Raw genomic sequence first — 57671 nt, forward strand, 5'->3', positions numbered from 1 at the left:
GGCTGGACGGCACTCGCGCTGGGCGGCGCGGCCTACCGGCTCGTCCGGACCGACGGCTGAGCCGCGTTTTCGTCCACTATGGGCAGGTGACCGATGTGAGCGGCGACGCACTGGGGCAGCCGTTGCTCGCCCAGGCGATCCGGATCAGGCGCCGGCTGCGGCGGACGGGCCGGGCCCATCCGTGGATCCTCGACACGGTGGTGGTGGCCGTGGTCGTCGTGCTGTTCTGCGTGCCGGAATTCGTGCAGTTCGACGACGACGGCGACCCTTGGTCGATCGCGTTCACGCAGCTGCCGGTGCCCGCGACGCTGGCACTGCAGGCAGGCCTGGTGCTGCCCCTGCTGGGGCGGCGCCGGGCGCCGTCGGCGACGTTCGCCGCGATCGCGGCGGTGTTCGTGGTGCAGTGGTCGCTGGGGGTGTTCCTGCGCGCCGACGTGGCCTTGCTCGTCGCCCTCTACAGCGTGGCGCTGCACGGCCGCGTCCGGCACGTGCCCTGGGTCGGCTTGGCCATGGCCGGGCTGATCGTCCCGATGCTGGTGCGCGTCTCCACCGTGGTGTCCGTCTGGGGCGCGTTGTTCTTCCTGATCAGCGCCGTGACCGCGGCCGCCGCACTGGGGTTCGCGGTGCGGGTCCGCCGGGCCCGGCTGGCCGACCTGCGCGAGCGCGCGGCCCGGCTGGAGGTCGAGCGCGACCAGCGCAGCAGGCTGGCCACCGCCACCGAACGCGCCCGGGTGGCCCGGGAGATGCACGACATCGTCGGCCACAACCTGTCGGTCATCATCAGCCTGGCCGACGGCGGCGCGTACGCGGCCGAAGCGTCGCCGGAGCGGAGCCGGGAGGCGCTCCGGCTCGTCGGGGAGTCCGGCCGCCAGGCGCTGGGTGAGCTCCGGCGCATGCTGGGTGTGCTGCGCGAGCAGGCGGGGGCCCCGGAGCTGCACCCGCAGCCCCGCATCGCCGACATCGAAGCGTTGTGCGGCCGGCTGCGCGCGGCCGGACCGGAAGTGGGCTACCGGTCCGGCGGCGAACTGGAGTCCCTGGACCGAGGGGTGCAGCTGATGGCCTACCGCATCGTCCAGGAAGCGCTCACGAACACGCTGAAGCACGCCGGCCCCGGCACGCGCGTCGACGTCACGCTCGTCGCCGAGGACACGCAGCTGCGGATCTGCGTCCAGGACACCGGCAGGCCGGACGGCAGCCGGCCCGCACCCGGCGAAGGGCTCGGGCTCACCGGGATGAGAGAACGCGCGGCGCTCTACGGCGGCGCGCTCACCGCGGGGCCCGCGCCCGGCGGCGGCTGGGTCGTGCGGGCGGTCCTCGACGTCACCCCGCTCCCGGGGAGCCCGGCGTGATCAGTGTGCTCATCGTCGACGACCAGGCCCTGCAGCGCTTCGGCTTCCGCATGCTGCTGGAGGCGACGCCGGACACGGAAGTGGCGGGGGAGGCGGCGCACGGGGCCGAGGCGGTGCGCCGGGCGGCCGAGCTGCGTCCCGACGTGGTCCTGATGGACATCCGCATGCCGGGCATGGACGGCATCGAAGCCACCCGCCGCATCATCGCGGGCGGCGGGCGGTCGAGGGTCCTGGTGCTGACGACGTTCGACCTGGACGAGTACGCGCACGCGGCGCTGCGGGCGGGCGCGAGCGGGTTCCTGCTCAAGGACGCGCACCCGGAGGAACTGCTGGCCGGCATCCGCGCGGTGGCCAGGGGAGACGCCGTCGTCGCCCCGGCACTGACCCGGCGTCTCCTCGACGCCTACGCCCACCACCTGCCGGCGGCGTCCGGCGATGCTCCGGACGACCCGCGCTGGGAGGCGCTGACCGAGCGCGAGCGGGAGATCCTGGTGGCGATCGGCCAGGGCCGGACGAACGGCGAGATCGCCTCGCGGCTGGTGCTGTCGGAGTCGACGGTGAAGACCCACGTGGGCCGGGTGCTGGCGAAGATCGGCGCCCGCGACCGCATCCAGGCCGTGATCGTCGCCTACGACCTGGGCCTCACGCGGCCCAACGAGCGGGGCTGAGCCCTCACAGCCGGCGGAACCGGGCTTCCAGCAACGCGAACACCCCGAACACCGCGACCCCCGCCGCCAAGGCCAGCAGCAACGCCTGCCCGTACGGCCGCGCGGCCAGCGTCTTCAACGCCGGATCCAGGCCCCCGGCTTTGGCCGGGTCGTAGCGGACCGCCGCCAGGACCAGCATCGCCCCCACGGTCGCGTACAACACGCCCACCGCGCACCAGCCGATCTGGCCGAGGCGGGTGGTCGACAGCCGCAGGGTGCGGGACGCGCCGCCGAAGTCGAGGTCGCGGAGGAACTTCTTGCGCGCCCCTCGGTAGGCCAGCCACGCGGAGACCGCGATGACCAGGACGCCCGCCGCGGTCACCGCGACCGCGCCCCACGGCAGGCCCAGCACGCTCGCGACCACCGAGCCCGCCTTGCCGGACGCGCCCAGCGCCGTCTTGCCGGCGCTGTAGGCGACCAGGCCGTACAGCACCACTTCGACGCCGCTGACCGACCGGCGCACCCAGCGGCGCCGGGGCGCCACGTGCCGGTGGCCGGTGATCGCCTCGGCGAGCTGCCACAGCGCCAGCACGCCGGTGCCGCCCGCGACCAGCCAGAGCAGCCACGCACCACCCTCGGCGGCGACGATCTGCAGCGCACCCGCCTTGTCGGCCCGCTCGTTGTCGCCGAGCGCCACCTGGACCGCCAGCCACGCGACGATGAGGTGCACCGCCGCGTAGCAGGTCAGCCCGATCCGGGCAAGCAGGCGGAAAACTCTCAGTTCGGGCATGAAGGTGAGTTTTGCTCACCTTGCCGGGTTTGACCAGCCGCCCCCGCTAGGGATCGGGCGGGCACCAGGTGTCGGAGGTGGGCCCGTCGGCGGCGCCGCAGAAGCCGTGCACCGACTTGTCGACTTCGCCGCCCGACACGCCCATCACCGCCACCGGCTTGTTCTGCGGCACGTTCCGGCCGATGTCGCCGCCGAAGTCGATGGTTCCGGTGACGCCTTCGAGGTACTTGTTGACCTGCCCGGTGCCCGGGCGCGAAGTGTGGATGGCGGTGATCTCGCGCCAGATCGCGCCCGGTGTCACCGGGATCTCGGCCGCCGTCTCACGCAGGTAGGCCGCCGCGACGATCATCACCTGCGCGGCGTCGTAGGCGAGTGCGGCGTGGCCGTCGTACGAGCGGCCCTCCGGCGTCTGCTCGAACGGGAACAGCGTCTCGTCCAGCGTCTTGTAGAAGTCCAGCGCGGTGCCCCTCGCCTCGGTGACCGGTGCGGTGGCGAACGACAGGTAGTAGTAGGGCAGCGCCCGGTTGCGCCGGCGTTCGCCCTGGTCGGCGACGAACCGCGTGACGTCGTCGTCGCCGATCACGGTGGCCCGGCTGCCGCACTGCGCGGCGCTGCCGAGGAACTGGCCGAAGTCGGGTACGCCCCGGCCGGCGAAGAACGCCAGGCCGTCGTAGGAACACGTGTCCCGGCCCGCCGCGCCGGCGTTGCCCAGCAGCGTCTCGCCGTAACGCGTGTGCGACGGCGGCCCGCCGAGGCCCCCGTCCGGGGTGAACGCCCGCGCTTCGGCCTGGAAACCCTTGTCGCGGAACGACTTCAGGACGTCGTCACGCAGGTTGGTGCTGTACACGTCGGCGTCGTCGTCGGAGTAGTAGACGCGGACCACGCGCGGCCCCGGCAGCTGCTCGGCGAACCCGGCCGCCACCGCGGCCTCGCGCCGGTTCTGCGGGGTCACCTGGAAGTACATCGGGTTCAGGTCGGCCAGCGGGTCGGCGGACAGCGTCGAGGCGACCATCGGCAGCCCGGCGTTGGTCAGCGCGGCGATGGTCCGCTGGGTGGGCGCGCTGCTCAGGTCCAGCCCGACCACCCCGACGATGCTCTTGTCCTGCTCGGCCTGCTGCCGCAGGCGGCCGGCCACCCGCACGCCTTCGCGCATGTTGCGGCCGGCGTTGGCGATGAGCAGCCGGACGATCGGGTCGGCCGAACCCGGCGCGTTCAGCTGCCGCAGCTGGGCGACCGCGAACCCCTCCAGCGACTCGCGTTCGGTGGTCAGTCCCTCCGCGAGGTTGTTGGACGACGTCAGCGCCTCCAGCACGACGAGCGTGATGTACGGCCGCTCCGGGTGGGCTTCGTGCAGCCGTTCCGCGCGGTGGTTCTGGTCCAGCACCACCGCCTCGACCTGCCGGATGGTCGCGTCCGACGGCTGGAAGATGTCCTCGGAGCCGTCCGTGACGCCGACGCATTCGGTGCCGGTCCAGGTCAGCCACGGGTTGTCGGAGTGGCAGTGCTCGGCCCAGGTGTCGTGGCCGCGGTAGGCGACGAACCCGGCGACGAGCGCGACGACCACCACGGGCACCCCGATCCGCGTCCACCGGCTCGCCCACCACGGCGGCCGGACCTGCTTGCGGAACCGGTAGTCGCTGCCGAGGGTCTGCAGCATCTGCCGCACCTTCGGCTCGTCTTCGCCGGTGGGCGGCCGGATGCCGATCGGCAGGTACCAGGCGGTCGGCTGCCGTTCACGCCGGTCGCGTTCGAGCTGGTTCTGCCAGGCCACGTACGCGGCCCGCGCCTGCCCGGCCTGGAACTGCGGGCGGTGCGGCGTCGGTTCGGCGTCCGGCGGCGGCGCGGGACTGGCGCTGACGACCAGCAGCGGGTCGAACAGCCCGACCTGGTTGCGGACGGAGTTGACCAGTTCCAGCAGCCGGTAGCCGCCGTTGCCGACGCTCACCTCGTCCAGCAGCAGCACGGGGTAGGTCATCCGGCGGCGCCGCCACACCCGCCACGGCCGCAGCCGGTAGGCGCGCCGCAGGTCTTCGAGAAAGGCGTTGAGCAGCAGGCGGCAGACGTATTCGGGGGCCTCCTCCTGCCACTGCCCCTCGGTGAGCCGCCGGGCGAACCGGACGAAGCTGCCGGACATTTCGGGGGCGAGGTGGGGCTGCCGCAGGAACCAGCGGTACCGCCCGGAGAGCAGCGGGACCCGGCCGGTGACGGCGATCCGGAAGGTCAGCAGGGTCAGCCCGCGCACGAGCAGCGAGAAGACCTTCCAGATGCCCTGGTTTTCGGGCAGCTGCTTGACGGCGTCCTCGGCGGAGGAGCTGAACCGTTCGGCGAGGCTGATCCGCCGGATGGCCCGCCGCAGCACCCCGTCGGGATCGTCGCGGCCGTCGTAGTCCTGCAGCATCAGCCAGTAGACGAGGTCGAAGAGCGGAAAGGGCAGCCGGCTGGTGTGCGCCTTCGCGCTGTCGCCGAGTTCCTTGCGGGCATCCCGCAGGACGTCCCGGACAACGGTGACGGAATCGGCGGTCGCCGGCCCGGGTTCGTCCCGTCCTTCGTGCCCGGTGAGCTCGGGGCGCGCGTACCGGATGCTGCCCTGCGGTTTGGCGGTCCTGAGCCGCTCGGCGACGGCGGCGAGCACGTCCTGGTTTTCGCGCGGCCGGACGAGGCACACCATGGGCAGGCCCCGTCGTTCGGACCGTTCGTCCTGGTAGTCACCCCAGTGGCATTGTTCGTCGAGTTTCCGCGGCCGGTCGCCGAGCCGCGGCCGGAGGCAGAGCGCCCCGAGCAGCTTGACCAGCACGTCGGCGCCGACGAATCCGAGCGGCCCAGTTCCCCCCATCGGAACAGAATGGCACATCTCCCCGGGGACCGGTCCCCGGCAGATTTACCGTCCCGGGGAAACGGTGTGTATCTGCCGCCCGAAGGCGTGCTCTTGAGTTCTGGCCGGATGCCGGAGATCGACGGAGGGCGCCATGCCGGAGCAGACCGAGACCCGACCCGCCCTCGCGGCCGGCCTCCTCGTCGACCGTGACCGGGGTGAACCCGTCGCGGGCGTGCGCCTCGCCGTCCAAGTGAGACTGGACAGCTGCGTCCACGACGTCGCCGCCGGGATCACCGACGCCGAGGGCCGGTTCGCCCTGTTCCGGGCCGACGACGTGGCCGACTGGCTCGTCCGGGTCGTCACCTGCGGGGAAGGCGAACCCGTGACGATCACCGGCGCACTCGGGGACCAGCCGGCCCAAGACCTCGCTACCACCCGGCTGGGTGAATTTCTGTCCCTGACCATCGAAGTCCCGGCGGCCCAAGTCGACTGGGCCGCCCTGAACCGGCCCGGCGAGGGCCGCATCGACGAACTCCTCGCCCGCGTCCGCGACCCCGCCGAAGTGCCCGACCAGGCCGTCCGCGTCCGCTCCGTCGCCGAACTCGAGGCCGCCTTCCTCGATCCGTCCGGCACCCTGGGCCCGCTGCCGCCGTGGTCCACCCTCGCCCACGACTTCGCCGCCTACGAAGCAAGCCTTCGCGACCACCCCGGAACCGAACAGGCGCTGCAGGAGCTGCGCACCCGGCTCGCCAGCTTCGCCGATCTGTCCCAAGTGGACTGGCCGATCGACTTCGGCGCGCTGGGCCGGGCCGGCCTTTCCGAAATCCTCAACAAGTACGCCGACCGCTTCACCACCGGCGGCCTCCTCGACGGCCCGCTGATCGGCGCACTGAACCCGGCCATCGGCTACCGCGACTACCTCGTCGGCGTCTGGGTCAAGCTCTGCGCCTACGACGACCACTGGCTCCAGCAAGCCGGCGAAAAGCCGCTCACCGGCGCCGAGGCGCGCGCCCAGCTGACCGCCCGCTTCCACCAGGACTTCACCACCCGCGACACGACCCCGGAACCGGCGAACGAACTCGCCATCGGCACGGTCACGCGGATCCTCACCGAGCCTGCGCCCACCGGGTACGGACTGCCCGCCGTCCCCGGACGCGGCGACGCCGACGCACGCTCCTACCTGGACAGCTTGATCGTCCTTTCCGGAGTGACCGCGCGCGAACTCGGCCTGCGGTTCCGGATCGACCTCACCCGTCCCGACCAGGCGATGAGCACCCCGGTCGCCGAGAACACCGCCACGCTGCTGGGGTTCTTCCGCGACAGCTTCCAGTCGGCACCGGACCCGTTCCACACCCCACCGGACGTGCGGAACCGCACCGTCATCCCGGACGTCCAGCGCGGCCGGGCGCCGTTCTTCCTGGAGTACGAAGAATGGCTGGCCGCCACCGCGCCGTTCTACCCCGAAAACGTCCTGTCGATCGCCCGTTCCCTGCGTGCGGGCGAGCTCGCCGCCGTGAAGCCCGGGCCACCCTGGCAGGTGAAGGCCGTCGCGGTGTTCGCCGACATCGCCAAGATCGACAAGCTGCTGCTGCAGGGCGAGTACCCGCAAGCACTCGCCCTGATCGACGCGACGACCAAGGACGCCCTCGCCCTGATCAAGGACCAGCAGCAGGCGGGCTACCCGCTCGACCCGCCCCTGCTGGCCCGCAAGCGCCTGCCGGTCACCACGAAACCGCAGCTGGCGGCGTTCGAACGGTTCCTCGGGTTCGGCTCGGCGTATTTCAGCGAGCCGACGTACGACTTCCCGTTCCCGGGTGACTGGACCGGCCACCGCCTGACCGCCGCCCTGGTGCTGTACGCGATGTACTTCTCCTGGGTCTGGCGGTCGGACGCCCTGCTCGCCACCGGCCGCTTCACCGAGGCCGCGAAGTGCCTCGAGGGCCTGACCGGGGTCGCCATCGGGGCGGCGGCGCAGGACGACCCGGCCGGCTACCAGACCCTCCAGAACGCCGGAGTGCCGGAGCTCTACACCGACGGACCGCTTCCGTCCACATTGGACCGATCCGGGACACCCCAGGTGGTGCAACCGGATCTCCGCGAACCCAGCGCCATCCCGTACGGCAGCACGTTCGACGACTACAGCCAGCTGCGCCCGCCGAAGATCGCCGGCAAGCTGCACCGCGTCGACCGCCGGTTCCTGGTGCTGCGCCTCGGCGCGGTGCTGCTCGAGTGGGCGGACGCGCTGTTCCGGGCCGACGAGCCGGCCGGCGCGGCGCGAGCGCGTGAGCTCTACAAAGCGGTGTTGTGGCTGCACGGCGACGACCCGCGGGTCGGGCCGACCTGGCAGGGCGGTCTCCCCGGCGGCTACGTCGGCGCGTCGGCGAACCCGGCCGTCGTCGCGCAGGTCGCCCGCGCCCAGCTCGGCTTCACGCAGATCGAAGCCGGGCTGAACTACTTCGGCGGCACCGAATCGACCGTCCCGGTGCAGCGGTACCGCACGCTCAAGGACGCCGCCGACCGGTTCGCCGCGCTGGCGAAAGCCGCCGAACGCGACTTTCTCGCCGCCACCGGGCACCTCGAAGACCTCGCGATCGAACGGCTGCGCACCTCCAACCTGCTCGCCAAGGCCACCGCGCAGAAGGCGATCGCCGGCGAGCAGGCGCAGATCGCCACCTACCAGGTCGCCCTCGCCCAGCAGCAGGTCACCGACGTCGAGGCGCAGATCGCGGCGAAGAAGGCCGAGATCGCCGACCACGACAGCTTCTTCGGGCAGCTGTCGGACTTCGCCTCGGGGATGGTCAAGACGTTCACCGGGCTGCCCGGCTTCGCCACCAAGGGCATCGGCGAAGGCTTCGCCGCCGAACTCGGGCTGGGCGACGCCTCCGCCTCCGGCCTGCTGGGTCTCGGCGCGGGGGCCTCGATGCTCGCCGGGTTCGGCGCGTTCTACTACGCCGGTTACACCAGCATGTCCGGCATGGCCGCCGCCTACAGCGGCCGCGCGGGCGAGCTGAAGCGCCTGCAGGACGTCGCCCTGCCGCTGGCCAAGGGCAACGTGGACGCCAAGCAGCGCGAGGTGATTATCGCCAAGCTGCAGGCCACCATCGCCGACGCCGACATCCGCCTCGCGAACGACCTGCTCGCCTTCACCACCCTGCGCCTGCTCAACGCCGAGTTCTGGACCGCCGTCACCCAGGTGCTGCGGCGCGTCCTGCGCCGCTACCTCGACCTCGGTGCCTGGGCCGGCTGGCTCGCCGAACGCGCGCTCGCCTTCGAACAGGACCGGCGCCTGCGCATCGTCCGGATGGACTACCTGGCCCGCGACCTCTCCGGGGTGACCGGGGCCGACCAGCTGCAGGGCGATCTCGCCGAGCTCGAGGCCGCTCGCATCGCGGGCGAACGCGCGCTGGTCCCGTACCGTTGCGTGCTTTCGCTGGCCGAAGAGTTCCCCCTCGCGTTCGGGGCCCTGAAAGCCCGCGGCCGTTGCTCGTTCGCCACCTCGGAAGCGGCCGCGCGGGCGTTCTTCCCCGGCACGTTCGGCCATCGCGTCCGCGGCCTCGCCGTCGAAGTCCGGATGCTCACGGCGGGCCGGCGCGTCCGCGGCACTCTGGTCAACCACGGCGTGTCGCAGGCCAGCGCGGACGAAACCCTGACGCCGCGGCCGCTGCTCCGGTTCGCCGACGCCGTCGCCGTCTCGGAAAGCGGTACGCCGGGACCCGACGGCCACGACGTCCTCGGCCCGTTCGAGGGCATCGGGCTCGACACCGGCTGGACCCTGCACCTCGACCGCGACGCGGGCGCGTGGGACACGATCACCGACGTCGTCATCCGGATCGACGGGCTCGCCCGCTTTTCCGACACCCTCCGCCAGTCCCCGGCGGCGCCCGCGCCCAGCCGGCTGCTGCTGGTCTCCGCGGCCCGGTTCGCGCCGGACGCGCTGGCCGCGGTCAAGGCCGCCGGCGGCGGTGCGGTAGAGCTCGACTTCGCCAAGGTGCCGTACCCGGCGGCCGAGCAGAACCGCCGCGTCGCCAACGTGTTCGTCGCCCTGCCCGGCAGCACGGGCCCGGCGATCTCGGCCACCCTCGACCTCACCGGCGTGGCGGCCGCGTTCACGTGCGATTCGGGAATCGCGCTCTCCAACGGAGCACCGCTGCGCTCGCCCGGCAGCCCGTCGCCCGACCAGCCGCTCAACGCGGCCATCGGCGAGCCGGTGGAGCAGCCCTGGCGGTTCACCCTGTCGGCGGACCCCGGCGCCGACCTGACCGGCCTGCGGGACGTCGTCGTCGGGATCGAATACACCGCCGATCCGCTGTAGCGCGCCGGTCGCATCGAAGCTGGATCGCCCATGGACCGGGTCCGGTCCGCGCCGACGGGCGGGTCATCGGCCGGCTGAACGGGTACCGTGATGCAAAACCCGTTCAGCCGGTGCCCGGGAGACCCAGTGAGCAGCACACCCGAGGGGCGGTCGCTCGGTTCGCACGAGGTCGCCCGCGCTCTCGGCGTCTCGCAGGTGACGCTGCGGACGTGGGAGCAGCGGTACGGCATCGGCGCGTCGGAACGCGAGGAGAACGGCCGCCGCCGGTACACGCCCGAAGACGTCGAGCGGCTGCGGCGGATGCGGGCGCTGCAGGCGCAGGGCACGCGGGCGCGCGAAGCCGCCGAGCTGGTGCTGTCCCGGTCGGCGGCGGAGACCACGGCCGGCCGGCGGCGGCAGCGGATCGCCGAGGCCGCCGAACTGCTCGACGTGGCCACCATGGGCAGCCTGGTCGACGACGCGCTCGCGACCCTGGGCGTGGCGACGTCGTGGACCGAGGTCGTCGCACCCGTCCTGCGGGCCATCGGGGAACGCTGGGCGAAAGCGGGCGACCGCACCGCGATGGCCGCGGAATGGGCGCTGGCCGCCGCGGCATCGACGGCACTGGACCGGCTGCGGACGTCCGCGCCCGCCCGGGCCGGCCGGGGCCCCGCGCTGTTCGTCTGCGGGCCGGCCGAGCGGCACGAACTGCCGATCAAGATGCTCAGCGCGGCCCTCGGCGACACCGGCGCCCCGGCGATGTACCTCAGCGGCCTGGTGCCGATCGACGTCCTGCGGGTGGTGGCCGGCCGGTACGCGCCCAGCGCCGTGGTGGTGTGGTCGATGACGTCGCCGTCCGCGGACGTGCGGACGCTGCACACCCTGCACACCGAGGGCATTCCGGTGCGCCCGGCCGGCCCGGGCTGGCGCGGCCTGCCCACCGTCGGCGAGCCACTGCCGCCGTCGTTCGAAGACGCCTTGGCGGCGCTGGGCGGCTGATTTGAATCGCATTTGAATCGCGCCGGGCCGATTTCGGCGAGCGCGATGACGATCATTCTTTTAGGCTTTGCTGCGACAATGCATCGTCTGTGCATCGAGAGGTGATCGTGGCCAGGGACGTTCGCCCGGTGGTCGCCGGCCACGCCGGAACCTCGGCGCCCGAAGCGTTTTCGCGCTCGCTGTCCGCCTACCGGGACCACCGGCTGGCCGCCGACCTCGCCGCGCACCGGCGGTACCGGCACGATCCGCTGACGGTCGCGGTGACCGGGGCGAGCGGACTCGTCGGGACGGCGCTGACCGCCCTGCTGGCCACCGGCGGGCACCGGGTCGTCCGGCTGGTGCGGCGGCCCGCCGAGACGCCCGGCGAGCGGACGTGGCACCCGGGCGAACCCGCTGCGGACCTGCTCACCGGCGTCGACGCGGTGGTGCACCTGGCGGGCGCCCCGCTCGCCGGCCCGTTCGACGACGGCCACCGGCGAGCCGTGCGCGACAGCCGGATCGCGCCGACGCGGGCGCTCGCGGACCTGGCCGCGCGCACCGCCGACGGGCCGAAGGTGTTCGTCTCGGCGTCCGCCGTCGGCTACTACGGGCCGGGCCGCGGTGACGTCGTCTTCACCGAGGAAAGCGAACGCGGCCAAGGGTTTCTCGCCGACGTCGTCGCCGGCTGGGAAGCGGCGACCGAACCGGCGGCGGCGGCCGGGCTCCGGGTGGTCCGGGTGCGCACCGGCCTGGTGCTGAGCCCGCACGGCGGCCTGCTGCGGCTGCAGTACCCGCTGTTCGCCGCCGGGCTGGGCGCCCCGCTCGGCACCGGAGCGCGGTGGATGCCGTGGCTCGGTCTCGACGACCTGGCCGACGTCTACCTGCGCGCACTGACCGACTCCGTCCTCAGTGGACCGGTCAACGCGGTGAGCCCGGAGCCGGTGCGCAACGCCGAATACACGCGCACGCTCGGGCGGGTGCTCGGGCGGCCGACGCTGCCGGAGGCCCCGCCGGCCGGCCCTCGGCTGCTCCTCGGCCAGGACGGCAGCCGCGAACTCGCGCTCGCCGACCAGCGCGTGGCACCCCGGCGGCTGACCGGAGCCGGCCACGAGTTCCGCCACCGCCACCTGTCCGACGCACTCGGTCACCTGCTCGGCGCCGCGGCCGAACCGGCCGTCGCCACCGCGGGCGGCCCGGCGTGAAGCGGTGGACGGCGGGGAAACGCCTGCGGCAGCTGCTGGTGTTCGTGCACGTGGTGGTGTCGGTCGGCTGGATGGGGGCCGGCGCGGCCAACGTCGTGCTGGCCATGACGGCCCGGTACACGGACCGGCCGGACGTGCGGAGCGTGTGCTACCTGATGGTCGACCGGATCGACGTGCTCGTGGTGATCCCCGCGGCGTTCACCAGCCTCGTCGGCGGCGTCGTGCTGTGCGTGGTCACGAAGTGGGGGATCGCGCGCCACTGGTGGGTGCTGGTGAAGCTGGTGCTGACCGCCGCGGTGATCCTGTACAGCACGTACGGACTGGGCGTCTGGGTCGAGGAGAGCATGGCGGCCGGCGGCCGGCCGAGCCCGGCCGGCGGACGGCTCGCGTACGGCGCCGCGCTGAACCTGGTGGCGTTCCTGTTCCTGACTTGGGTGTCGATCGCCAAGCCGTGGGGCCGGACACCGTGGCACCGTCCGCAAGCGACTGTCCGATCCCGGCAAGAAAGCCGCGCCCGGCGGCCATCGGTCACCGCGTCGGCTTAGCGTGCTCGCCGCGGCCGGCTCCCGGCTCAGGCCGTGAAGGCCACCGTTTCCGCGCCCACGAACGGCAGCAGGCGCCGGGCTTCGGCCTCGACGTCGGCCCGGTCGCCGTCCGCCAGTGGGCGGAACGGCGTCAGCCGCAGCTGCCCGCCGGACAGCTCCCAGCTGCCGTGCACCCGGCCGTCGACCAGGAACGCGGGCCGGACCAGCGCGCAGCCGGGCATGATCCGCTTGCGGTCTTCGGCGGAGATGATCCGCGTCCGGTCGGCGTGGCCGAGCAGGGCGTTGTCGAAGCCGGGCAGCAACCGCACGGGAGCCGGGGTGTCGGGCTCGGGCAGCGGGGCATCGGCCAGGTCGACCAGCTCCCGGCCGTGCGGGTCCCGGTGGTGGCGCAGTTCGGCGCGCATGCTCTCGACGACCTCGCCCAGCCGGGTCAGCCCGCTCCACGCCTGCACGTCCTTGACGCCGGCCGGGCCGAACGCGGCGAGGTACCGGCGGACCAGCTCCCGTGCGCTCGCCGCCTCGCCGACCTCGACGGCGGTGACCGAAACCGACGACCGCGTGCCCCAGGCACCCCAGCCGGCGGTGGCCGGGTCGTGGATCATCGCGGACCGCATCTCCACCTCGCCGCCGAGGATCCGGCCGTCGCGGCCGGGGTAGCGCTCGGCCAGCCGCCGGGCGAGCTCCTTGCGGGGCGTCGCCCGGTCGCCGAGGATCCGCCGGCCCGCCGCGACGAGCTCGGCGGTGGCCAAGCCGGCGTTGTTGCGGCTGAAGTAGGCCGCGCCCGCGGTGCGGTCGAGCACCGGTTGCAGGAGCGGCCGGAACCGCCGGAAGTCGTCGGCCGCGGCGAGGTGCTGGGTGCTGCGCAACAGGCCCGAGCGCACCACCTGGCCGCTCTCCAGCAGCGACGTGAGCCCGGTGTGGTCGAAGTCCCGGATCCGGCTCCACAGGCCGACGAACGGCCAGTTCGGCTCCTGCGCCTGCATCGCGACCAGCCGCCCGACCACGGCCAGCGGGCTCTCGCCGGTTCGCGACAGCAGGAACTGCCGCTGCAGCAGGGCCCGGTTCAAGGCCCGGAAGGACAACGTGGTCACCGGAGCCGGTCCGGAACGTCGCGCGCGATCATCGTGGGGCTCCCCTCAGTCCGGTCCGGCGGTCGAGGAGAACGGTAGCCACCATTCAGGCCGGTACCTGACCTGAACGGCGGTCAGACCACGGTGAAGCTCGCCGAGAGCGTGGCGGCCGAGCTGGTGCCGACGTAGACCTCGATCTCGCCCGGCTCGACGCGGAACCGGGCGGTGTTGTCGTAGAAGCCGACGTCGTCCGGGGTGAGGGTGAACGAAACCGTCGTCGACGCGCCCGCGGCCAGGGTCACCCGCTGGAAGCCACGCAGCCGCCGCACCGGCTGCACGATGCTCGCGACCGGGTCGCGCAGGTAGAGCTGGACGACCTCGTCGCCCGCGCGGCCGCCGGTGTTGGTCACGGTGGCGCCGACGTCGATCCGGCCGCCGCGGGCCGGCAGGCGGGTGCCCGAAAGCCGCAGGCCGTCGACGCGGAACGTCGTGTACGACAGGCCGTGGCCGAACTCGTAGAGCGGCCCGCTCGCCAGGTCCAGGTACTTGGACGTGTACTTGTTGGCCGGGTCGGCGGGGCGCCCGGTGTTCTCGTGGTTGTAGTAGACGGGGATCTGGCCGACCGCGCGCGGGAAGCTCACCGGCAGCTTGCCGCCCGGGTTGACCACGCCGAACAGGACGTCCGCGATCGCGTGGCCGCCCTGCACGCCCGGGGCCCACGCTTCGAGGACGGCGGGGGCGTTCTCGTGCAGGTACGGGATGGTCAGCGGGCGGCCGTTGACGAGCACGACCACGAACGGTTTCCCGGTCTCCTTGATCGCGGCCACCAGCTGCTGCTGCACGCCGGGCAGGTCGATGGTGCTGCGGGCCGCGGCCTCGCCGCTCATCGCGGCGGTCTCGCCGACCACCACGACCGTCACGTCGGCGGCGCGTGCCGCCTGCTGCGCGGCGGCGAACCCGCCGGTGTCGGTCCCGTCGACGGTGCAGCCGGGGGTGTAGCTCACGGCGGCGCCGGGCACCGCGGCCTTGATCCCGTCGACGACGGTCACCGGCGGCGTCGTCCAGGCACCGGTGCCCAGGCCCGCCCAGGTGCCGTTGAGGTCGTAGGTCGCCGCGCCGAGCGGCCCGACGACGGCGACCGAGCCGGTGGTCTTCGCCAGCGGCAGCACGCCGTCGTTCTCGAGCAGCACCATGCACCGCGCGGCGGCCTGCCGCGAGGCGGCCAGCGCGGCCGGTGAAGGCGCTTTCACTTCGGTGGCTTCGTCGACGTACGGGCGCTCGAACAGGCCCAGCCGGAACTTGACGAGCAGGATCCGGCGGACGGCGTCGTCGATCTGGTCGCGGGTGATCCGGCGTTCGGCCAGCAGCCGTTCGGCGAAGCGGGCGTAATTCGTGCTGACCATCTCCATGTCGACACCGGCGGGCAGCGCGGCCGCCGCGGCGTCCGCGCCGTCGCCGGCCAGGCCGTGCAGGATCAGTTCCTCGATGCCGGTGTAGTCGCTGACGACGAACCCGCGGAAGCCGTAGGCGCCCTTGAGGAGGTCGTGCAGGACGTAGCCGTTGCCGTGGGCCGGAACGCCGCTGATGGTGTTGAAGCTCGCCATGACGGTCGCGACGCCCGCTTCGACGCTGGCCTTGAACGGCGGCAGGTAGAGGTTGTGCAGCCGCTGCAGCGAGACGTCCACGGTGTTGTAGTCCCGCCCGCCTTCGGCACCACCGTAGGCGACGAAGTGCTTGGCACAGGCGGCAACCCGATCCGGCGCGGAGTAGTCGTCCCCCTGGTAGCCCCGCACCTTCGCGACGGCGAACCGCGTCGCGAGGTAAGGGTCCTCGCCGTACCCTTCGGCGATCCGTCCCCACCGCGGTTCGTGGGTGACGTCCATCATCGGCGCGTAGGTCCAGTGGATGCCGCTGCGGCGTGCTTCCCCGGCGGAGACCGCGGCGTCGGTGCCGGCGACAGCGGGGTCGAAGCTCGCCCTGGGCGAGCGGGATCGGGAAGTTGGTGGTGTACCCGTGGATGACGTCGAGGCCGAAGACGAGCGGGATCTTCAGCCGGGTCCGCTCGACGGCGATGCGTTGCAGGGCATTGAGTTTCGCCGCACCGACAACGGAGAAGACACCCCCGAGGCGGCCATCGGCCAGCGCGGCGCGGGCGGCGGTCTCGTCACCGACGAGCTGGAGCTGGCCGATCTTCTCGGCCGGCGTCATCTTGGCGAGCAGCGCCTCCACGCGCCGATCCCGCTCGGGCGGCCCGGCGGGAGCCCCCTGCGCCACCGAGGGGCCGCCCACCCCGGCGGCGGCAACCCCGCCGGCGAGCCCGGCGAGCACCATCCGCCGGTTCACCCCACCGGCGGCCGAAGTTCCGTGACTTTCCTGCAGCGACATGGCGGGGACCCTTCCACGCGACGAAGAAACCGGTGGCGAACTCCTTTGATCGGTCAGGCTTGCCCAGCCTAGCCCCGCACCGAGGAGGCCACCGGTTGGCCGCGGACGATCATGGTGTCCGTCGATCTGTGAGGTGAGCTGATCGAACGGCCGGGAGGTGTATCCAAGCGCGTGCGGTGGTCTCCTTGACCGCGGCGAACACCGATGTGTAGCTCCCGGGATCGCCGCACCGGATGTGGCGGATGACCTCTTCGTAGAACCAGTTCGACGCGATGACGGCGATGTCCCCGTCGGAAACCGACAAGGCGTCCTTGACCGCACGGGAGTCGAGGAGCCGGAACGTGTGGATGATCGCCGCGCCGGTGAAGCCGTGCGCGTCGCGGGTGATCTCGCCTGCGTGCAGCGCGACCCGCAGGCGGATCTGCTCTTCCGCGGTGTGCGCGCTGTTGTGCCCGGAAAGGTTCTTCGCCAGTTCCTGCGGTACCCGTTCGCCGAAGACGGCTTTCGGGTAGGCGCCCGGGGCCAGCACGAGTACCCCGTCGCCGAGGTCGATCCGGTGGCAGGCCCGCCACCGGACGCCCGAGTCGGCCAGTGCGTCCTCGACCGCCCGGTACAGTCCCGATCGGACGATGAGCCGGTGCAGGTTGGTCCGGCCGGGAGCGTTGAAGCCTTCCACATCGACCGCGAAGATCGTGTAGTGCACGGCGTTCGCGACGGGACCGAGGCTGGGCAGCTTCGGTTCTCTGTTCCTCCGCAGGGCCGGGGTCGCTCGGTTCGGCATGGTGTTCCTCCTGGATTGGCGCGTGGGTGGTGGCCGGTCAAGATCCCGGCAGGAGCATGGTCGCGACGGGGAACGGCGTGGCCAGCACTTTCTGTGCCAGCATCAGGTCGGCGACGCGTTGGAGGTCGCCGAGGTCCAGGTGGGCGGGGAAGCGGCCGACCCGGACCTCCCGGGCCGTCCTGGCGTCGATACCGAGGTACTGCTGGAAGATCTGCTCGCGGACGTCGCGGTTCTGGACGTCGGCGACACCGCGGCGGAGGGCGTGCTGGAAGGCGTCGACCACGTCGGGCCGGCTCGCGGCGGAGCTCGCCGGGATCACCCAGCCGGACATGGCGATCTCGAAGTTGAGGTCGAGTCCGAGGTCGAGCAGCTGAACGGCGCCGGCTTCGTCGGCCATCGTGACGAACGGTTCGGCGAGGACGGCGCCGTCGAGCTCGCCGCGCTGCATCGCCGGCACCATCGCTCGCATGTCCATGGTGACCCAGGTGACGCCGTCCGGATCGCCGCCGGCCTGCCGCATCTCCGAGATCGCGAGCAGGTCCGAAATCGATCCGCGGCTGGTGACCCCGATCCGCTTGTGCGCGGCCTGGTCGGGCCGGACGAAGGAGCGGTTCGGTGCGCCGACGAGCATGAGGTGGCCGGGCTTGGCGACGTAGGCCGGCGCGATGATCTTCAGGTCGGCGGCGTGGCCGGCCTGCGCCATGAACATCCCCGGGTAGCTGCTGAACGCGACGTCGAGCTTGCCGGTCCCGAGCCCCCGTACCGCCTCCGGGCCGCTGGCCACGGTGACCACCTGGACGTTCAGACCCACCTTGCGGAAGTACCCCTGGTCGACGGACCGGTAGAACGCCGTGACGTCGACGAACGGCAGCACGCCCACCCGGACCGTCACCGGCGGCGCGAGCGGCGGCGGCTCCGCAGGCTGCGCGGACCCGCGGTACCAGTAAAAGCCCACGACCGCGGTCAGCGCGAGCAGGACCACCAGCACCACCGCGGCAGCTTGCTGCCGGCGCTTGCGGCGGGCCCGCCCGGGGCCCACCGCGAAATCGGGCGCGAGCCCGTCAGCCTGCCGCGACCGCACCAACTGCAGCGCCGCCGGGATGGCGCAGGAACGCCGCGCGTCCGCGCCGTCGCCGGTGATGGCGAGCAGTGGCCGGCCGGGCCGGCGTCGTCGCCCGGCGTGGTCGGGTCCGGCGCCGCCGTGGCCCGCAGGCGCGCAGCTCAGCGCGCGACGAAGATCCGCCAGGCGCCGGTCGAGTTCGACTTCGTCGATCTCGACGGCCCGTCGGCCGAACCATCCGACAACCATGCTCCCCGCTCCCTTGTTCGTGTTGTCCATTGCTCCCTCGAGCTCAGCTGTGCGTCCCGAGGGCACGCCGGAGCCTTTCCCGACCTTTCTTGTAGCGGCGCTGGGCCATCCGGAGACTGATGCCCAGGATCTGCGCGACTTCCGGCAACGACCGTTCGTTCAGGCACGCCAGCGTCACGACCTCGCGCAGGTCGCCGGGCAGCGCGTGGAGCGCGTCGAGGGCATCGACGATCTCGGCGCGCCGGTCCGCGAAGTCCTCTTCCCGGAGGGCCTGGACGGTGATCAGGTCCTCCGCGGGCAGCAGTACCTCGCGACGGCTGGCTCGCGAGTGGTCGATCAGGAGGTTGCGGGCGATCGTCAACGCCACCGGGACCAGGTCCGCCGACCCGGCACCGGGGTTGCGGCTCAGGTGCGTTCCGAGCCGCAGGACGGTCTCGCCGACGACGTCGGCCGCGTCCAGCCGCCGGGTGTGGGCCCGGGCGTATCGCTCGACCTGCGGGCCGACGAGGTGGAGGAGTTCGGTGAGATCGGGCCTCCTTTGTCCGGCGGGCACGGTTTCCGAATCACTGGTCACACTCACTCGCCTTCGATGAGCCGCTGGCCGGGCTGGCAGCTGACGGTCCGGAATTGCAGCGGACTGAAAGTGCACCTGTCGGCCATGCGCTTCACAGGCGATTCCTGATCGGTAGCGTCGACGCTCATGCCCAAGAAGACGGTCCGATCACGTCATCGCGACAGATATCACCCGTTCGGGGGATGTTTATTTCAACGGTCAACAATCAATCCGTTGACGATTATTGCGGTGGCACGAATTTGTCTTCTTTTTGTCGCGTGTTCAGGACTTGCAAGAGGTCTGCGTCAGTCGCCGGATTTCCGCACCCTGTCTTTGGCGAGCTCCAGGAGGATCCGAGCTTGCCGGGTGAGTTCGGCATCCTTCCCGTGGAGCTTGGTGTGCCCCTTGACCAGCTCTTCGGATGCTCGGATCACGCCTTCGACGTCGCCGGATGCGCTCTGCCACCGAGCCAGGGAGCCGAGAAAATGGAGCGTGTGCTGGCTGTGTGCGCCGAACAGCTCGGTGCTCTTGTCGACCACGGCCTGGATGGAATCGACCGCGTTGTCGAGCTGACCTGATTCGCCCATCAGTTGACCGATGTCCACGCGAAGACGCAATGTGTCCAGGTGGTCGTTCCCGAAAACCTGCACGTATTCCGTGAGTAGTTCCTGCATCTCGGACAGGGCGAGCAGGGTCTTGCCTGTCTTGCCCAAATATTCGGCACGACGCGTTCGGGCCAGCAAGGTTCTCTCGTCCGCAGGTCCGAAGATCTGAAGGTGTCTTGTCAGTGACTCTTCGGCCTCCAGTAGTGCTCCCGGAGCGTCCCCCGACAAGTGTCGAACCAGTGCGAGTCCTTGGTGGATATCCGCGGTGTCGGGTGATTCCGCTCCCATGATTCGAACACCGTCCGACAGGATTTCCGTCAGTTTCTTCACTGATTCGGCGCTGGGGCCGGCCATTGCCTCCCACCTGGCCAGGCTGTTGCGCGCGGCCAGGGTTCGCGTGTCGTCGGGGGCGAACGCCTGGTGGCAGTGGTCCACCAAGCTCCTGAACTCCGTGATGGCGCCGTCGATGTCCCGGGAGTATCCGCGGCAACGGGCGAGCTGGAGGTGAACGTAAAGGGTGTTGTCGTCGAGGTGACCCAGCCGCTCGACGTAAGTGCGGTGAAGTGATTCGAGGTAATCGACCGCTTCACCCAGGAGGCTGCTCGCGCACAGGCTCTCTCCGACGCGTGCGAGCAGGGCGCTGGCGTTCCAGATCCAGCTGTCGCCGTTGAGTTGCAGTGCACGCGTGTTCGATCGGAACAGCTGCTGCCGGAATTGGTCGTGGGTGCAGTCGTCCCACGCCTGCAGGAGGGTGGCGCTCGCGGCCATGGTCGCGAACCGGAGCCTGCCCTTGCTCAGGGTTTCTCTGGTGGCTCGCTGGACAAGGGCGTGGATGCGGACGACCTGGCGATCCGGCGAGGTGGGCGCGGCGGAGGCGAAGCTGACGAGACTGAGCCGCTGAAGGCAGCCCAGTGCGTCGACAGCATCGTCCGGGCCGATCGTGCGGCCGGTTTCGCCGTTGAGAAAGCGCGTGACGCATTCATCCCGGAAAATATCGACCGGTATGCCGCTGGGGTCCAGCAGGCTCGCGAACACTAGAACCGGCTCCGCCAGCCCTGCCGGGGTCAGGCTGTTCGCCAGTTCGACGGACAGCGACCAGGTGGCGGCCGCGGCCGTGGTGTACCCGTCCGGAAGTGCTTCCGGTTCGGGCAGGAGTGACGTCAGACTGGTGGTTCTTTCGCGTAACCGTTCGAGGTATCCGCGGCAGGACAGTCTTCGGTCGACCATGTAGGCCGCGGCCTGGCTGAGGGCCAGCGGCAGGTTTCCCAGCGCTTCGGCCAGCTCTTCGGCGCCGTCGAGCAAGGCGGAACGATCACCGAAGTTCGAGGAAAGGTAGGCCACCGACTCGGCGGACGTGAACTCCTCGACCTTGACGAGTGCACGTCCGTGTCCGCGTAACGCTGCGTCTTGTCTCCGAGTGGTCGCGACGACGCGTCCGCTCGAGGTGACGGGAGGCCACAGGTCTTGGAGATCTGCCGGGGTGACGAGGTCGTCGAACACGATCAGCCACCGCTTGCCGGTGGTTGCCAGCCACTCGATGAAGCGCTCCGCATCAAGCCGGACGTCGGTTCGCTCCTCGCCGAGGAGGTCTTGGATGGTGCGCGCGTACATGGTCATGATGGCAGAACGAGACTGTGCGGGTATCCAGACCAGAAGATCGAGGTCGCCCGCTGCCCACAGGTTTTCGGCGTACTCCACGGCCAGTTGGGTCTTGCCGACGCCTCCGAGCCCCGAGAGGACGATCGTACGCGCCGCAGCGCCCCCGGGCGGCGACGAAACCTCGAGGGCCACCGTCGGACGGTCCTGGAACCAACCCGCCCGGGGAGGAACAAGCCCCACCCGGTGCGGCATGGATCGCCCACCCCGCGCCGCGGCGTGCACATGGACGCCCCCGCTGATCTTGCCTGCTTGCACGGCAACACCGTGGACGGCGCCCGTCACGGTGTTGGCGGTCCGGCGGGCGCGTCCCTGTTTTTGCTTCTTTTTCGGCTTCCTCGCCATCATTGTCCGCCACTATATGCGGACCTCTGCCGAAGAACCGCTGATTCGGGCGAGGCCGCGAGCCGTGCCGTCCCTGAGGACCATCGCCCCCGTGCCGACGGACTCGCGGGCGTCGTCCCACTTCCCGAGCCCCTCCGAGCAGTCAGCCCACCTTCTCGGTTTCGTCGCCGATCCGTTCTTTGCGCCGCACTTCCGCCGTGCTGGGGCGCCGTGGGGGAGGCGGTGGGTCTGCGGTGGTGCGATGTCGACCTGCGATGACCGGCGCCGGCTGCCGCACCGTCGCGGGCCAAGTCGAATGGGCGGGAAGCTCACCGGATTAGCGGGCTTATCTATGATGTCTTCCTTGCAGACATCCCCGAGTGCGCGACAGGACATACTGATGCATGTGTGGGCCTCGCCGCTTCGATGGTCCCAGGTGGCGGCTTGGGGAAGGTCGGCAGTCTTGACCCGAATACGCCTATTCGTATCGACATCTACGGTGGAGAGTAGTACTTAGGTGACAATTATTAGCTCGACTGATCCGGAATTCCGTGTGTGTCGAATTGATTTTGAAACATTGGTCGAAATTCAATTGGATGCGGAGCGGCGAGGTTTTTCTGCTCGTTGGAGTTCGGTTAGTGCTCTTCGTGACCAGGTTAAGGATGATGTCGTGTTTCTGCAGTCGCTGATGCGCGAGGAGAGGGACGGATCCGTGCGAGCCTATCGATGCTTGGCGATCTTCTCTGCCTTGAGCGGTGAGGATGCGGGCGGCGTCGCCACAGTAGACATCGCTCCGATGAGGTTCACGTCATTGGAGCGACTTGATCGAGATTCGGATGTTAGAAAGGCGCTTTATCGACTGTTCTCTATGGCATCTGGTGGCATTTCGACGGTGTCAAAGAGGTGATTGACGGCGCCTCAAAGCTAACCAATTTTCCCAATTTATTTCGGATCACTACGATGCCGGAGTCAAGACCAACTGGAAGCGCGCCCCCGTACAGCGTCGGCGCTCCCAGCGCGAAGAGCTGCTTGCCACACCAACACTCGGGCATGGGTTGTCCAAGCAACAATTCGCGGACTTTCATTCTCTTGGTTACGAAGGTTCCAGTGCATTCACATGGCAAGAAGCGACAGACTTTGCAAACAAAAGCCCCGCAGGGAAGTCGACGGTATGTGACATCCTGGGCGGATCCCACGACAAATGCGTATTGGGAGGAAACTCACGGGATTAACAGGTCTCATCTATGATCTTTTTCTTGCCGACATCCCCGAATGTGCCACCGGGCAGGCTGAAGCGTGCGCAGGTCTGGCTGTCTCCGTTATCCCGGGCGGCGGCATGGGAAAGCTGGGTAAGGCTGCCGAGGAAGCCGCGAAGGCGGGTGAAGTTGGCGCCAAGGCGGCTCGAATTGAGGGGCCGGCGCTTTATGGGACAATTGGGACTCAATTTGGCAAAAAATGGGGAAAGCACGCGAGGGAGTATGGTCTTGATCCGGGTGACCCTGCAGCACGTCAATGGTATGAAAATAGAATTAATGAGGTTCGTGGCGGTCCTGATGAGATTCGACAGGGCGCCTGGAATCCTAATCGAGGCGGCGGGGAAGGCTACTGGTTCTACAGAAAGGATAAAGACTTGCTATTAACGAAATCTGACGGCGAGTTCGTGTCTATGTTTCGCATGGGGCAGGGTGTCAACAAATTCTGGGAGGCGGCAGCCGGGGTGAGGTGAGGTTGCGGTAAGGTGGATCGACCGCGAGGTGCGACCCTATCTTTGAAGAATCGTTGAGGTGACAAAATTGGCGGACACGACTCCTGGTGACCTGAATCTGAACAACCTGGTAGGGCTCTCGGTGAATTCTATCTGTCAGTTGGTTGATCGAAGTGGTAGCCTGGCTGAAATGCAAATCAGTTTAGATAATGGGCCGACGGTCTCCTTTACAGTGTGGACTGATTGGTCTTTGCGTGTTCGCGTTGCAAAAGAAGGTGGAATTCCTGATTACCTTTGGCCGGCATCCGATTATCTGTCCGAGAAAGTTTTCCCTGAGGGTGTCGTGTGGCCAATGAATATTACGGGAATCGAGGAGTTGTTCGATGAGATGGGAGACTTGAGTGGTTTAAATATTGAACTAGGCGAGCGTATGATAGGACTTCGTTCGTACGGTGGAGAGCTTCTGGCGGAAGTCGTTTGAATCGTTGAGCGGCACCCAGTCGGTGGCGAACCACCCGGCAAGCGACCCGGGCAACGGCACGTTCACCCGCAGTACAGTCAAATCATGAAGCGGATCAACTCGGACGACCCGCGTCGGTGCGGGCTCGGACGAGTCGTTGAGTGCGTCGATGTTGACGGTGTCATGCTCGGCCCTGCGGCTGAGATCGCTCAGCACGTGCCACGCCGTCACCACGACACCCGGAGACACCTGAAGCATGTGCCGATCGGTGTGCCTTCGTCGGTGAGCACTCGTCCCAGGTAGGCAGGAATGCGCCGGTCCGCTGGCACCGGATTACTCCGCGCCCTGGGACTGGTAGGTCAGCTGGTCGCGTTGGATCGGGGGACGACTGCCTTGCTGCGCCGGCTCGCCCGGGAGGACCCGGCCGGTGATTGGGTGTTCTCCCATGACGGTGGCCGGTCGTGGAGCCCGAGCTACGTCTCCCGCACCTTCCGGGCCCTGGTCGACGAGGCCGGCTTGCCGCCGATCCGGTTCCACGACCTGCGACACGGTGCGGCGACCCTGTCGCTCGCAGCCGGGAACGAGCTGCGGGTGGTGCAGGCCCTGCTCGGGCATTCCAGCATCGTGCTCACCGCCGACACCTACACCAGCGTCCTGCCCTGCCTGGCGCAGCAGGCGGCGGACGCGACGGCGGCGCTCGTCCGGCGCGCCGGGTACCAGCGCGGGGCGAAGATTCACAAGGTGGTGGTGCCCCGGCAGCGCAGCGGGTCACCACGGGCGCGGATGGTGACACCAAGTCACTGAATCGGGGCGACACGGCGGCTGCGCCCGGGCTGCACACACGAGCAAAGCCCACCAACAGTAACCCCGAAATCCAGGGAATCTGTTGGTGGGCTTCGCTTTCCGACTGTGCGCCATCAGGGACTCGAACCCCGAACCCGCTGGTTAAGAGCCAGCTGCTCTGCCAATTGAGCTAATGGCGCCGGTGTCTGCCGGAGGCTTCCCTTGGCGACGTGGAAAAGATTAGCACCCCTCTCCGAGGCTCGTTTCAGGGGGGTCCCCCAAGCCGGTTCCGGCGTTGCCGCCCCGGTGTTGCGGCTGGTCGGGCACACTGTGGTCGGACATCGACGGCGAAACGGGCGGGTGGGCATGCGAGGTATGACGGTGCGGCTGCTGGTGGCCGCCGGGGTGATCGGCCTCACCGTGGGCGGGTGCAGCAGTAGCCCTTCGGGTGAACCGCCGCAGGCGCCGGCCTCGGTGAGCAGCAGTGCGCCGAAACCCGCGCCGAAGCCCGCCGTGCTCAGCCTCACGCCTGCCAAGGATGCGAAGGACGTCGCGCCCGGCGAACCGGTGAGTGTCACCGTCCAGGACGGGAAGGTCGGGGACGTCAAGCTCACCGGGGCCGATGGCAAGGTCGTCGGCGGCAGGACGCGGGCCGACGGCTCCGGGTGGGACTCCGCCGAGCCGCTCGGCTACAGCAAGACCTACCGGCTGACCGCGACCGCCACCGGCTCCGACGGCAAGCCGGTCACGTCGGAGTCGACGTTCAGCACCGTCAAGCCCGCCCGGCAGCTCGGCGTCTCGGTGAACCTCGTCGACGGCGAGACCGTCGGCGTCGGGATGCCGCTGATCTTCACCTTCACCGGCAACGTCACCGACAAGGCCGCGGCCGAAAAGGCGCTGAAGATCACCGCGGAGCCCGCCACCGAGGGCGCCTTCCGCTGGTCCGGCGACAAGCAGGTCACCTGGCGGCCGAAGGACTACTGGAAGACCGGCACCAAGATCAAGGTCGACGCCGCCGTCTACGGCAAGCCGCTCGGGGGCGGCAGCTACGGCCGGGAGGACAAGGGTGCCGGCGCCACCGTCGGAGACAAGCTCGTCGCCGTCGCCGACGGGCAGACCCACCAGATGACCGTGACGATCAACGACAAGGAGGTCAAGACCATGCCGACCTCCATGGGCAAGCCCGGGCACAACACGCCGCAGGGCACCTACACCGTCATGAGCGAGCACACCGGCTACACGATGAACTCCGCCACCTACGGCGTGCCCGCGGACGCGCCCGGCGGCTACAGCACCTTCGTGCAGTACGCGGTCCGCCTGTCCTGGAGCGGCATCTTCTTCCACTCGGCGCCGTGGTCGGTGCGGCAGCAGGGGCACAGCAACGTCAGCCACGGCTGCCTGAACCTGTCCACCGAGAACGCGAAGTGGCTGATGGACACGTCCAGGAAGGGTGACGTCATCACGGTGCAGAACAGCGGCGGCCCGAAGCTCGACCCGGCCGACGGCTGGAGCGTGTGGCAGCTGTCCTGGGACGAGTGGCGGACGGCGGCCAACTAGCCCGAGCCGCGGACCAGCTCCCGCGCCTCGGCCTCGGTCGACACTGCGGGGCCCGAACCCCACAGCGGCTTGTTCGCCGTCTCGCGGCTGAAGTACACCGCGACGGCGCCGATCGCGCCCGCCGCCATCAGGTACCAGGCCGGCCAGAAGTCGTGGCCGGTGGTGGAAATCAGCGACTGCATCACCAGCGGGGTGGTGCCGCCGAAGAGCGACACCGAGATGTTGAACGCGATGGACAGCGCGCCGTACCGGATCGCCGTGGGGAACAGTGCGGGCAGCGCCGCGGGCATGGACACCTCGAAGCAGAGGAGCAGCAGGCCGAGCCCCATCAGCCCGAGGAAGGTGACGACGAGGCCGCCGTCGTGCACGAGCAGCATCAGCGGCCAGGACAGCACGAGGAACCCGAGGCAGCCGGCCATCATCACGGGCTTGCGGCCGACGTGGTCGGTGATCCGCCCGCCGACCGTGATGATGAGCATCATCACGACCATGACGACGATGATCAGCAGCAGCCCGTGGGTGGCGTCGAGGTGCAGCTGCTCGGACAGGTACGTCGGCATGTACGACAGCAGCATGTAGTCGGTGACGTTGAACACGAGCACCAGTCCGACGCACACGAGCAGCGCGGGCCAGTACTCGGTGAACATCTTCCAGAACGGTTCCCCGGAGCGCCCCCGCTTCTCGGCCTCCTCGGCGTGCTTCCGGAACGCCGGCGTCTCCTCCAGCTTGAGCCGCATGTACAGCCCGATGATGCCGAGCGGCCCCGCGACCAGGAACGGGACGCGCCATCCCCAGTCGAGCAACGTCTCGTGCGGTATCCAGGCCTTCATCCCGGTGACGACGGACGCCCCCAGCACGTACCCGGACAGCGTTCCGAACTCGAGCCAGGACCCCATGAACCCCCGCCGCTTGTCGGGTGAGTACTCGGCGATGAAGGTGGTGGCGCCGCCGTACTCGCCTCCGGTGGAGAACCCCTGCACCATCCGCGCCAGCACCAGCAGGATGGGCGACCAGACGCCGATCGAGCTGTACGACGGGATCAGCCCGATGCACAGGGTCCCGACGGCCATCATGATCATGGTGACGGCGAGGACTTTCTGCCGTCCGATCCGATCCCCGAGCGGCCCGAAGACGAGCCCACCCAGCGGCCGCATCAGAAAGGCGGCGGTGAAGGCCCCGAAGGTCCCGATCAGCCGAACCCCGGGGGACACGCTGGCGGGGAAGAACACCTCGGCAATGGTGTCGGCGATGTAGGCGTACACGCCGAAGTCGAACCACTCCATGGCATTGCCGAGCGCGGCGGCTCCCACCGCGCGCTTGAGCAACGACTGGTCGACGACGGTGATGTCCTCGTACCGCAGCTTCTTCTTCCGGCCTCGCGTCTTCGGTGCTGAACGTGCCACCAGATCACCGTGCACCGGCATTCGGCCCCTCGCACGCTGAGCCATCCGGTCGTGAGCACTACCACGAACGGCGCAACGCAAAAACCCCAGCTCGGACCGAAGGTCCAAACTGGGGTGATGGGGTGAGCGACGGGTTTCGAACCCGCGACCTCCTGGACCACAACCAGGTGCTCTACCAGCTGAGCTACGCCCACCATCTACGAGAGAACCGCTTGCGATCACCTCGTTGGCTGTAATCGTAGCGGGTGCCCTCGTGGGGTTCGCAGGGGGTTACCTCTGGTGGTGTTCCTGCACTTCAGCGGCGGCGGCCTTGGCTTCTTCGCTGGTGGGGCCGGGCTGGGGGACGAAGGCGACGCGCCGGTAGTAGTCGAGTTCGCCGATGGATTCGCGGATGTCGGCGAGCGCGCGGTGGGCGAGGCCCTTCTCGGGCTTGGCGTAGTAGATGCGCGGGTACCAGCGGCGGACGAGTTCCTTGACGGAGGAGACGTCGACCATGCGGTAGTGCAGGTGGGCGTCGAGGGCGGGCATGTCGCGGGCGATGAAGCCGCGGTCGGTGGCGATGGAGTTGCCGGCGAGGGGGGCGGTGCCCGGTTCGGGGACGTGCTCGCGGAGGTAGTCGAGGACGCGGCGTTCGGCTTCTTCGAGGGTCACCGTGGAGCGGCGGACTTCTTCGGTGAGGCCGGAGTGGGCGTGCATCTCGCGGACGACTTCGGGCATCCCGGCGAGTTTTTCCTCGTCGGCGTGGATGACGATGTCGACTCCTTCGCCGAGCACGTTCAGTTCCGCGTCGGTGACGAGGGCGGCGATTTCGATCAACGCTTCCTTGCCGAGGTCGAGCCCCGTCATTTCGCAGTCGATCCAGACTAGGCGGTCGGTCACCTGGTGACCCTAACCCGACACGGGGATGTGAAGGGCGTTACCTGCGCGTACGGCGCGTTACGCTCCCGGTGTGGTCCAGGACACATGATCCGGGGAGCTGAGAGTGACCGAGCAGGCCTCGCCGGCGAGTGAGATCGCCGCCGGTTATGCGAGTGAGGGTGCCGCGCTGGAGCTGGGTGCGGTGGTGATCGACGGGCAGGTGGACGCGGCGGCGGCCGTGCGGCTGCCGTTGGCGACGCTGAACCGGCACGGGCTGGTCGCGGGGGCGACCGGGACGGGCAAGACGAAGACGTTGCAGCTGATCTCGGAGCAGCTGTCGGCGGCCGGGGTGCCGGTGGTGCTCGCCGACGTCAAGGGCGACCTGTCCGGGCTGGCCGCGGCGGGCGAGGCGAACGACAAGGTCACGAAGCGTGCGCAGGAGCTCGGTGACGACTGGGCCGGCACGGCGTTCCCGGTGCAGTTCCTGTCACTGGGCACCGGCGGCAAGGGGACGCCGATCCGGGCGACGATCACGAGCTTCGGGCCGGTGCTGCTGTCCAAGGTGCTGGGTCTGAACGAGACGCAGGAGTCGACGCTCGGGCTGATCTTCCACTGGGCCGACCAGCGGGGCCTGGCGCTGCTGGACACCAAGGACCTCCGGTCGGTGATCACGCACCTGACCGGCGACGAGGGCAAAGAGGACCTCAAGGGCATCGGCGGGGTCTCGGCGGCGACGGCCGGGGTGATCCTGCGCGCGCTGTCCAATCTGGAGGCGCAGGGCGGCGAGGACTTCTTCGGCGAGCCCGAGCTGGACGTGCACGACCTCATGCGCGCTCGCGACGGCAAGGGCGTCGTCACGCTGCTGGAGCTGGACAACCTCCAGTCGAAGCCGGCGTTGTTCTCGACGTTCCTGATGTGGCTGCTGGCGGAGCTGTTCGAGGAGCTGCCCGAGGAGGGCGATCTCGACAAGCCGAAGCTCGTCTTCTTCTTCGACGAGGCGCACCTGCTGTTCGCCGACGCGTCGAAGGCGTTCCTCGAGCGCATCGAGCAGACCGTGAAGCTGATCCGGTCGAAGGGCGTCGGCGTGTTCTTCTGCACGCAGCTGCCCACGGACGTCCCGAACGCGGTGCTCTCGCAGCTCGGCGCGCGGATCCAGCACGCGCTGCGGGCGTTCACCCCGGACGACCAGGCGGCGCTGGCCAAGACGGTGAAGACGTACCCGAAGACGAAGTTCTACGAACTCGACACGGCGTTGACGTCGCTGGGCATCGGCGAGGCCGTCGTCACGGTGCTGTCGGAGCGGGGTGCGCCGACGCCGGTGGCGTGGACGCGGCTGCGGGCACCGCGGTCGAAGATGGGCTCGATCGGCGAGGAGGCCGTCGCCGCTTCGGTTGCTTCGTCGGACCTGCACGCGAAGTACGCCGAGACGATCGACCGGGAGTCGGCCTACGAGAGGCTGGCTGCCAAGGTCGCCGCTCCCGCGCAAGAGCCCGCGCCCGCGCCCGAGGCTCCGGCGCCGCCGCCCGCGAAGGACGAGCCGGGGTTCCTCGAGTCCGCCATGAAGAACCCCGCCGTGAAGTCCTTCATGCGGTCCGCGGCGAGCGCGCTGGGCCGGGAGATCACGCGTGGGCTGTTCGGCAACCGGCGTCGCTGACAAAACCTGACGCAAGCTGTCAGGTATGGCTGGCAGGCTGGCGCCACCTTCGAAAGGAAACCAGCCATGACCAGCACTGCCACCGCGTCGTTCACCGTCGACCAGTGGGAACCGCAGGCGACCGACGAGGCCGCGGGCACCGAGTTCGCCCGGGTGGCGATCGCCAAGACGTTCACCGGCGCGGTGGAGGGGACCAGCACGGTCGAGCTGCTCTCGGCGTCCAACGCGACTTCGCGGGCGTACGTCGCCTTCGAACGTCTCGAGGTCTCGGTCGACGGCCGCAAGGGCGGCTTCGTCCTGCACCACTCGGCCGACGACTCCGGCCTGACGCTGAAGATCCTCACCGGCTCGGGCTTCGGCGAGCTGACCGGGATCGCCGGGACGGCGAGCATCGAAATCGACGAGGAGAAGAACCACCTCTTCACCCTCACTTACACACTCTGAGCAGCACGAAGGCCGTTTCGAGAGCCCCCGATTGACTCTCGAAACGGCCTTCGCGGTGTTCTCCCGCTCCCCGAAGCGGGGGGACGGGCCGCCCCGACCACGGCCCGTCCGCGTCCTAGTTGTTCACGATCTGGTCGACGATCTTCTTGGCGTCGTTGATCGGGATGGCGAAGCCGATCCCGACGCTGCCCGCCGCGCCGTTGGCCGAGGCCGAAGGGCTGTACAGCGCCGAGTTGATGCCGATCACGTTGCCCTGGGCGTCGACCAGCGCGCCACCGGAGTTGCCCTGGTTGATCGCGGCGTCGGTCTGGATCGCGGTGTAGCTCGGCGAGTCCTCGCTCTGGTTCGACGTGCGGCTGAACGGCGAGCGCTGCTGCTGCTCGCCCTGCCCGATGTCGGACAGGTTCCGGTTCAGCGCGCTGACGATGCCGGTGGTGACGGTGTTCTGCAGGCCGCCCGGCGAGCCGATCGCGACCACCGACTGGCCGACGACGAGCTTGCTCGAGTCACCGAGCGAGGCGGCGGTCAGGCCGCTCGCGTTCTGTGCCTGGACCACGGCGATGTCCGCCTTGGTGTCCGCGCCGACCACGCTGGCCTGGTACTTCTTGCCGTCGGACGTGGTGATCACGACGTTCTGGGCGCCGTTGACGACGTGCGCGTTGGTCAGGATCCGGCCGTCCGAGGTGAGGATGACGCCGGAGCCGATCGCCTCCCCCTGGTCGGTCGTGACGTTGATCTGGACGACGCTCGGCGTCACCTTCGCCGCGACGGCGCTGACGTCGCCGGAGGTCGGGTTCGAGACCGTCTGCCCGTTCGCCGCCGGCGTGCTGACCGAGGTCGTCGCGCCATCCGCCGAGGTCGTCGTGAGCCCGACGATCGCCGCGCCGCCGACGCCGCCGACCAGCGCGGCACCGAGCGCGGTCGCGCTGACGATCATCGCGACCCGGCCGCCCTTGCGCGGCTTGGCCTTCGGCGCGGCAGGCGCCTGCGCGCCTGCCGGCTGCGGGGTGAAGAGCGGGTTCGGCGCCGCCTGCTGCTGGTAGGCGTACTGCGCGTACGGCCCGTACTGCTGGGTGCTCTGGTGCGGCTGGTGCCCACCGGGTGAGGCGGGGCCGGGCCGACTCTCGTTCTCGGTCATGGGACAAGGTTCGCGCCCGTGGTTGTGAACAGCCTGTGGAAATACCTCAGGCTTTGCTGAGAAGAATCAGCTGAGAAAACTCAGGAAATCCTCAGTGTCAGTCGAAGAAGGACGGGACGTCGAGGGCACCTCCCGCCGCTTCGAACTCGTCGTGCACCGCCTTCCTCAGCTCCGCGTCGCCGAGGTAGTCGGCGGCGGTCAGCGCCAGGCCCAACGCGCCGTCGCGGACGCCCGCGTCGCCCGTCTCCGAGCCGGCCGCGGCCGCGAACTCCTTGGTGTGCAACGCAACCGTCGGCCCCGACACCGCGAGCATCGGGTGCAGCGCGGGCATCCGGTACGACAGGTTGCCGAGGTCGGTGGAGCCGGTGAGCGACTCCGGCACGATGCCCGGCGGGAGCGGCTTGCGGCCGGTGATCACCTGGTTGGCCGACCAGCGTCCGGCGAGCGTGGTGTTGAACCGGATCGGCAGGTAGGCGGCCTGCGCGTCCCAGGTCAGCTCGACACCGCAGCCGGTCATCGCCGCGGCGCCTTCGGCGATCGACGTCATCCGGGCGGCGAGGTCGCGCAGCGTCTCCGGGGTCTGGGACCGGAGGTAGAACAGCAGTGCGGCGCGGGCCGGGATGACGTTGGGCCGGGCGCCGCCGTCGGTGAACACGCCGTGGACGCGGTCGCTCTGCGGGAGCTGCTGGCGTAGCGCCGAGACGCCTTGGTACGCGGCGACGGCGGCGTCGAGCGCGTTGCGGCCCATGAACGGCTGAGCGCTCGCGTGTGCGCCGACGCCGTGGAAGACCATCTCCAGCTGACGCCGCCCGAGGAACGGGTGCAGCGCGATGTCGTGGCTGAACGGGTGCAGCATGATCACCGCGTCGACGTCGTCGAACACGCCGGCGCGGGCGAGGATTTCCTTGCCGCCCCCGCCTTCCTCGGCAGGTGTGCCGATCAGGCTGACCCGGCCGCCGAGCCGCCCGGCGACGGTGGCGGCGCCGAGGAAGCCGCCCGCGGCGGTGGTGCAGATGACGTTGTGGCCGCAGGCGTGACCGAGCCCGGGCAGCGCGTCGTACTCGGCGAGGACGGCGATGTGCGGGCCCTCTTGCCGCGGTGTGCTGACGCGCAGCGCGGTGTCGAGCCCGCCGACGCCGACCGTGGCTTCGTGGCCGTGGCGGTGCAGCAGATCGGCCAGTGCGCGGACCGACCGGTGCTCGGCGAAGCCCTCCTCGGGGTGGGCGTGCAGATCTCGGCTCAACGCCACCAGATCGGGTGAGCTGCGTTCGACCGCGGCGGTCACTTCGGCGCGCGTCGCCTCGTCCGCGCCGGTGTGCGGCGAGGACAGCGGTTCGGCGGCCGCGACGGCGTCGGCGGTGGCCTCGACCAGGGCGCGCAGGTAGCTGTCGTCGGGCGGGACGGGTTCGGCGTGGGTCATGGGGCGATGCTAACCGGCACCCCCGACAATCCGCGGCGCTCAGCCGAGCCGGCCTGCGACGATCTGCGTGACACCGGCATACCGTTCGGTGATCTCCGTGAAGCCGCGGGCCCGCAGGCTCGCCGCGATTTCGCCGCGGTCGAACATCTTCTGCCCGCTCACGATCCCGCCGGCCGACTCGATCAGCCGCGCGGGTTGCCAGCCGCGGCGTGCGCTCGTCAGCAGCACGATCCGGCCGCCTGGTTTCAGCACGCGCGCGAAGGAGTCCAGCGCGGTCTCGGGCTCGGCGAACATGTGCAGCGCGGCGAAGCAGCAGATGCCGTCCACTGTGGACGGCTTCAGCGGCAGGTGGACGGCGTCGGCGCGCAGGTAGGCGACGGTGTCCGGGCCGCCCTCGGCGACGGCCTTGGCGAGCATGGTGCGGGCGCCGTCGAGCCCGATCGCGAGCCCGTCCGGGCCGACGGCCGCGCCGAACGCGCGGGTGAACCGGCCGGTGCCGCAGGCGACGTCGAGCACCGTGTGGCCCGGTTCGAGCCGGAGGAGGTGCGCGGCGAGCCGGACTTCGCCCGTCATGCTCGGCCCGAACGGGCCCTTGAGCGCACGGCCGAGGGCGGGGCGCCAGTAGTGCTCGTAGACCCGGGGGAGCAGGGTCGTGCGCATCAGGCGCTGCGTGAGCCCGGTCGGCGGCCCGGCCTGGTCCGCGTTGCCGAGCAGGTCGAGATAGCCGTCTTCGGCTTCGGCCGGCGTCCCGAGCAGGGATGCGAGGCGGGCGGATGCGCTGGTCGGCACGGGTGCTCCTCGGTTTCGGATACCGGCAGTATGCCAACCTCGGGGCCACTCGATCGAGTGAACAAAGTCGTGCTCAGGCGTTCGACGCCCGAAATTGTCGGTCCCCCTTCCTAACGTCGCAGGCAAGGTTCCGATCCGATCCGAGGAGGACAGATGACGACGATCTCCCGCCCCTGTGGCGAGATCGCGGTGCACGGCGAGTTCGACCTGGCCGCCGCGGCCCGCTTCCTGACCGGCTTCGCCCCCGCGGGGCAGCCGGACTCCGAGCCGGGCGCGCTGCGGGTGGCGTTCGCGCTCGACGGCGAATGGACGCCGGTGGGAGCGGTGCTGCGGCAGAGATCGCCGGGCGAGCTCACGGTGGAGGTCCACGGCCCGCCCGAGCACACCGCCGCCGTGGTGGCGCAGGTGCGGCGGATGTGTTCCCTGGACATCGACGGCACGGCGTTCCCGGCGGCCGGCGCCCGTGATCCGGTGGTTTCGCTGTTGCAGACGCTGCACCCGGGCCTGCGCCCGGTCTTGTTCGCCTCGCCGTACGAGGCGGCGTGCTGGGCCGTGCTGAGCCACCGGATCTGGATGACGCAGGCGGTCCGGCTGCGCCGCCGGTTGACCGAGCGCCACGGCACCGAGGTCGACGTGGGCGGGAGCAGGCTGAGGACGTTCCCGGCGCCGGCCGCGCTGGCGAAGGTGGAGTACCAGCCGGGGCTGCCGGGCCCGAAGCTGCCGCGCCTGCGCGCCATTGCCGAGGCGGCGGCCGAGGGCATGCTCGACGCGGCGGCGTTGCGGGCGATGCCGGCCGAGGAAGCGCTGAAGCAGCTGCAGTTGCTGCCGGGCGTCGGCCGGTTCAGCGCGGAGCTGATCCTGATCCGCGGCGCCGGTCACCCGGACGTCTTCCCGCGCAGCGAGACCCGCCTCCACGAGATCATGCGCGACGCGTACCACCTCCCGGAGGCGGGCGTCGCGGAGCTGGCGGAGATCGCGGAAGCCTGGGCACCGTTCCGGAGCTGGGTGTCGTTCCTGTTCCGGGTGGAGGGCGAGGCGCGGATGCGGGAGTCGCGATGACCTGACCGGCCCGCGTTCCGAAGCCATCGCCTGCCGGCCGAATGCCCGGCCGCCCCGGCCCGTCCACGGAAAGGAGACCGCCACGAGCCAATACCGGAAGCCGCGAAGCTGCGAGCGGTGGGGACTCACCGTAGCCAGATATCGCCTGTGGTGAGGTGTCCGGGTGAGCTCGCCCGTTCTCCTCGCACCAGGCGGCCAGGCCGGTGACGCCCTGTCGGCATTCCGCGCGGCCGCCGCCACCGGCTCTTCGCCGGCCGGTTCGCTGCTCGAACAGGCCCAGGCCCCCGCGGTGATCACCCTGGTCGCCGGCGGTGTGGCGCTGCTGGTGGTGCTGGTCGGCGGGACGCCGTGGCGCCGGGCGCGGAACGTCGTGACGATGGTGCACGAGGCCGGTCACGCGCTGGCCGCGGTGCTGGTCGGGCGCCGTCTGCAGGGCATCAAGCTGCACTCGGACACCTCGGGTGTCACCGTCTCGCGCGGCAAGCCCGAGGGGCCGGGCATGGCGTTCACGGCGATGGCCGGGTACCTGGCGCCGTCGGTGCTGGGGCTGCTGTTCGCCGGGCTGCTGGGCGCCGACCTGGTCGGCACGGTGCTGGTCCTGATCGCCCTGCTGCTGCTCGGCGTGCTGGTGATGGTGCGCAACGCCTACGGGGTGTTCACGGTCGTCGCCAGTGCGGCGGTGCTGGCGCTGATCGCGTTCGTCGCACCGGTCGAGCTGCAGGCTCCGTTCAGCTACCTGGTGACGTGGTTCCTGCTGTTCGGAGGCATCCGGCCGGTGGCCGAGCTCCAGATCAAGCGGCGCAGGGGCCAGGCCCGCGACTCCGACGCCGACCAGCTGGGCCGACTGACGGCGGTCCCGCCGGTGCTGTGGGTCCTGGTCTTCGCGGTGGCGACGGTCAGCTGCCTGATCGCCGGCGCGCTGTGGCTCTTGGAGCCGGTCGCCAAGTAACCCGGCGGCCGCCTCGGGGAGCCTGGCGCAGTCCGCTGTCTTCCCAGGCGCGCCTTGACGGCCGGAGCCCGCGCGCCTCGCGTGACGCCTCTGCCGGACCCGACCGACGCACGCGGAAGCACCAAGAGGCCGCTCGGCGCGGGCGCGCGGCGCCCCGCACCTCGGTGACCGGCGGTGGAGCCACTGGCCGGTCCCGCCGGTGCATGCGGCAAACTGGTGGTCCGCGTGGAGGGAGACGAACGATGGACGAGGTCGCCAAGGCCGTCGAAGAGTGCGCACGGGCGGCGAAGCTGGCCGCGCCGTCGCTGGCTGCCGCGAGCGCCCAGGCCATCGATTCCGCGCTGACCGGGATGGCCGAGCGGCTGCTCGCGCACCGTGAGGAGATCCTCGAGGCGAACCAAGCCGACGTCGAGCGTGCCAAGGCCGACGGGATGAGCGCCGGCCTGCTCGACCGGCTCACCATCACCCCGGAGCGGCTCACCGGCATGGCCGAACAGCTGCGGCTGCTCGCCGGCGCGCCGCACCAGGAGCGCTCCGTCGACGTGTCCACCCTGGACGGCGGCCTGCGGCTGGTCGAACGGCGGCGGCCGGTCGGGGTCATCGGCGCGAACTACGAGGCGCGGCCGAACGTCACCGTCGACGTGGCCTCCCAGCTGGTCAAGTCGCGCAACGCCGGCGTGCTGCGCACCGGCTCGGCCGCGCTCGGGTCGGCCCAGCGGCTGCGGGAGGTCGTCATCGCGCCCGCGCTCGCGGAAGCGGGCATCGACGCCGACTGCGTCCAGCTCGTGCCGCGCGTGGAGCGCGAGGCGGCGTCCGCGCTCGTGCGGCTGCCCGGCCTCGTGCCGCTGGTGATCCTGCGCGGCAGCGGGGACAGCACCCGCGCCCTCGCCACCGAAGCGGCCGTCCACGGTGTGCGCACCCTCGCCCACGCCGATGGCGGCGGTGTCCTCTACGTCGACCGCGGGGCGGACGTCACCAAGGCACGCGACCTCGTCCACGCGAGCCTCGACCGGCTGGGCGTCTGCAACCGGCTGAACCTGCTGCTCATCCACGAGGACATCCACGACGACGCCTGGCCTGCGATCTCGGACGCGCTCGCCGAGCGCGGGGTCACGCCGTCGCTGGCCCCGCACGAGCACGCCATCGGCTACGAGTGGGCGCTGGACTCCGAGCGGGAAGCGACCGTCACCGTCGCCAAGGTCGGCTCGCTTTCCGACGCCGTCGAGATCGCCAACGAGCGCACCTCCGGCCTGGCGGCCGGCATCACCACCGAGGACGAGTCGGCCGCCGACGCCTTCTTCGACGGCTACACCGGCACGGGCGTCTTCTGGAACGCCCCGACCCGCCTCCTCGACGGCTTCAAGCTGCTCGCCGTCCCGGAAACCGGCATCAACCTCGACAAGGTCCCCGGCCCGCGCGGGCCGGTGACCTACACCGATCTCTACGTCCGCCAGTACGCGGTCCTGCCGGCCTGAGCCGGTCAGCGTGACGGCGGGACGCCGGCGAGCTTGCGCAGTTCCTTCACCGTGTCCGCGGCGTTGGTGACCAGCTCGGTCCGCTCGTCGGCGTCGCCGGAATACCGGTAGATCGCCGTCGGTCCGTCGCTGATCGCGATGGCCGCGACCAGGCGGCCTTCGGGGTCGCGGGTGAGCCCGGTCGTCACCGACACCTCCCGGCCGACGGTGTCGACCGTGGTGAGCGTCCGTTCCTTGTACCAGCCTCGCGTGGTCATGTTCCGCAGCTCCGGGGGATGGGCACGACAGGGGGATACGTCGTAGGACGCGGGGAGCGCCCCGGGCGTTACGGCATACTGGGCCGGGTGATCTCCCGGCCGCACGTCCTGCTGTCCGCCGCGCAGTCGCTCGACGGCTACCTCGACGACACCTCGCCCGAGCGGCTCGTACTGTCCACAGAGGACGATTTCGCGGTCGTCGACCGGTTGCGGGCCGAGGCCGACGCCGTCTTCGTCGGGGCCGGCACGGTGCGGGCCGACAACCCGCGGCTGCTCGTCCGCTCGCTCGAGCTGCGGCGGCAACGGCTGGAGCGGGGAAAGCCCGAACAACCCGCCAAGGTCACCGTGACCACCCGCGGCCTCGACCCGGGCGCGCAGTTCTTCACCGTCGGGGACACCGAAAAGATCGTCTACGCCCCGCCCGGCGCGGCGGACGCGCTCAAGTCCGTCGCCACCGTCGTCGACGCGGGGGACCCGCCGGACTTCGGCCGGATCCTCGACGACCTCGGCGCGCGCGGCATCGGGCGCCTGCTGGTGGAGGGCGGGGGCGGGATCCACACGCGCTTCCTGACCGAAGGCCTCGCCGACGAACTGCGGCTCGCGATCGCGCCGTTCTTCGTCGGGCAGCCGGGCGCGCCGCGGTTCGTCGGACCCGGGCTTTACCCGCGGCCGCTCGTGCTGACCGCCGCCACCGAACTGCAGGGGATGGCGATCCTCGAGTACCGCGCCGCCGCCGAACCGACCGGCCGGGACGTCCGGCGGCTCAAGGAAGCCATCGCGCTCGCCGCCGAGTGCCCGCCCAGCCACACCTTCCGGGTCGGCGCGGTCATCACCGACGCCGACGGCGAGGTCGTCGCCACCGGGCACTCCGGCGAGGGCGAACCGAACAACCACGCCGAAGAAGCCGCGCTGGCCAAGTGCGCCGGCGACCCGCGCCTGACCGGCGCGACCGTGTACAGCTCACTGGAACCGTGCAGCCACCGGAGTTCGCACCCGCGCAGCTGCACCCAGCTCATCCTCGACGCCGGCATCCCGCGCGTGGTGTTCGCTTGGCGGGAGCCGGCGGTGTTCGTCGACGCCCAGGGCACCGAGCTGTTGCGGCAGGCCGGGCGGCACGTCGTCGAGGTGCCCGCGCTGACCCCGGAAGTCCAGCGCGAGAACACCCACCTCGACTTCTGAGCTAGCAGGCGCCGTTGTCCACCCAGACGCCCCACTCGCCGGTGGTCCCGGGCTCTTCGCCCTGCGTCCACCACTTGGCCGTCCACTGGTGGCTGTTGTGCGAGACGACGTTGTCCTTGACGTAGACCTTCGTCCGGTCCCACTCCGCCGCGGTGCACGAGCCGCCGCCCGGCGTGGTCGGGGTCGTCGTCACCGGCGGTGTCGTCTGCGGCGGCGTCGCGCCGGCGAAGCGGACGCTGAACTTCGTGAAGTCCCAGTCGTTCTGCGGGACGTTGCTGCAGACGCCGTTGTCCGTGGTGCCGACGCAGGCGCGGTCCCGGTTCACCGACCAGAACGTGAAGCGGCCGAGACCGTGGCCGGTCGCGTAGTCGTACACCGTCTGGAAGTCCGAGGTGTAGAACATCTCGGCCGCGTCCGACTTGCCGTTCATGCCGGAGAAGCCCTCGTGGGCGTACGCCGTCGCGCTGTCCCAGCCGAGGTGGGACATCAGCAGGCCGTGGAACGCCTCCAGGGCCGACACCTGCGACGAACCGCCGTTGAAGCCGCCGTCGAACGGCATGATCGAGAAGTTGTTCGGCGTGAAGCCGATCGACTTGGCCTGGTCGATCAGCTGGGTGCCGAACCAGCCGGTGCCGGCCGCGGTGCCCGGCATGGTCACCGACACGAACAGGCCCGGGTTGTTGGCCTGCAACGTCTTCGCGGCCCCGAGCTCGTTCGCGATCGCGGCGGTGTTTTCGTACTCGGGCTCTTCGAGGTCGAAGTCGATCGCCTTGAGCGAGTACTTCGTGACTACCTGCTGGTACGCGGCCGCCGTCGCGGCCACCGTGCCGCAGGTCTGGCCGAGCTTCGTGCCGCCGTACCCGCCGACGGACACCGAGACGTCGCCGCCGGCGCCGCGGATCCGTGAGATCACGCCCGCGACCGCGGTGTCGGAGGAGACGGCGGAAGTGCCGTCCCAGGTCGGGCTGCACCCGCCGCCGTTCGGCGCGAGGATGAACGCGAGCTGGAACGCCTTGAGCCCGGTCGCGTTCATCACGGTGACCGGGTCCGGCGGGTTGTTGCTCTGGGGCATCAGGTACGGCGCCGCGGCGTACCAGTTGTTGCTCAGCGCCGCGGTCGCCGACGGGGCGCCGAGCACGAGGCTGACGGCGGTGGCGGCGAAAGTGGCGGCGGCGAGCCCGGCGGCGGCCAGTCTGCTCCTGCGCATGAGCTGTCCTCCCGGTGGGGATCGAGGTGGACAGATCATTGGACTAGACCATTAACGAAGTCAAGGAGCGAAAGTCGGTTCGCGGAAAACAACGGGCGAAAAGCGGCGGAATATCCGAAATTCGTCCACGGGACAGGCGCGCCGGCAGCGACACGACGGCCGCCCGAGCTGCCCGCCTCCCGCGATCACGCCGCGAGCCGCGCATTGCCGCCCGCCCCCGGCGATCAAGCCGCGGGCAACGACACGACCACCACCAGGCCGCCCTCCGCTCGCGCTGTAGCCGTCACCTCGCCCCCGTGGGCGTGCGCCACCGACCGCACGATCGACAACCCGAGCCCGGCCCCTTCCGCGGCCACGCGGGCGCGGCGGTGGAACGGGTCGAACAGCGCCGGCACCTCGGCCGGCGGGATCACCGGGCCGCTGTTGGCGACTTCGAGCTCCACCCGTCCCGGCGACGCCCGGGTCGTCACGCGCACCCAGCCGCCGGGCACGTTGTGGCGGATCGCGTTCTCCACCAGGTTGCCGGCCAGCCGTTCCAACAGGACCGCGTCGCCGTTCGTCACCGCCTCGGCCAGGGACTGCTCCACCTCCGGCGGCGCCACCTGCGCGACCAGCGCCGCCAGGTCCACCGGGCTTCGCGCGGTCAACGCGCTCTCCGACTTCGCCAAGAGCAGCAACCCGCTGATCAGCTTTTCGTTCCGCGCGTTGATCTGCAGCAGCTTGCCGCCGAGTTCCCGGACGTCGCTGCCGCGGCGCATCGCCACCTCGACGAGCGACCGGTTCAGCGTCAGGGGCGTGCGCAGCTCGTGGGACGCGTTCGCGACGAACCGGCGCTGGGCGTCGAACGACCGGTCGAGGCGCTCGACCATCACGTCGAACGCGTCGGCGAGGTTCTTCACCTCGTCTTCGGGCCCGCGCAGGGCGATCCGCGCGTGCCCGCCCGGGTCGGCCGCCGCGGCGATGCGGCGGGCGGTGTCGGTGACCTGGCGCAACGGGGCCAGGGCGCGGCCCGCCACCAGCCACCCGAGGCCCGCCGCCAGGACCGCCACCGCGCCGAGCGCGATCGCGCCTTGGGTCAGCAGGGAGGTCGCCGCTGCCGCGCGCAGCTGCCGGGCCTGCTCGTCGAGGGCCTCCAGGGACGGCAGCGGCGGCGCGCCGGGTGGCGGGGCGCCGGAGAGCACCGCCACCCGCTGCCCGACCTGCCGCGTGAACAGCAGGTACGTCACGCCCAGCAGCGCCACGCCGGCCAGCAGGAACAGGCCGCCGTAGAGCACGGTCAGCCGCAGCCGGAGGGTCACCGGAGCCGGTAGCCGACGCCGGTGACCGTCTCCACCAGCGGCGGGTCGCCGAGTTTGCGCCGCAGCTTCAGGACGGTGAGCCGGACCGCGCCGGTGAACGGGTCCGCGTGCTCGTCCCACACCTTCTCCAGCAGGTGCTCGGCGGACACGGCGGCGCCGTCCGCGCGCAACAGCTCGGCGAGCACGGCGAGCTCCTTTTTGGACAGTGGCAGGCACCGCCCGTCGCGGACCGCCTCGTGCCGCGCGGGATCGAGCGTGACGCCGGAACGGCGCAGGACCGGCGGCGCGGCCGGACGGCAGCGCCGACCCAGTGACTGGATCCGGGCCGCCAGCTCCGGGAACGCGAACGGCTTGGTCAGGTAGTCGTCCGCGCCGAGGGACAGCCCGGCGACGCGGTCGGTGACGTCCACGGCCGCGGTGAGCATCAGCACCCGCGTCGCCGCCTCCGACGCGACGACCTGACGGCAGACGTCGTCGCCGTGCACGACCGGCAGGTCCCGGTCGAGCACGACGACGTCGTAGTCGTGCACGGCGATCCGCTCGAGCGCCGCGCCGCCGTCGTGGGCGATGTCGACCGCGTGGGCGTCCTCGCGCAGCCACTCCGCGATCGCGTCCGCGAGCATCGGCTCGTCCTCCACCACCAGGACCCGCATGCCCCGATGATCGCCGCGCCCGTGTTTCTTCGCTGTTAGCACCGGTACAGCGTGTCGGCGCCGCCGAGGAACCGCGCCTGGGCGGGCCGGCCGCCGTACTCGACGGGGTCGACGACCGTGCAGTGCTGGTCGATCCACCGCCGCCGGGCGTCCTGCACGGGGCTCCGCAGCGGTCCGGGCTGCGGTCCCGCGCCGCTCAGCACGAACCGCAGCTTGCCCTCGGCGAGCCAGCGGTCCAGCTGCGCGACCGTCGGCGCGTCGTCGCGCCCGCCGAAGCCGCCCATGCCGATCACGGTCGCGTCGGAGTCGAGGATGAACGGCGCGACCGCGCCCGCGTCGGCGTTCACCGCGAGGGTGATCTCGGTGCCGTTGCGGCGAGCGTGGTCGAGGATGCGGCGTTGCTCGTCCGACAGCGTCGCCGACCCGTTCCCGCCGGCGAGCATCAGGCGCGGTCCACCGGGTGACGGCGTGGGCCCGGCCGTGGAGCCGGCGACGGGCGGTGCTCCGGGCCCGGCGACGGGCGGTGCCCCGGGGCCCGTGGCGGGCCCGGCGGCGGGCAGCGTTCCCGCGGACGTGCTCTGCGCGGCGGCGTACGACCACACGGCGGGCGTGAGCAGCAGCGGCACCAGCCCGGCGACGAGCGGCAGCCGGCTTCGCGTGCCGAGGAGCCCGGCGACGGCGACGACGGCCGTGCCGAGCACCGCCCAGCGCGTCCAGCCGTGGAAGGACGTGTCCCGTGAAGTCAGCACGAACGCCCACGCCGCGGTCAGCGCGATCGCCAGGGGCAGCAGCGTCCGCCGGTGGTGCCGCCACAACAGGGCCAGCCCGGCGGCGGAAACCGCGGCGACGGCCGGCGCCATCGCCGTCGTGTAGTACGGGTGCCAGATGCCGCCGGCGAAGCTGAAGACGACGGTCGTCACCAGCAGCCAGCCGCCCCAGAGCAGCCAGCCCGCGTCGCGCCACCGGCGGCCGATGACGACCAGCACGAGCAGCGAAAGCGGCAGCAGCCACGAGATCTGCCCGCCGACGAGGTCGTTGAACATCCGGCCGGGCCCGGGGGCGCCGCCGAACGACGACATCGTCTGCTGCCCGTTGCGCATGATCATCATGCCGCCACCCTCGCCGTCGCCGGAGAGGCGGCCGAAGCCGTTGTAGCCGAACACGAGGTCCCACGCGGAGCCGTCCTTGCTGCCGCCCATCGTGGGCTTCGCGCCGGGCCACCAGTCGTAGAGGGCGATCCACCAGAACGAGGAGACGACCAGCACGACCCCGGCACCGAGGACGTCGAGCAGCCGGCGCCGGAGCGGCCCGCTCGTCCCGGCGAGGTACGCGGCGACCAGGGCGGGGACGATGATCCACGCCTGCAGCATCTTGGTCAGGAAGCCGCAGCCGACGAAGAACGCGCACCAGAACAGCCACTTCCGCCCGTCCGCGAGCGCGCGGGTCAGCGCGTACGCGGCGGCGACCAGGAACAGGACGAGCAGGGTGTCGGGGTTGTTGTCCCGGTTGATGATCACGGTCACCGGCGTGAGCGCCAGGACGACCGCGGCCAGGAGGGCGACGTTCTCGCCGGCCCAGAGCCGGACGGTGCGGTGCAGCAGGAACACCGCGGCGACCCCTTCGAGCATCTGCGGCAGCAGCAGTGCCCAGCCGTGGTGGCCGAAGATCAGCACGGAGAGCGCCTGCGGCCACAGCGCGAACGGTGGTTTGTCGACCGTGACGACGCCGTAGGGGTCGAAGGAGCCGAAGAGGAAGTTGGTGAAGCCGCTCGTCATCGACTTGGCGGCGGCCGAATAGTAGGTGTTCCCGAGCTGGCCGTCGCCGATCTTCCAGGCGTAGAGGAGAGCGGCGCCCAGGCAGACGAGCGGAAGCGCCCAGGAGCGGGTTTTCGGGGGAGCGGCGGTGATCATGCCGCCACCCAACTCCGGCCCGCGTTTCCCGGGCGTTTCCGCTACTCCGACTCGAGGTCGCCCTCCAGGGAGAGGTACACCTCGCGCATCTGCGCCAGCAGCGCCGGGTCCGGCTCCGCCCACAGCCCGCGGTCCGCCGCCTCGTTCAGCCGCTCCACGATCCCGCGCAGCGCCCACGGGTTCGCCTGGCGCAGGAACTCCTGGTTCACCTCGTCGAGCACGTACGACTCGGTCAGCTTCTCGTACATCCAGTCGCCGACGACGCCGGCCGTCGCGTCGAAGCCGAACAGGTAGTCCACCGTCGCCGCCAGCTCGAACGCGCCCTTGTAGCCGTGCCGGCGCATCGCCGCCAGCCAGCGCGGGTTGACGACTCGCGCCCGGAACACGCGGGCCGTCTCCTCGCCCAGCGTGCGCGTGCGGACCGCGTCCGGCGACGTGCTGTCACCCACATAGGACGCCGGAGCCGAGCCCGTCAGCGCGCGGACGGTCGCGATCATCCCGCCGTGGTACTGGAAGTAGTCGTCCGAGTCCGCGATGTCGTGCTCGCGCGTGTCGGTGTTCTTCGCCGCCACCACGATGCGCTTGTACGAGCTTTCCATGTCCTCGCGCGCCGGGCGGCCGTCCAGGTCGCGGCCGTAGGCGAAGCCGCCCCACACCGCGTACACCTCCGCGAGGTCCTTGTCGTCACGCCAGTTGCCGCTGTCCATCAGCGGCAGCAGGCCGGCGCCGTACGCGCCCGGCTTCGAGCCGAAGATCCGCGTGGTCGCGCGCCGGTCGTCGCCGTGCTCGGCGAGATCCGCCGAAACGTGCGCACGGACGAAGTTCTCTTCGAGAGGTTCGTCCAAACCGGCCACCAGCCGCACCGCATCGTCCATCAGGGCGATCACGTGCGGGAACGCGTCGCGGAAGAACCCGCTGATCCGGATCGTCACGTCGATGCGGGGCCGGCCCAGTTCGGCCAGGGGGATCGCTTCGATGCCCGTGACGCGCCGGGAAGCTTCGTCCCACACCGGCTGGACACCCAGCAGTGCGAGGACTTCCGCCGCGTCGTCGCCGGACGTCCGCATCGCCGACGTGCCCCACACCGAAAGCCCGACCGACCGCGGCCAGTCTCCGGTGTCCTCGCGATAGCGCTTCAAAAGCGAGTCCGCCAGCGCCTGCCCGGTTTCCCAGGCGAGCCGGCTCGGGATCGCCTTCGGGTCGACGGTGTAGAAGTTCCGCCCGGTCGGCAGCACGTTGACCAGCCCGCGCAACGGAGACCCGCTGGGCCCGGCCGGGATGTACCCGCCGTCCAGCGCGTGCAGCACCGAGTCGAGTTCCGCGGTGGTGCCGGCCAGCCGCGGCACGATCTCCTCCGCCGCGAACGAGAGCACCCGCGCGACCTGGGCGTCCGGCGCCACCGAGGCGACCGCGGTGGCGTCCCAGCCGCGCATTTCCATCGTCTGGACGAGTTCCCGCGCCGTCTTCTCCACCGCGTCCACTTCGGACATCGGCGCGTCTTCCTTCAGGCCCAGCGCCGATCGCAGCCCCGGCACCGCACCTTGTTTGCCGCCCCACATCTGCGACGCGCGCAGCATCGCCAGCACCAGGTTGACGCGGGCCTCGCCGGTCGGCGCCGCGCCCAGGACGTGCAGCCCGTCGCGGATCTGCGCGTCCTTGACCTCGCACAGCCAGCCGTCGATGTGCAGCAGGAAGTCGTCGAACTCCGCGTCGTGCGGCCGTTCCTCGACGCCGAGGTCGTGGTCCAGCTTCGCCGCCTGGATCAGCGTCCAGATCTGCTGGCGCACGGCGGGCAGCTTCGCCGGGTCCATGGCCGCGATGTTCGCGTGCTCGTCGAGCAGCTGCTCCAGCCGCGCCATGTCGCCGTAGGACTCCGCGCGCGCCATCGGCGGGATCAGGTGGTCGACGATCGTCGCGTGCGCCCGCCGCTTGGCCTGCGCGCCCTCGCCCGGGTCGTTGATCAGGAACGGGTAGATGAGCGGCAGGTTCCCGAGCACGGCGTCCGGCGCGCAGGACGCCGAGAGCCCCGCGGTCTTGCCCGGCAGCCACTCCAGGGACCCGTGCTTGCCCAGGTGGACGACGGCGTGCGCGCCGAACTCCTCCTCCAGCCACCGGTACGCGGCCAGGTAGTGGTGGCTCGGCGGCAGGTCCGGGTTGTGGTAGATCGCGACCGGGTTCTCGCCGAACCCGCGCGGCGGCTGGATCATGATGATCACGTTGCCGCTCTGCAGGGACGCCAGCACGATGTCGCCGTTGTCGACGTACAGCTCCCCGGGCGCCGGGCCCCAGTGCTCCTCGACGCCTTCGCGCAGCTCGGCGGGCAGTGCCTCGAACCACGAGCGGTACCGCGCGGCCGGGACGCGGATCGGGTTCCCGGCCAGCTGTTCCTCGGTCAGCCACTCCGGGTCCTGGCCGCCGGCGGCGATCAGCGCGTGGATGAGCGCGTCACCGTCGGGCTGGTCGGTGCCGGTCGGGTCGACGCCCGGGAAGGCGTCCGGGCCCAGGTCGTAGCCCTGCTCCCGCATCCGCCGCAGCAGCTCGATCGCCGACGCGGGCGTGTCCAGCCCGACCGCGTTGCCGACGCGAGAGTGCTTCGTCGGGTACGCGGACAGCATCAAGGCCACGCGCCGGGAAGCGGGGGGCGTGTGCCGCAGCCGGGCGTGCGCCAGCGCGATCCGAGCGACCCGGGACGCGCGTTCGGCGTCCGGCACGTACCGCGGCAGCCCGTCCTCGTCGAGCTCCTTGAACGAGAACGGCACCGTGATCAGCCGTCCGTCGAACTCCGGCACCGCCATCTGGTTCCCGGCGTCGAGCGGCGACAGGCCGTCGTCGTTGGCCGCCCACGTCTCGCGGTCGCTGGTCAGGCACAGCGCCTGCAGGATCGGGACGTCGAGGGCGGCCATCTCGGCGACGTCCCAGGCCTCGTCGTCCCCGCCGGCGCCCACCTCGGACGGTCGCGTGCCGCCCGCCGCGAGCACCGTGACCAGCAGCGCGTCCACCTTCCCGAGCTCCGCCATCATCTCCGGCTCACGCGTACGCAGCGAAGCACAGTAGATCGGCAACGCGCGCCCGCCCGCGGCCTCGATCTCGTCGGCGAGCGCGTGCACGAACGCCGTGTTCCCGGACAGGTGGTGCGCGCGGTAGTACAGGATGCCGATCACCGGGCCGTCGTCCCGCGAAGGCCGCTCCAGCACGCCCCAGGTGGGCTGCGGAGCGGGCGGCTCGAAGCCGTCGCCGGTCAGCAGCAGCGTGTCGGAGAGAAACCGGTGCAGCTGCGTGAGGTTGTCCGGGCCGCCCTGCGCGAGGTAGGCGTGCGCCTCGGCGGCGATACCGGCCGGGACGGTCGAGAGCTTCATCAGCTCGGCGTCCGGCGTCTGCTCCCCGCCCAGGACGACGACGTGCGCGCCGGACGCCCGCAGCGTGTCCAGGCCGTCCTGCCAGCTCCGCGGCGTGCCGAGGATCCGCGCGACGACGATCTTCACCCCGTCGAGCAGGCCCGGCAGCTCGGCGACGTCGAGCCGGGACGGGTTGCCGAGCCGGTACTCGCGCATCGAGGACCGGGCGCTGAGCAGGTCGGTGTCCGAAGTGGACAGAAGCAGGATCACGAGGTTCCTCCTCGGGGTCCGCGCCCCGGGTAGACGGGCGCGCCGACCGGAGTTCCTGGCTCCCGGGGAGATCACTCTCCCCGGTCACAGTGGCGGGACCGCCCCGGATTTCCACCGGGTTCCTCCACCTGCCGACGCGTGGGTATCGCACCCACTCTCCGGTGCCGGTCGAGGCACGTCAAGGTGACGTTGCCCCGGGTAACCTGACGGCTTGGAATCCCTGCTCCGGAGCTTCACCGCCGCCCAGTCGACCCGCCAGGCGTACCGCCACCCCACGGCGGCCGAGCTCGAAACCGCCGAAGAGAGCTTCGCCGCCCTGCTCGACGGCCGCCCCCATCACCTGTCCGACCTGGGGTTTTCCACCGAAGACTTATCCACCGAAGACAGCGCGATCGCCGTCCAGGAGCCCGGCTCCGAGCGGGCCTGGGGGCTCTACGCGATCGACCGGTCCGCGCCGCCGTCGCTGGTCGTCGAGGTGCCGCACGCCTCGTCCGACCTGCGGACCGACCTGATCGGCCTGGCCCTCTTCCGGCAGGTGCCCGGCGCGGTGCTGACCGTCGCGGGCGCGCACCGCCGCCGGGAGGACCCCGCGCACGACACGCGGACCGTCTTCCACGTCGTCACCGCGCTGCTCGCCCGCCGCGGCCTGCCCCAGGTCCAGCTGCACGGCTTCAACGACCGCACCATGCCCGAGGCCGACGTCGTCCTCTCGGCCGGAGCGGCGGAGGCGGGTGACGCCGCCCGCCGGGCCGCGGACCGCCTGGAAGCCGCCGGGTTCCGGGTGCGCCGGGCCTGGGCCGAGCCCTGCCGCGGCCTGGCCGGGACGACGAACGTCCAGGGCCGGGCCGCGGCCGGGACACCGTTCCTGCACGTGGAGCTCAACCGGACGACCCGCGAGACCCGCCGCGACGACGTCGTCCGCGCGCTGGCCGACGCCGACCTGCGCAAGCCCTAAGCGGACCGCTCGCCCAGCCGCGGGAACGGCTTCGTCGAGAACAGCACTTCCACGGACACCTCGAAGAACTCCGCGATCCGCAGGGCCAGGTACAGCGAGGGGCTGTACTCGCCGCGCTCGAGGTAGCCGATCGTCTGGTAGTGCACCCCGAGGGCCTCGGCCAACTGCCGCCGCGAGATCGACCGCTCCGCGCGCAGCATCGCGATCCGGTTGTAGACGACCTCACTCATGACTACCCCACACGCTGCATGGCCTTCTCCCGCCGTTCGGCCACCGACGAACCTGCTTCGCGACGCGCCATGCGGCGGAGCAGGATCGGCGCCAGCGTCAATCCGATCACGGCCCACGCGGCGAGCACCGCGAGGGTCGGCAGCGGCCGCCAGGACTGGCCGATCTCGACGACGACCGCGCTGTCGGGCAGCAGCGCCGAGCGCATCCCGAGGCCCAGCCAGTACATCGGGAACACCTGCGCGACGCCCTGTACCCACTCCGGCAGCGCGGTGATCGGGTAGAAGATCCCCGAGATCGCGCCCATGCCCATCACCGGCAGGGTGATCAGCCCGATCGAGCGCGGACTGTTGGTCAGCGCCCCCAGCGACGCGCCGATCGGCATCGTCGCGACCATGCCGAGCACCAGCACCCCGAGCAGGTGCAGGTACGACCAGACGCCGCCGGGCGCCAGCACGGAGAATGCGAACAGGCACGGGATCAGGACCGCGGCGATGGCCGTGAGCTGGGAGAGCGACAGCGCCGTCGTCTTCCCGACCAGGTAGCCGAGCATCCCGTTCGGGGTCGCCTTCGCGCGCAGCAGCGTGCCGTCCTCGCGGTCGACGGCGAGGTAGCCCGCCGCGGCGGTCAGGCCGTTGAACACGATGCCGGCGCCCAGCACCCCGGGCACGGTGGCCGCGCCGAGCGAGAACGAAGTGCCGGGCAGGGTCGCGTTGCGCATGAAGAACAGCGTGCCGAGGAAGAGGGCCACGAAGACGAGCTGGCCGATCACGTCGTCGAGGTTGGTCCACGTCTGCTTGAACTCGATCCAGCCGCGGGCCAGCCCGGCGCGCAGGGCGACCGTTCTGGCGGTCATCGCGCACCCGCTTCCTGGAGCCCCAGCTCCGTTTCGCCGCCGGTCTCGGCGCGGTGGACCAGCGTCATGTAGGTGTCCTCCAGCGACGCCCGCCGGACTTCGAGGTCCGCGACGGCCTCGCCGTGCTGCTTGAACAGCTCGTAGACGTACTTCGTCGCTTCGGTCGTCGAGTGCACGAAGCGCTGCCCGCCGACGCTCCAGCGGACCTCGGCCTCGCCGGAGATCTGCCGGCTGAGCTGGTCGGCCGAGCCGTCGGCGACGATCCGGCCGCCGTTGAGGATGAGGATCCGGTCGGCCAGCTTCTCGGCTTCGTCGAGGTCGTGCGTGGTCAGCAGGATCGTGGTGTCGAGCTCGTCGGAGAGCCGGTGCACCAGGTCGTGGAACTCGCGCCGGGCCTCGGGGTCGAAGCCCGCGGTCGGCTCGTCGAGGAACAGCAGCTCGGGGCGGCCGACGATGCCGATGGCGACGTCGAGCCGCCGCCGCTGGCCGCCGGAGAGCTGCTTGAGCTTCTTGTCCGCCTGCTCGGTGAGCCCGACCGTCGCGATCAGCTCGTCGGTGTCCCACGGCCGCGGGTGCGACGCCGTCGAGTACGGCACGTAGTACCGGCCGAGGTGCGCGAGCAGCTCGCGCACGCGCCATTTCCCGTGGTCGCGCCAGGACTGGAGCACGACCCCCAGCCGCGCCCGCCAGTCCTCGCCGCCGTGTGCCGGGTCGGCGCCCAGCACGCTCACCTCGCCGGCCGACCGCATGCGGAAACCCTCGAGGATCTCGATCGTCGTCGTCTTGCCCGCGCCGTTCGGCCCGAGCAGGCCGACGACCTCGCCCCGGTACGCGTCGAAGTCGACGCCGTGGAGCACGTCGTTGCTGCCGTACCGCATCCGCAGCCCCCGTACGCGGACGACGGGATCGGCTGGATCTCTCATCGCGGTCACCCCCATCTGACTGATGCGATCGAATGTAGCACACCTACTACATCCGATGAGAGTTCTGCTGCGCCGGGAACTTGACCCGCGGTCACCCGGTTCGCCGGGCATGGGAACTTGGCTGGGGCTCGCCCTTCCGGGCGGCGTGGTGATCCTGCTGGTCATGGCCGCGATCGAACTGCGGCCGCGCAAGAACGGCTCGCGCTTCAAGGCGCGGCTGTCGGCGACCTACATCGAGGAGACCACCGCGTTCCTCTACGGGACCAAGCGGCGTGAGCTGGAACACCGGGAAACCGTGTCGATGCTCGTCGAGCAGGACGCCGAAGGCGCGCCACCCTGGCGTGACGTGGACCTGGACGCCGGAATCGCCCGGATCCGGCCGCGTCCGGACCCGCGGGAGCCGGAAAACCGCCAGCTACAGTGACCTCATGCCGACCCCAGCACGTGTGCGAGCCGACGCGTGCCCCGGTGTTTTCGCACCCCACGACGCCGCGGACGGCCCGTTGGCCCGGGTCCGGCTGCCCGGCGGTGCGATTTCCGCAGTGCAGCTGCGTGCGCTGGCCGACGCGGCCGAAGCGTGCGGAGACGGCGACCTCCACCTCACCTCGCGCGGCAACGTCCAGCTGCGCGGCGTCACCCGGCCCGGCCTCGCGGCCCGGCTGACCGACGCCGGGCTGCTGCCGTCGCCGTCGCACGAGCGGGTCCGGAACGTTCTCGCGTCACCGTTGAGCGGAGTGCGTGGCGGCCTCGCCGACGTCCGCGGCCTGGCGGCTGACCTGGACCGGGTGCTCTGTTCGACGCCGGAGCTGGCCTCGCTGCCCGGCCGGTTCCTCTTCGCCTTCGACGACGGCCGCGGCGACGTCGCCGGTGAAGGCGCCGACGTCTGCTGGCTTGCTGTGAGCCGGTCCGAGGGCACGCTGCTGCTCGCGGGCGGTGACACCGGACGGCGGGTGGCACGCGCCGACGCCGTCGCGGCGCTGGTCGAGGTCGCGGTGGAGTTCGACCGGGTGCGCGGGTCCGCCTGGCGCGTCGCCGAACTCGACGACCCGGCCTGGCGCGGGACGCCGGTGCCGCGTGCCGCCGTCGAGGTCCCGGCCGGGCTGATCGAACGGGACGGTGGCTTCGCGGCCGGTGTCGTGCCGCGCTTCGGGCAGCTGTCCGCGGCGCAGGCGCGGGCCCTCTCCGAGTTCGGGCCGGCGCTGGTCACGCCGTGGAAGACCGTGGTCCTGCCGGACGCGCCCGCCGACGTCTTCGAGCGGCTGGGGTTCGGCGGCGAGCCCCTGGGGACCACCGCGTGCATCGGCCGGCCGGGCTGCGCCAAGTCACGCGCCGACGTCCGGGCCGACGCGGTGTTCCGGCCCGGCCTGCGCGCGCACTTCTCGGGCTGCGAACGGCGGTGCGGGAAGCCATCGCAGTCCCATGTGGACGTTGTCGCCGAAGCGGGGGGCTACCGCATCGACGGCCGCTGGGTGCCGCTCGACGAGCTGAAGGGAAATCTGTGATCGACTACCTGCGGGACGGTGCCGAGATCTACCGGCACTCGTTCGCCACGATCCGCGAGGAGGCGGACCTGGCGATCCTGCCCGACGACGTGGCCGGGCTGGCGGTCCGGATGATCCACGCCTGCGGCATGGTCGATCTGGTCGACGACCTGCGCTACACGCTCGACGTCGTCGAGTCCGGCCGCGCGGCATTGGAAGCCGGCGCGCCGATCCTGTGCGACGCGCAGATGATCGCCAGCGGCGTCACCCGCCGTCGCCTGCCCGCGGACAACGAGGTCCTGTGCACGCTCTCGGACCCTTCCGTGCCGGGGCTGGCCGAGCGGATGGGCACCACGCGCTCGGCGGCGGCGCTGGAACTGTGGCGCGACAAGCTGCCCGGCTCGGTGGTGGCGATCGGCAACGCGCCCACGGCGTTGTTCCGCCTGCTGGAGATCCTCGGCGAAGGCGTCGGCGCGCCCGCCGCGATCATCGGCGTCCCGGTCGGGTTCGTCGGCGCGGTGGAATCCAAGGTGGAGCTGGCCAAACGCGCCCCGGCACCGTACCTGGTGGTGCACGGACGGCGCGGCGGCAGCGCGATGGCCGTCGCGGCGATCAACGCACTCGCGAGCGCGGAAGAATGACGGGCACGCTGTACGGCGTCGGGCTCGGCCCCGGCGACCCGGAACTGATGACGGTCAAGGCGGCGCGCCTGATCTCCGAGGCGTCGGTGATCGCGTACCACTGCGCGCGGCACGGCCGGAGCATCGCGCGGTCGGTCGCCGAGCCGTACCTGCGCGAGGGGCAGATCGAGGAGAAGCTCGTCTACCCGGTGACGACCGAGACGACCGACCACCCGGGCGGGTACGAGGGCGCGATCGCCGACTTCTACGAGCTGAGCGCGAAACGGCTGGCCGAGCACCTCGACGCGGGCCGCGACGTGGTGCTGCTCTGCGAAGGCGACCCGTTCTTCTACGGCTCGTACATGTACATGCACGAGCGGCTGGCCGGCCGGTTCGAGGCGGTGGTCGTCCCGGGCGTGACGTCGGTGAGCGCGGCGTCGTCGGTCATCGGCCGCCCGCTGGTCCAGCGCGACGAGGTGCTGACGGTACTCCCGGGCACCCTCCCGGCCCCGGAGCTGGCCCGTCGCCTGGCGGACACCGACGCGGCGGCGGTCCTGAAGCTCGGCCGGACATTCTCATCGGTGCGGGAGGCGTTCGCCGAGGCGGGCAAGCTGGACGACGCCGTCTTCGTCGAGCGGGCCACGTGGGGACAGCAGCGGATCGAGCCCCTAGGTGAGGTCGATCCGTCCACGGTCCCGTACTTCTCGTTGGCTTTGCTGCCTTCGCCGGCTTACGCGTCTCGGGTTTCGCCGGCCCCCGTCGCCGCTGCGCCTTCTTCGGGCGGCGAAGTCGTCGTCGTGGGGCTCGGGCCGGCCGGCCCGGAGTGGCTCACCCCGGAAGCGGCCGCGGAGCTTGCGGAGGCGGAGCACATCGTCGGGTACGGCCCGTATGTGGCACGGGTGCCGCAGAAGGCGGGCCAGCAGCGGCACGCGTCGGGCAACCGGGTGGAAGCGGACCGAGCGCGCGAGGCGTTGTCCCTGGCTGCTTCCGGCGCCCGGGTCGCGGTGGTGTCCTCGGGCGACCCGGGGGTGTTCGCGATGGCGTCAGCGGTACTGGAGCAGGTGTCGGCCGGCCACGGCACGGGCGTCCGGGTCCGGATCGTGCCGGGCGTGACGGCGGCCCAGGCGGCGGCGTCCCGGGTGGGAGCCCCGCTGGGCCACGACTACTGCGTGCTCTCGCTGTCGGATCGGCTGAAGCCCTGGGAGATCATCGAAAAGCGCCTCGACGCGGCAGGCGCGGCGGATCTCGTGCTGGCGTTGTACAACCCGGCTTCACGTTCCCGGACGACCCAGCTCGCGGACGCCCGTGCTGTGCTGCTGCGACACCGCGCTCCGGAGACACCTGTCGTGGTGGCCCGGGACGTGGGTGGTCCGGAGGAGGACATCCGCATCACCACGCTGGGCGACCTGGATCCCTCCACAGTGGACATGCGCTGCCTGCTGATCGTGGGATCGTCGCGCACTCGATCCGAGAACGGCATCGTCTGGACGCCCCGGAGTTACTGAGGTGAGGCCGGGCCGCGGCCCGGCCTCACATTGCGCCGGAATTCGTGCTCTTCACCTCGCGCCGTTGCTCAGCCGATCCCGATTCCCGCGTCGGTCGACTGGTTGAGATCGGGTGGTTGGTCGAGTGCTCGCTCCTTCCGCAATTGGTCTGCGCGCAACATCTCCACTCGCTCCACCAACTTGCGGTATCGGGCCTTCTCGTCGGGTGTGTCGGCGTAGTCTGCGATCTCGAGTTCCGCCGCCCGGTACTCGCGCTCGATCTCGGTGGCTGTCTTCTGCAAGGTTTCGCCGCGTTCGCGCAGGCGGAATGTCAGGGTGCAACTGGCGGCGATACCGACGGTCAGTGATATCGCCACGGCGACAGCCTTCGCGTTGACAGTGTCGGCCATGGCGGTGACGGCCGAAGTGGACAGCGAGCCCACGATGATCGTCAACTGGAGGATGACATACACCCTGCGGTACCTCTTCGCGCGCACTTTGTAGTTGTCGGCGAGATGAGGGAGATGCTCCTTGTAGCGCGCATACGGCGCGGCGGAGCGCTTCGCTCGGTTGGCGAGCGTTTCGCTGCGTCGAAATTTGATGCGTTTTTCTTTGCGATCCACTTCGAGCCGCGAAGCTCGTATCTTCAAAGCCTGATCGCCGCAGGCGGTAGCGCCGGCAGCTGCGCCGATCACGGCGAAAATGCCGATGATTGTCAGACTGGCGTCGCCGATGTAGATCAGGATGGTGACCACCGCGGCCGCGGCCAGTGGGGCGGCCGCGCAACCGGCGATGGCCCATCGCCAGCGTATTCGTAATTCGGTGCGCTCCTCATCCAGCGTTCGCAGATGCTCGTCGAGCTCGGCGACTTCCGGATGCGAATGCGTGACATCGGACATCGGGCAAGTATGCCGCGCACCAGCCGGGTGGTCTCGCGAACCACGTCGGACGCGGGAGTGAGGCCGGGCCGCGGCCCGGCCTCACCTCGTCAGCGCGTCGGGTCCTTGCCGTTAGGCTGCCGCGGTCCCGGACCCGGCGACCACCAGCCCGGCACGGTCTTCTCCCCGTGCACGATCGTCGGCGCGATGCCCTCCGTGAACGGCTCGATCTGCAGCAGCTGGCCCCACGACTGGCTCGGCTGGCCGATCAGGTAGCTCGGCACCTCCGGCTCCTCGGCCAGCTCCTCCAGCCAGCCGATCGGCCCGCCGTTCGTCGAGGACGCCCACTGGGCCTCGTCCGCCAGGCCGCCCGCGGTGATGCGGTAGTCCGGGACCTGCGAGATGCCGTCGTGCGACGTCACCGGCTGCACGCACGGGTACACGAACGACGCCGGCCAGTCCACGTACACCGGCTTCGAGCCGATGCGGTCGGTCAGCGTCGTGAACGTCGGGACGCGCGGGGCCGACGCCGCGATCCAGCCGTCCTCCGTCAGGTCGTTGTCGACGATGTTGATGCGGACCGCGTTCGTCTCCGGCGGCAGGTCGCGCAGGTTGATGCGGGTATCGTTCCAGCCGCCCGTGCCCGCGCCCGGCGGGAGCATGAACTGGCTGCGCAGGATCTTCACGCCGTCCGGGGTGTCGACGCCGTAGTCGAGGCTGACCGACGTCGGACGCCGGGGCGCTCCCGCCGTCGCCACCACGACCTGGCCGTCCGCCGGCTTCTCCGTCAGCGCGTACCAGTCGCTGCGCAGGCGGCCGGCGCGCGTCTCCGGGTCGAGGTAGCTCGACCACATCGGCACCTTGTCGGGGGTGAACCCGTGCGGCGGCTCGGCCAGGGGGTCCTTGTCGTCGACCGGGCGGGTGTGGAAGCCGGTCTGGACGCGGCCGTTGTCCTGGTCCGGGTTCGGCAGCGGCGAGTCCGTCTCCTTGGGCTTCTCCGCGACGGTCCGCTGCTCGGCCTGGGGGTGCAGGATGCTCGTCGCCGCGTCGCGCTCGACCATCACGTGGTCGGAGAGGTTGCAGCTCTTGCCGAACAGGTGCCCGACGTTGGCCGCGCCCAGGCTGTAGCTGCCGGACTGGTTGTGGATCGCCCACGCCATCGTGACGAACTCGCCCGCCGCGACCAGGCCGCAGACCACCACCAGCGACAGCGACCCGAGCCGCAACGCGCGCAGCCGGCCTTCCTGGGGCTGGTCCGGCAGGCCCGGCCGGTGCGCGCGGACGTTCTCCACGAACGCGTAGATCCCGGCGATGGCCGCCGCGGCCAGCAGGATCGTCGACAGCGGGATGCCGCCGATCGACGGCGCCACGTTCGTCCACTGGACGCCGAGGCGGGAGACGAACCAGTACGTGTTCGGCCCGGTCGCGGCGAGCGCGGCGACCACCAGCAGCGCGGCGAGGAAGGCCGCGCGGTTGCGCTGGGACCGCAGCACCGTCGAGCTGGTCGCGAGCGCGGCCAGCGCCGCCATCGACGCGCCGACGGCGGCGAACGCGCCGAAGTGGTGCGTCCACTTCGTCGGCGTCAGGGCCAGGAGCAGGAAGAACAGCGCGGTCGTGCCGATCAGGCGGCGCGCCGGGCCCAGCGCCGCGCCCGGGATCCGGCTGCGGCGCAGCAGCACCACCAGGCAGGTGGCGGTGCACAGCACGACCAGCAGCACCGGGAACCGGCGCGGCGCCGAGCCGTCCGGCAGGTCGGCGAACAGCAGCTGGTAGCGCGCGAGCTCCTGGAACCACGACAGGTTCGGGCCCACCTGGGTGCGGATCCGGGTCGCTTCCTGGACGGTCGCGAACGTCTGGTCGGCGAACACCACGACCAGCACCAGCAGACCCGCGGCGGCGACCGGCGCCAGCACCGGCAGCCAGCCGTTCTCGTTCGCGCGCTGGCGCACCAGCTTGAACAGCGGGCGCGCGGCGACCAGGAACGGCGCCACCGCGATCAGCCCGGTCGGCGTCGCGGCCAGGGTGAACCCGGCCGCGGTCAGGCCGAGGCACAGCGGCAGCAGCCGCCGCGTCACGAGCGTGCGCTCGACCGCGCAGATGGCCAGCAGCGAGCCGAGCGCGGCCACCGGTTCCGGCCGGACGCCGTTGTTGTACGGCATCCACCAGATCAGGAACACCGTCGCGGCGGCCCAGCTGGCCGGGCGGCTGGTGCGGATCTGGCTGCCCAGCCGCGGCATCACCTCGCGGCTGATCAGCAGCCAGCTGAGCACGCCGAGCAGGAACGACGGCAGCCGGATCCACGGCGGCACCGTGCTGACGTGCGTCATCAGCTCGAAGACGTGGTAGAACCAGCCGAACGGCGCCTCGGCGACGCCGAACCAGCGGTGGTAGTTCGTCAGGTAGCCGGTCGCCTCGGTGACCCGGGCCATCGTGAGGATGTAGCCGTCGTCTGAGGTCACCGGCCCGATGAAGACCCACGCACCGAGCGCGGTGATCACCGTGGCGTCCCGCAGCGTCAGCCGCCACCACCCGACCGGCGCCCAGCGCGGGGCGCGGCGCGCGAAGCCGGAGTCGCGGCGCCAGACGGCGATCAGGCAGCCGATCAGTGACAGCACGGCGAGCACGCCGACGACGATCTTCAGCGCGGTCGGCGACGTCTGGTACCGCGTGTCGGGCACGATCGAGACGTGCAGGCCGGCGATCGGGTCCTTGCTCGAGTTGATCGAGGAGTAGATGCCGACGACGCGGGGCCGGACGTCGCCGCCCGCGTGGAAGATCGGCGTGCCGGCGACGGCGAGGGTCATCTGCGTCGCGTCGACGTCCAGCTCGACGTCGCACTTTTCGGCGGGCAGCGGCTGCTGGGCGATCTGCTGGCCCTGGCTCGAGGCGAGCAGCACGCCGTTGTCGACGCGCAGCTGCAGGCCGACGCCGTTGCCGGCTTTCGGGTCGGTGCGGCCGTCCGGCACGGTGGCGAACAGCAGGCCGGGACCGTTCGTGCGCGCGTCGACCGAGCGGATGGCCGCGCACGGCAGCTCGGCGCGCAGGTCCTGGGCCCAGTACCCGGTCAAGGGCGCGTTGACGGAGCGGGTGTCGCTGCCGGTCGGCCAGACGACCTCCGCCGTGTCCTGCACCACCGGCAGGAA

General features: G+C 70.9%; 46 protein-coding genes, 2 tRNA genes, 1 pseudogene and 1 riboswitch (2 of these 50 running past the window's edge). Of the genes and pseudogenes, 22 read left to right on the top strand and 27 right to left on the bottom strand.

Annotated features, from left to right (window positions below; all coding sequences use genetic code 11):
* The 3 genes in view from ACWED2_RS22065 to ACWED2_RS22075 are tightly spaced (at most 26 nt apart) and all read left to right on the top strand, a layout consistent with a single transcriptional unit that may run on beyond the window.
* Positions 1-60: the end of an ABC transporter permease gene (locus ACWED2_RS22065; RefSeq protein WP_449692354.1), read on the top strand. 762 nt of this gene lie to the left of the window's left edge; only the last 60 of its 822 coding nucleotides appear in the window; the start codon falls outside the window, past its left edge; its stop codon occupies positions 58-60.
* 26 nt (positions 61-86) lie between these two features.
* A complete protein-coding gene (locus ACWED2_RS22070) occupies positions 87-1349 on the top strand; it encodes a sensor histidine kinase (protein WP_449692355.1) in 1263 nt (420 codons plus the stop codon).
* Entirely contained in the window at positions 1346-2017 is a 672-nt protein-coding gene (locus ACWED2_RS22075) for a response regulator (RefSeq protein ID WP_449692356.1), read from the top strand. The genes ACWED2_RS22070 and ACWED2_RS22075 overlap by 4 nt, the downstream gene beginning before the upstream one ends.
* Positions 2018-2021: 4 nt before the next feature.
* Here ACWED2_RS22075 and ACWED2_RS22080 read toward each other — a convergent pair whose 3' ends face one another.
* Both ACWED2_RS22080 and ACWED2_RS22085 read right to left on the bottom strand, forming a co-directional pair.
* A complete protein-coding gene (locus tag ACWED2_RS22080) occupies positions 2022-2786 on the bottom strand; it encodes a DUF1206 domain-containing protein (RefSeq protein WP_449692357.1) in 765 nt (254 codons plus the stop codon).
* 46 nt (positions 2787-2832) lie between these two features.
* The gene (locus ACWED2_RS22085) at positions 2833-5619 is read right to left on the bottom strand and encodes an ABC transporter substrate-binding protein (protein WP_449692358.1); all 2787 of its coding nucleotides are present in this window, start codon (positions 5617-5619) and stop codon (positions 2833-2835) included.
* 133 nt (positions 5620-5752) lie between these two features.
* Between ACWED2_RS22085 and ACWED2_RS22090 the strand changes: the two genes are divergently transcribed.
* The 4 genes from ACWED2_RS22090 to ACWED2_RS22105 all read left to right on the top strand — a co-directional run bounded on the left by ACWED2_RS22090 (position 5753) and on the right by ACWED2_RS22105 (position 12617).
* Entirely contained in the window at positions 5753-9913 is a 4161-nt protein-coding gene (locus ACWED2_RS22090) for a Tc toxin subunit A-related protein (RefSeq protein ID WP_449692359.1), read from the top strand.
* A 126-nt stretch (positions 9914-10039) separates the two neighbouring features.
* A complete protein-coding gene (locus ACWED2_RS22095; RefSeq protein ID WP_449692360.1) occupies positions 10040-10891 on the top strand; it encodes a MerR family transcriptional regulator in 852 nt (283 codons plus the stop codon).
* A gap of 107 nt (positions 10892-10998) precedes the next feature.
* Complete coding sequence (locus ACWED2_RS22100; RefSeq protein WP_449692361.1) at positions 10999-12072, top strand: TIGR01777 family oxidoreductase; 1074 nt, start codon at positions 10999-11001, stop codon at positions 12070-12072.
* Positions 12069-12617: a hypothetical protein gene (locus ACWED2_RS22105; RefSeq protein WP_449692362.1), complete on the top strand. Its 549-nt coding sequence runs from the start codon at positions 12069-12071 to the stop codon at positions 12615-12617. The genes ACWED2_RS22100 and ACWED2_RS22105 overlap by 4 nt, the downstream gene beginning before the upstream one ends.
* 26 nt (positions 12618-12643) lie before the next feature.
* Here the strand turns inward: ACWED2_RS22105 and ACWED2_RS22110 are convergent, their stop codons facing one another.
* The 7 genes and pseudogenes from ACWED2_RS22110 to ACWED2_RS22140 all read right to left on the bottom strand — a co-directional run bounded on the left by ACWED2_RS22110 (position 12644) and on the right by ACWED2_RS22140 (position 21324).
* Positions 12644-13708, bottom strand: a complete 1065-nt coding sequence (locus ACWED2_RS22110) for a winged helix DNA-binding domain-containing protein (RefSeq protein ID WP_449692363.1) — start codon at positions 13706-13708, stop codon at positions 12644-12646.
* Positions 13709-13821: 113 nt separating this feature from the next.
* Positions 13822-14880: a glycoside hydrolase family 3 C-terminal domain-containing protein gene (locus ACWED2_RS22115; protein ID WP_449692417.1), complete on the bottom strand. Its 1059-nt coding sequence runs from the start codon at positions 14878-14880 to the stop codon at positions 13822-13824.
* A gap of 174 nt (positions 14881-15054) precedes the next feature.
* A pseudogene (locus ACWED2_RS22120) lies at positions 15055-16072 on the bottom strand (glycoside hydrolase family 3 N-terminal domain-containing protein); the annotation flags it as partial.
* 109 nt (positions 16073-16181) lie between these two features.
* Positions 16182-16853, bottom strand: a complete 672-nt coding sequence (locus ACWED2_RS22125) for a hypothetical protein (protein ID WP_449692364.1) — start codon at positions 16851-16853, stop codon at positions 16182-16184.
* Between the two features lie 37 nt (positions 16854-16890).
* On the bottom strand, positions 16891-18162 hold the full coding sequence (locus ACWED2_RS22130; RefSeq protein ID WP_449692365.1) for an ABC transporter substrate-binding protein: 1272 nt from the start codon (positions 18160-18162) through the stop codon (positions 16891-16893).
* Positions 18163-18205: 43 nt separating this feature from the next.
* Positions 18206-18736, bottom strand: coding sequence for an RNA polymerase sigma factor (locus tag ACWED2_RS22135; RefSeq protein ID WP_449692366.1), 531 nt, complete (start codon positions 18734-18736; stop codon positions 18206-18208).
* A gap of 284 nt (positions 18737-19020) precedes the next feature.
* Positions 19021-21324, bottom strand: a complete 2304-nt coding sequence (locus tag ACWED2_RS22140) for an NB-ARC domain-containing protein (protein WP_449692367.1) — start codon at positions 21322-21324, stop codon at positions 19021-19023.
* 1177 nt (positions 21325-22501) lie between these two features.
* Between ACWED2_RS22140 and ACWED2_RS22145 the strand changes: the two genes are divergently transcribed.
* The 3 genes from ACWED2_RS22145 to ACWED2_RS22155 all read left to right on the top strand — a co-directional run bounded on the left by ACWED2_RS22145 (position 22502) and on the right by ACWED2_RS22155 (position 24269).
* Positions 22502-23026, top strand: coding sequence for a hypothetical protein (locus tag ACWED2_RS22145; protein WP_449692368.1), 525 nt, complete (start codon positions 22502-22504; stop codon positions 23024-23026).
* A gap of 58 nt (positions 23027-23084) precedes the next feature.
* Positions 23085-23486, top strand: coding sequence for a hypothetical protein (locus ACWED2_RS22150; RefSeq protein ID WP_449692369.1), 402 nt, complete (start codon positions 23085-23087; stop codon positions 23484-23486).
* A 372-nt stretch (positions 23487-23858) separates the two neighbouring features.
* On the top strand, positions 23859-24269 hold the full coding sequence (locus ACWED2_RS22155) for a tyrosine-type recombinase/integrase (protein WP_449692370.1): 411 nt from the start codon (positions 23859-23861) through the stop codon (positions 24267-24269).
* A 106-nt stretch (positions 24270-24375) separates the two neighbouring features.
* On the opposite strand, the gene ACWED2_RS22160 is transcribed toward ACWED2_RS22155, so the two are convergent.
* Positions 24376-24448: transfer RNA gene (locus tag ACWED2_RS22160), tRNA-Lys, on the bottom strand.
* 175 nt (positions 24449-24623) lie between these two features.
* Here ACWED2_RS22160 and ACWED2_RS22165 point away from each other — a divergent pair.
* The gene (locus ACWED2_RS22165) at positions 24624-25805 is read left to right on the top strand and encodes a L,D-transpeptidase (RefSeq protein ID WP_449692371.1); all 1182 of its coding nucleotides are present in this window, start codon (positions 24624-24626) and stop codon (positions 25803-25805) included.
* Here ACWED2_RS22165 and proP read toward each other — a convergent pair.
* The 3 genes from proP to orn form a co-directional block, all read right to left on the bottom strand.
* Positions 25802-27208: a glycine betaine/L-proline transporter ProP gene (gene proP / locus ACWED2_RS22170; protein WP_449692372.1), complete on the bottom strand. Its 1407-nt coding sequence runs from the start codon at positions 27206-27208 to the stop codon at positions 25802-25804. The two genes, ACWED2_RS22165 and proP, sit on opposite strands and share 4 nt — an antisense overlap.
* Before the next feature lie 118 nt (positions 27209-27326).
* Positions 27327-27402 (bottom strand) — tRNA-His (locus ACWED2_RS22175).
* 76 nt (positions 27403-27478) lie between these two features.
* Positions 27479-28087 carry an oligoribonuclease gene (orn, locus tag ACWED2_RS22180; protein ID WP_449692373.1) on the bottom strand — a complete coding sequence of 203 codons (609 nt, stop codon included), beginning with the start codon at positions 28085-28087 and terminating at the stop codon, positions 27479-27481.
* A 103-nt stretch (positions 28088-28190) separates the two neighbouring features.
* On the opposite strand from orn, the gene ACWED2_RS22185 reads away from it, so the two are divergent.
* Together ACWED2_RS22185 and ACWED2_RS22190 are read left to right on the top strand one after the other, a co-directional pair.
* A complete protein-coding gene (locus ACWED2_RS22185) occupies positions 28191-29720 on the top strand; it encodes a helicase HerA-like domain-containing protein (protein WP_449692374.1) in 1530 nt (509 codons plus the stop codon).
* 66 nt (positions 29721-29786) lie between these two features.
* Positions 29787-30164, top strand: coding sequence for a DUF3224 domain-containing protein (locus ACWED2_RS22190; RefSeq protein ID WP_449692375.1), 378 nt, complete (start codon positions 29787-29789; stop codon positions 30162-30164).
* Positions 30165-30279: 115 nt separating this feature from the next.
* On the opposite strand, the gene ACWED2_RS22195 is transcribed toward ACWED2_RS22190, so the two are convergent.
* The 3 genes from ACWED2_RS22195 to ACWED2_RS22205 form a co-directional block, all read right to left on the bottom strand.
* Positions 30280-31302, bottom strand: coding sequence for a S1C family serine protease (locus tag ACWED2_RS22195; protein WP_449692376.1), 1023 nt, complete (start codon positions 31300-31302; stop codon positions 30280-30282).
* Between the two features lie 97 nt (positions 31303-31399).
* The gene (locus tag ACWED2_RS22200; RefSeq protein ID WP_449692377.1) at positions 31400-32722 is read right to left on the bottom strand and encodes a M20 family metallopeptidase; all 1323 of its coding nucleotides are present in this window, start codon (positions 32720-32722) and stop codon (positions 31400-31402) included.
* A 39-nt stretch (positions 32723-32761) separates the two neighbouring features.
* A complete protein-coding gene (locus ACWED2_RS22205) occupies positions 32762-33511 on the bottom strand; it encodes a class I SAM-dependent methyltransferase (protein ID WP_449692378.1) in 750 nt (249 codons plus the stop codon).
* 153 nt (positions 33512-33664) lie between these two features.
* Here ACWED2_RS22205 and ACWED2_RS22210 point away from each other — a divergent pair, with 153 nt between their 5' ends.
* The 3 genes from ACWED2_RS22210 (at position 33665) to ACWED2_RS22220 (ending at position 36994) form a co-directional block, all read left to right on the top strand.
* Positions 33665-34570, top strand: a complete 906-nt coding sequence (locus ACWED2_RS22210) for a DNA-3-methyladenine glycosylase 2 (RefSeq protein ID WP_449692379.1) — start codon at positions 33665-33667, stop codon at positions 34568-34570.
* Positions 34571-34733: 163 nt separating this feature from the next.
* Positions 34734-35519, top strand: a complete 786-nt coding sequence (locus tag ACWED2_RS22215; protein WP_449692380.1) for a M50 family metallopeptidase — start codon at positions 34734-34736, stop codon at positions 35517-35519.
* Positions 35520-35761: 242 nt separating this feature from the next.
* Positions 35762-36994, top strand: a complete 1233-nt coding sequence (locus ACWED2_RS22220) for an aldehyde dehydrogenase family protein (protein WP_449692381.1) — start codon at positions 35762-35764, stop codon at positions 36992-36994.
* 5 nt (positions 36995-36999) lie between these two features.
* Here ACWED2_RS22220 and ACWED2_RS22225 read toward each other — a convergent pair whose 3' ends face one another.
* On the bottom strand, positions 37000-37251 hold the full coding sequence (locus ACWED2_RS22225) for a hypothetical protein (protein ID WP_449692382.1): 252 nt from the start codon (positions 37249-37251) through the stop codon (positions 37000-37002).
* An 87-nt stretch (positions 37252-37338) separates the two neighbouring features.
* Between ACWED2_RS22225 and ACWED2_RS22230 the strand changes: the two genes are divergently transcribed.
* The gene (locus ACWED2_RS22230; protein WP_449692383.1) at positions 37339-38430 is read left to right on the top strand and encodes a dihydrofolate reductase family protein; all 1092 of its coding nucleotides are present in this window, start codon (positions 37339-37341) and stop codon (positions 38428-38430) included.
* 1 nt (position 38431) lies between these two features.
* On the opposite strand, the gene ACWED2_RS22235 is transcribed toward ACWED2_RS22230, so the two are convergent.
* The 5 genes from ACWED2_RS22235 to cobN form a co-directional block, all read right to left on the bottom strand.
* Positions 38432-39637 carry a chitinase gene (locus ACWED2_RS22235; RefSeq protein ID WP_449692384.1) on the bottom strand — a complete coding sequence of 402 codons (1206 nt, stop codon included), beginning with the start codon at positions 39635-39637 and terminating at the stop codon, positions 38432-38434.
* Positions 39638-39861: 224 nt separating this feature from the next.
* Positions 39862-40935, bottom strand: coding sequence for a sensor histidine kinase (locus tag ACWED2_RS22240; RefSeq protein WP_449692385.1), 1074 nt, complete (start codon positions 40933-40935; stop codon positions 39862-39864).
* On the bottom strand, positions 40932-41588 hold the full coding sequence (locus ACWED2_RS22245) for a response regulator transcription factor (RefSeq protein WP_449692386.1): 657 nt from the start codon (positions 41586-41588) through the stop codon (positions 40932-40934). The genes ACWED2_RS22240 and ACWED2_RS22245 overlap by 4 nt, the downstream gene beginning before the upstream one ends.
* A 35-nt stretch (positions 41589-41623) precedes the next feature.
* A complete protein-coding gene (locus ACWED2_RS22250; protein ID WP_449692387.1) occupies positions 41624-43498 on the bottom strand; it encodes an ArnT family glycosyltransferase in 1875 nt (624 codons plus the stop codon).
* A 41-nt stretch (positions 43499-43539) separates the two neighbouring features.
* Positions 43540-47103 (bottom strand): cobaltochelatase subunit CobN, encoded by a 3564-nt coding sequence (cobN, locus tag ACWED2_RS22255; RefSeq protein WP_449692388.1) that lies wholly within the window; start codon positions 47101-47103, stop codon positions 43540-43542.
* Positions 47104-47134: 31 nt separating this feature from the next.
* Positions 47135-47287, bottom strand: a riboswitch (cobalamin riboswitch).
* 27 nt (positions 47288-47314) lie between these two features.
* On the opposite strand from cobN, the gene ACWED2_RS22260 reads away from it, so the two are divergent.
* On the top strand, positions 47315-48058 hold the full coding sequence (locus tag ACWED2_RS22260; RefSeq protein ID WP_449692389.1) for a hypothetical protein: 744 nt from the start codon (positions 47315-47317) through the stop codon (positions 48056-48058).
* Here ACWED2_RS22260 and ACWED2_RS22265 read toward each other — a convergent pair.
* Genes ACWED2_RS22265 through ACWED2_RS22275 form a run of 3 tightly spaced genes read right to left on the bottom strand, consistent with a single transcriptional unit; the run spans position 48055 to position 50065 of the window.
* Positions 48055-48288 carry a helix-turn-helix transcriptional regulator gene (locus tag ACWED2_RS22265; RefSeq protein WP_043784651.1) on the bottom strand — a complete coding sequence of 78 codons (234 nt, stop codon included), beginning with the start codon at positions 48286-48288 and terminating at the stop codon, positions 48055-48057. The two genes, ACWED2_RS22260 and ACWED2_RS22265, sit on opposite strands and share 4 nt — an antisense overlap.
* 2 nt (positions 48289-48290) lie before the next feature.
* On the bottom strand, positions 48291-49142 hold the full coding sequence (locus ACWED2_RS22270) for an ABC transporter permease (protein ID WP_449692390.1): 852 nt from the start codon (positions 49140-49142) through the stop codon (positions 48291-48293).
* Entirely contained in the window at positions 49139-50065 is a 927-nt protein-coding gene (locus ACWED2_RS22275; protein WP_449692391.1) for an ABC transporter ATP-binding protein, read from the bottom strand. The genes ACWED2_RS22270 and ACWED2_RS22275 overlap by 4 nt, the downstream gene beginning before the upstream one ends.
* Positions 50066-50174: 109 nt before the next feature.
* On the opposite strand from ACWED2_RS22275, the gene ACWED2_RS22280 reads away from it, so the two are divergent.
* From ACWED2_RS22280 to ACWED2_RS22295, 4 genes are read left to right on the top strand one after another with little or no spacing between them, the layout of a single operon-like run.
* Positions 50175-50489, top strand: coding sequence for a DUF6191 domain-containing protein (locus ACWED2_RS22280; RefSeq protein WP_449692392.1), 315 nt, complete (start codon positions 50175-50177; stop codon positions 50487-50489).
* Between the two features lie 4 nt (positions 50490-50493).
* The gene (locus ACWED2_RS22285) at positions 50494-51567 is read left to right on the top strand and encodes a precorrin-3B synthase (protein WP_449692393.1); all 1074 of its coding nucleotides are present in this window, start codon (positions 50494-50496) and stop codon (positions 51565-51567) included.
* Positions 51564-52187: a precorrin-8X methylmutase gene (locus tag ACWED2_RS22290; RefSeq protein ID WP_449692394.1), complete on the top strand. Its 624-nt coding sequence runs from the start codon at positions 51564-51566 to the stop codon at positions 52185-52187. The genes ACWED2_RS22285 and ACWED2_RS22290 overlap by 4 nt, the downstream gene beginning before the upstream one ends.
* Positions 52184-53671: a precorrin-2 C(20)-methyltransferase gene (locus ACWED2_RS22295; protein WP_449692395.1), complete on the top strand. Its 1488-nt coding sequence runs from the start codon at positions 52184-52186 to the stop codon at positions 53669-53671. The genes ACWED2_RS22290 and ACWED2_RS22295 overlap by 4 nt, the downstream gene beginning before the upstream one ends.
* A 68-nt stretch (positions 53672-53739) precedes the next feature.
* Here the strand turns inward: ACWED2_RS22295 and ACWED2_RS22300 are convergent, their stop codons facing one another.
* Positions 53740-54549: a DUF4231 domain-containing protein gene (locus tag ACWED2_RS22300; protein ID WP_449692396.1), complete on the bottom strand. Its 810-nt coding sequence runs from the start codon at positions 54547-54549 to the stop codon at positions 53740-53742.
* Positions 54550-54638: 89 nt separating this feature from the next.
* Positions 54639-57671, bottom strand: partial view of an arabinosyltransferase domain-containing protein gene (locus tag ACWED2_RS22305; protein WP_449692397.1) — the 3' portion only. 60 nt of this gene lie beyond the right edge of the window; the window shows 3033 of its 3093 coding nt (coding positions 61-3093); the start codon falls outside the window, past its right edge; it ends in the stop codon at positions 54639-54641.

The organism is Amycolatopsis sp. NPDC005003 (genome assembly GCF_053600695.1).

Coding starts and splice junctions, on each gene's coding strand:
- ACWED2_RS22270 (WP_449692390.1), bottom strand. CDS start 49,142: ATGACCGCCAGAACGGTCGCCCTGCGCGCCGGGCTGGCCCGCGGCTGG.
- ACWED2_RS22140 (WP_449692367.1), bottom strand. CDS start 21,324: ATGATGGCGAGGAAGCCGAAAAAGAAGCAAAAACAGGGACGCGCCCGC.
- ACWED2_RS22245 (WP_449692386.1), bottom strand. CDS start 41,588: ATGCGGGTCCTGGTGGTGGAGGACGAGCCGATGCTCGCGGACGCGATC.
- ACWED2_RS22295 (WP_449692395.1), top strand. CDS start 52,184: ATGACGGGCACGCTGTACGGCGTCGGGCTCGGCCCCGGCGACCCGGAA.
- ACWED2_RS22210 (WP_449692379.1), top strand. CDS start 33,665: ATGACGACGATCTCCCGCCCCTGTGGCGAGATCGCGGTGCACGGCGAG.
- ACWED2_RS22145 (WP_449692368.1), top strand. CDS start 22,502: ATGCGTATTGGGAGGAAACTCACGGGATTAACAGGTCTCATCTATGAT.
- ACWED2_RS22235 (WP_449692384.1), bottom strand. CDS start 39,637: ATGCGCAGGAGCAGACTGGCCGCCGCCGGGCTCGCCGCCGCCACTTTC.
- ACWED2_RS22080 (WP_449692357.1), bottom strand. CDS start 2,786: ATGCCCGAACTGAGAGTTTTCCGCCTGCTTGCCCGGATCGGGCTGACC.
- ACWED2_RS22225 (WP_449692382.1), bottom strand. CDS start 37,251: ATGACCACGCGAGGCTGGTACAAGGAACGGACGCTCACCACGGTCGAC.
- ACWED2_RS22250 (WP_449692387.1), bottom strand. CDS start 43,498: ATGATCACCGCCGCTCCCCCGAAAACCCGCTCCTGGGCGCTTCCGCTC.
- ACWED2_RS22275 (WP_449692391.1), bottom strand. CDS start 50,065: ATGAGAGATCCAGCCGATCCCGTCGTCCGCGTACGGGGGCTGCGGATG.
- ACWED2_RS22265 (WP_043784651.1), bottom strand. CDS start 48,288: ATGAGTGAGGTCGTCTACAACCGGATCGCGATGCTGCGCGCGGAGCGG.
- ACWED2_RS22165 (WP_449692371.1), top strand. CDS start 24,624: ATGACGGTGCGGCTGCTGGTGGCCGCCGGGGTGATCGGCCTCACCGTG.
- ACWED2_RS22130 (WP_449692365.1), bottom strand. CDS start 18,162: ATGGTTGTCGGATGGTTCGGCCGACGGGCCGTCGAGATCGACGAAGTC.
- ACWED2_RS22200 (WP_449692377.1), bottom strand. CDS start 32,722: ATGACCCACGCCGAACCCGTCCCGCCCGACGACAGCTACCTGCGCGCC.
- ACWED2_RS22195 (WP_449692376.1), bottom strand. CDS start 31,302: ATGACCGAGAACGAGAGTCGGCCCGGCCCCGCCTCACCCGGTGGGCAC.
- ACWED2_RS22090 (WP_449692359.1), top strand. CDS start 5,753: ATGCCGGAGCAGACCGAGACCCGACCCGCCCTCGCGGCCGGCCTCCTC.
- ACWED2_RS22220 (WP_449692381.1), top strand. CDS start 35,762: ATGGACGAGGTCGCCAAGGCCGTCGAAGAGTGCGCACGGGCGGCGAAG.
- ACWED2_RS22300 (WP_449692396.1), bottom strand. CDS start 54,549: ATGTCCGATGTCACGCATTCGCATCCGGAAGTCGCCGAGCTCGACGAG.
- ACWED2_RS22085 (WP_449692358.1), bottom strand. CDS start 5,619: ATGGGGGGAACTGGGCCGCTCGGATTCGTCGGCGCCGACGTGCTGGTC.
- ACWED2_RS22190 (WP_449692375.1), top strand. CDS start 29,787: ATGACCAGCACTGCCACCGCGTCGTTCACCGTCGACCAGTGGGAACCG.
- ACWED2_RS22125 (WP_449692364.1), bottom strand. CDS start 16,853: ATGCCGAACCGAGCGACCCCGGCCCTGCGGAGGAACAGAGAACCGAAG.
- ACWED2_RS22115 (WP_449692417.1), bottom strand. CDS start 14,880: ATGGTGCTGCTCGAGAACGACGGCGTGCTGCCGCTGGCGAAGACCACC.
- ACWED2_RS22285 (WP_449692393.1), top strand. CDS start 50,494: ATGCCGACCCCAGCACGTGTGCGAGCCGACGCGTGCCCCGGTGTTTTC.
- ACWED2_RS22280 (WP_449692392.1), top strand. CDS start 50,175: ATGGGAACTTGGCTGGGGCTCGCCCTTCCGGGCGGCGTGGTGATCCTG.